Annotated in this window: 59 protein-coding genes and 1 tRNA gene (1 of these 60 running past the window's edge); 16 read left to right on the forward strand and 44 right to left on the reverse strand. The window is 53.4% G+C overall.

The window, feature by feature from the left end:
- A partial coding sequence (locus HDF15_RS25590; RefSeq protein WP_221314562.1) for a hypothetical protein occupies positions 1-313 on the forward strand: 313 nt, incomplete at its 5' end.
- A 72-nt stretch (positions 314-385) separates the two neighbouring features.
- Here HDF15_RS25590 and HDF15_RS21615 read toward each other — a convergent pair.
- The gene (locus HDF15_RS21615) at positions 386-1207 is read right to left on the reverse strand and encodes a glycosyltransferase family 2 protein (RefSeq protein ID WP_184259385.1); all 822 of its coding nucleotides are present in this window, start codon (positions 1205-1207) and stop codon (positions 386-388) included.
- Between the two features lie 21 nt (positions 1208-1228).
- Positions 1229-1609, reverse strand: a complete 381-nt coding sequence (locus HDF15_RS21620; protein ID WP_184259387.1) for a response regulator — start codon at positions 1607-1609, stop codon at positions 1229-1231.
- A 182-nt stretch (positions 1610-1791) separates the two neighbouring features.
- Between HDF15_RS21620 and HDF15_RS21625 the strand changes: the two genes are divergently transcribed.
- Together HDF15_RS21625 and HDF15_RS21630 are read left to right on the forward strand one after the other, a co-directional pair.
- The gene (locus tag HDF15_RS21625; RefSeq protein WP_184259389.1) at positions 1792-2598 is read left to right on the forward strand and encodes a tyrosine-protein phosphatase; all 807 of its coding nucleotides are present in this window, start codon (positions 1792-1794) and stop codon (positions 2596-2598) included.
- A 389-nt stretch (positions 2599-2987) separates the two neighbouring features.
- On the forward strand, positions 2988-4229 hold the full coding sequence (locus tag HDF15_RS21630; protein WP_184259391.1) for a cytochrome P450: 1242 nt from the start codon (positions 2988-2990) through the stop codon (positions 4227-4229).
- 179 nt (positions 4230-4408) lie between these two features.
- On the opposite strand, the gene HDF15_RS21635 is transcribed toward HDF15_RS21630, so the two are convergent.
- On the reverse strand, positions 4409-5146 hold the full coding sequence (locus tag HDF15_RS21635) for an SDR family NAD(P)-dependent oxidoreductase (RefSeq protein ID WP_184259394.1): 738 nt from the start codon (positions 5144-5146) through the stop codon (positions 4409-4411).
- A complete protein-coding gene (locus HDF15_RS21640) occupies positions 5146-5625 on the reverse strand; it encodes a hypothetical protein (protein ID WP_184259396.1) in 480 nt (159 codons plus the stop codon). The genes HDF15_RS21635 and HDF15_RS21640 overlap by 1 nt, the downstream gene beginning before the upstream one ends.
- 726 nt (positions 5626-6351) lie before the next feature.
- Between HDF15_RS21640 and groES the strand changes: the two genes are divergently transcribed.
- The gene (gene groES, locus HDF15_RS21645; RefSeq protein ID WP_014265081.1) at positions 6352-6651 is read left to right on the forward strand and encodes a co-chaperone GroES; all 300 of its coding nucleotides are present in this window, start codon (positions 6352-6354) and stop codon (positions 6649-6651) included.
- A 147-nt stretch (positions 6652-6798) separates the two neighbouring features.
- A complete protein-coding gene (groL, locus tag HDF15_RS21650) occupies positions 6799-8472 on the forward strand; it encodes a chaperonin GroEL (protein ID WP_014265080.1) in 1674 nt (557 codons plus the stop codon).
- 67 nt (positions 8473-8539) lie between these two features.
- On the opposite strand, the gene HDF15_RS21655 is transcribed toward groL, so the two are convergent.
- The 5 genes from HDF15_RS21655 to HDF15_RS21675 form a co-directional block, all read right to left on the reverse strand.
- Positions 8540-10492 carry a DUF2075 domain-containing protein gene (locus HDF15_RS21655; protein WP_184259398.1) on the reverse strand — a complete coding sequence of 651 codons (1953 nt, stop codon included), beginning with the start codon at positions 10490-10492 and terminating at the stop codon, positions 8540-8542.
- 131 nt (positions 10493-10623) lie between these two features.
- On the reverse strand, positions 10624-13068 hold the full coding sequence (locus HDF15_RS21660) for an Orn/Lys/Arg decarboxylase N-terminal domain-containing protein (protein ID WP_184259400.1): 2445 nt from the start codon (positions 13066-13068) through the stop codon (positions 10624-10626).
- 191 nt (positions 13069-13259) lie between these two features.
- Positions 13260-14192: a hypothetical protein gene (locus HDF15_RS21665; protein ID WP_260331252.1), complete on the reverse strand. Its 933-nt coding sequence runs from the start codon at positions 14190-14192 to the stop codon at positions 13260-13262.
- A gap of 114 nt (positions 14193-14306) precedes the next feature.
- Positions 14307-16799 carry a TonB-dependent receptor plug domain-containing protein gene (locus HDF15_RS21670; RefSeq protein WP_184259401.1) on the reverse strand — a complete coding sequence of 831 codons (2493 nt, stop codon included), beginning with the start codon at positions 16797-16799 and terminating at the stop codon, positions 14307-14309.
- 237 nt (positions 16800-17036) lie between these two features.
- Positions 17037-18536, reverse strand: a complete 1500-nt coding sequence (locus HDF15_RS21675; protein ID WP_260331254.1) for a radical SAM protein — start codon at positions 18534-18536, stop codon at positions 17037-17039.
- Positions 18537-18882: 346 nt separating this feature from the next.
- Here HDF15_RS21675 and HDF15_RS21680 point away from each other — a divergent pair, with 346 nt between their 5' ends.
- Positions 18883-19263, forward strand: a complete 381-nt coding sequence (locus tag HDF15_RS21680) for a VOC family protein (protein ID WP_184259405.1) — start codon at positions 18883-18885, stop codon at positions 19261-19263.
- A 65-nt stretch (positions 19264-19328) separates the two neighbouring features.
- Here HDF15_RS21680 and HDF15_RS21685 read toward each other — a convergent pair whose 3' ends face one another.
- On the reverse strand, positions 19329-20306 hold the full coding sequence (locus HDF15_RS21685) for a glycosyltransferase family 2 protein (RefSeq protein WP_184259407.1): 978 nt from the start codon (positions 20304-20306) through the stop codon (positions 19329-19331).
- Between the two features lie 106 nt (positions 20307-20412).
- Between HDF15_RS21685 and HDF15_RS21690 the strand changes: the two genes are divergently transcribed.
- Both HDF15_RS21690 and HDF15_RS21695 read left to right on the forward strand, forming a co-directional pair.
- A tRNA-Arg gene (locus HDF15_RS21690) sits at positions 20413-20489 on the forward strand.
- A gap of 328 nt (positions 20490-20817) precedes the next feature.
- A complete protein-coding gene (locus tag HDF15_RS21695) occupies positions 20818-21279 on the forward strand; it encodes a hypothetical protein (RefSeq protein WP_184259409.1) in 462 nt (153 codons plus the stop codon).
- A gap of 147 nt (positions 21280-21426) precedes the next feature.
- Here the strand turns inward: HDF15_RS21695 and HDF15_RS21700 are convergent, their stop codons facing one another.
- Positions 21427-21783, reverse strand: coding sequence for a Rap1a/Tai family immunity protein (locus tag HDF15_RS21700; protein ID WP_184259411.1), 357 nt, complete (start codon positions 21781-21783; stop codon positions 21427-21429).
- A gap of 207 nt (positions 21784-21990) precedes the next feature.
- Between HDF15_RS21700 and HDF15_RS21705 the strand changes: the two genes are divergently transcribed.
- Positions 21991-22545, forward strand: coding sequence for a hypothetical protein (locus HDF15_RS21705; RefSeq protein WP_184259413.1), 555 nt, complete (start codon positions 21991-21993; stop codon positions 22543-22545).
- 98 nt (positions 22546-22643) lie between these two features.
- Here the strand turns inward: HDF15_RS21705 and HDF15_RS21710 are convergent, their stop codons facing one another.
- From HDF15_RS21710 to HDF15_RS21810, 21 genes are all read right to left on the reverse strand, one after another.
- Positions 22644-22919: a hypothetical protein gene (locus HDF15_RS21710; protein WP_184259415.1), complete on the reverse strand. Its 276-nt coding sequence runs from the start codon at positions 22917-22919 to the stop codon at positions 22644-22646.
- A gap of 308 nt (positions 22920-23227) precedes the next feature.
- Positions 23228-25423 carry a hypothetical protein gene (locus HDF15_RS21715; protein ID WP_184259417.1) on the reverse strand — a complete coding sequence of 732 codons (2196 nt, stop codon included), beginning with the start codon at positions 25421-25423 and terminating at the stop codon, positions 23228-23230.
- Between the two features lie 99 nt (positions 25424-25522).
- A complete protein-coding gene (locus HDF15_RS21720) occupies positions 25523-26074 on the reverse strand; it encodes a hypothetical protein (protein WP_184259418.1) in 552 nt (183 codons plus the stop codon).
- The gene (locus HDF15_RS21725) at positions 26074-26514 is read right to left on the reverse strand and encodes a lysozyme (RefSeq protein ID WP_184259421.1); all 441 of its coding nucleotides are present in this window, start codon (positions 26512-26514) and stop codon (positions 26074-26076) included. The genes HDF15_RS21720 and HDF15_RS21725 overlap by 1 nt, the downstream gene beginning before the upstream one ends.
- Positions 26515-26602: 88 nt before the next feature.
- Positions 26603-29395, reverse strand: a complete 2793-nt coding sequence (locus HDF15_RS21730) for a fibronectin type III domain-containing protein (RefSeq protein ID WP_184259423.1) — start codon at positions 29393-29395, stop codon at positions 26603-26605.
- A gap of 71 nt (positions 29396-29466) precedes the next feature.
- Complete coding sequence (locus HDF15_RS21735) at positions 29467-29910, reverse strand: DUF6950 family protein (protein WP_184259425.1); 444 nt, start codon at positions 29908-29910, stop codon at positions 29467-29469.
- 2 nt (positions 29911-29912) lie between these two features.
- Positions 29913-30572, reverse strand: a complete 660-nt coding sequence (locus HDF15_RS21740) for an NUMOD3 domain-containing DNA-binding protein (protein WP_184259426.1) — start codon at positions 30570-30572, stop codon at positions 29913-29915.
- Between the two features lie 96 nt (positions 30573-30668).
- The gene (locus tag HDF15_RS21745) at positions 30669-31220 is read right to left on the reverse strand and encodes a hypothetical protein (protein WP_184259428.1); all 552 of its coding nucleotides are present in this window, start codon (positions 31218-31220) and stop codon (positions 30669-30671) included.
- Between the two features lie 2 nt (positions 31221-31222).
- Positions 31223-31855, reverse strand: coding sequence for a hypothetical protein (locus HDF15_RS21750; protein ID WP_184259430.1), 633 nt, complete (start codon positions 31853-31855; stop codon positions 31223-31225).
- Positions 31856-31886: 31 nt separating this feature from the next.
- Positions 31887-34664 carry a phage tail tape measure C-terminal domain-containing protein gene (locus tag HDF15_RS21755; protein ID WP_184259432.1) on the reverse strand — a complete coding sequence of 926 codons (2778 nt, stop codon included), beginning with the start codon at positions 34662-34664 and terminating at the stop codon, positions 31887-31889.
- On the reverse strand, positions 34665-35114 hold the full coding sequence (locus HDF15_RS21760; protein WP_184259434.1) for an HK97-gp10 family putative phage morphogenesis protein: 450 nt from the start codon (positions 35112-35114) through the stop codon (positions 34665-34667).
- Between the two features lie 399 nt (positions 35115-35513).
- Positions 35514-35867: a hypothetical protein gene (locus HDF15_RS21765; RefSeq protein ID WP_184259437.1), complete on the reverse strand. Its 354-nt coding sequence runs from the start codon at positions 35865-35867 to the stop codon at positions 35514-35516.
- A 22-nt stretch (positions 35868-35889) separates the two neighbouring features.
- The gene (locus HDF15_RS21770) at positions 35890-36318 is read right to left on the reverse strand and encodes a hypothetical protein (RefSeq protein WP_184259438.1); all 429 of its coding nucleotides are present in this window, start codon (positions 36316-36318) and stop codon (positions 35890-35892) included.
- 114 nt (positions 36319-36432) lie between these two features.
- A complete protein-coding gene (locus HDF15_RS26495; RefSeq protein ID WP_184259440.1) occupies positions 36433-36840 on the reverse strand; it encodes a DUF3168 domain-containing protein in 408 nt (135 codons plus the stop codon).
- A gap of 2 nt (positions 36841-36842) precedes the next feature.
- Positions 36843-37181: a phage head closure protein gene (locus tag HDF15_RS21780; protein ID WP_184259442.1), complete on the reverse strand. Its 339-nt coding sequence runs from the start codon at positions 37179-37181 to the stop codon at positions 36843-36845.
- The gene (locus HDF15_RS21785; protein ID WP_184259444.1) at positions 37181-37840 is read right to left on the reverse strand and encodes a head-tail connector protein; all 660 of its coding nucleotides are present in this window, start codon (positions 37838-37840) and stop codon (positions 37181-37183) included. Before HDF15_RS21785 ends, HDF15_RS21780 begins: the two co-directional genes overlap by 1 nt.
- A gap of 9 nt (positions 37841-37849) precedes the next feature.
- Positions 37850-38056 (reverse strand): hypothetical protein, encoded by a 207-nt coding sequence (locus HDF15_RS21790; protein WP_184259446.1) that lies wholly within the window; start codon positions 38054-38056, stop codon positions 37850-37852.
- A gap of 54 nt (positions 38057-38110) precedes the next feature.
- Entirely contained in the window at positions 38111-39271 is a 1161-nt protein-coding gene (locus HDF15_RS21795) for a phage major capsid protein (protein ID WP_184259448.1), read from the reverse strand.
- A gap of 63 nt (positions 39272-39334) precedes the next feature.
- Entirely contained in the window at positions 39335-39991 is a 657-nt protein-coding gene (locus HDF15_RS21800) for an HK97 family phage prohead protease (protein WP_184259450.1), read from the reverse strand.
- Positions 39969-41186, reverse strand: coding sequence for a phage portal protein (locus HDF15_RS21805; RefSeq protein ID WP_184259452.1), 1218 nt, complete (start codon positions 41184-41186; stop codon positions 39969-39971). The genes HDF15_RS21800 and HDF15_RS21805 overlap by 23 nt, the downstream gene beginning before the upstream one ends.
- A gap of 145 nt (positions 41187-41331) precedes the next feature.
- Positions 41332-43020 (reverse strand): terminase large subunit, encoded by a 1689-nt coding sequence (locus tag HDF15_RS21810; RefSeq protein ID WP_184259454.1) that lies wholly within the window; start codon positions 43018-43020, stop codon positions 41332-41334.
- A gap of 486 nt (positions 43021-43506) precedes the next feature.
- Between HDF15_RS21810 and HDF15_RS21815 the strand changes: the two genes are divergently transcribed.
- A complete protein-coding gene (locus HDF15_RS21815; RefSeq protein ID WP_184259456.1) occupies positions 43507-44301 on the forward strand; it encodes a hypothetical protein in 795 nt (264 codons plus the stop codon).
- 100 nt (positions 44302-44401) lie between these two features.
- Entirely contained in the window at positions 44402-45301 is a 900-nt protein-coding gene (locus HDF15_RS21820; RefSeq protein ID WP_184259459.1) for a DUF2971 domain-containing protein, read from the forward strand.
- 18 nt (positions 45302-45319) lie between these two features.
- Here HDF15_RS21820 and HDF15_RS21825 read toward each other — a convergent pair whose 3' ends face one another.
- Entirely contained in the window at positions 45320-46105 is a 786-nt protein-coding gene (locus HDF15_RS21825) for a site-specific DNA-methyltransferase (RefSeq protein WP_184259461.1), read from the reverse strand.
- Positions 46106-46149: 44 nt separating this feature from the next.
- Here HDF15_RS21825 and HDF15_RS21830 point away from each other — a divergent pair, with 44 nt between their 5' ends.
- Entirely contained in the window at positions 46150-47274 is a 1125-nt protein-coding gene (locus tag HDF15_RS21830; RefSeq protein ID WP_184259463.1) for an HNH endonuclease, read from the forward strand.
- 626 nt (positions 47275-47900) lie between these two features.
- Positions 47901-48248: a hypothetical protein gene (locus tag HDF15_RS21835; RefSeq protein WP_184259465.1), complete on the forward strand. Its 348-nt coding sequence runs from the start codon at positions 47901-47903 to the stop codon at positions 48246-48248.
- 359 nt (positions 48249-48607) lie between these two features.
- On the opposite strand, the gene HDF15_RS26500 is transcribed toward HDF15_RS21835, so the two are convergent.
- From HDF15_RS26500 to HDF15_RS21870, 7 genes are all read right to left on the reverse strand, one after another.
- Positions 48608-48973: an HNH endonuclease gene (locus HDF15_RS26500; RefSeq protein WP_184259467.1), complete on the reverse strand. Its 366-nt coding sequence runs from the start codon at positions 48971-48973 to the stop codon at positions 48608-48610.
- Between the two features lies 1 nt (position 48974).
- A complete protein-coding gene (locus HDF15_RS21845) occupies positions 48975-49277 on the reverse strand; it encodes a hypothetical protein (RefSeq protein WP_184259469.1) in 303 nt (100 codons plus the stop codon).
- A gap of 355 nt (positions 49278-49632) precedes the next feature.
- On the reverse strand, positions 49633-50058 hold the full coding sequence (locus HDF15_RS21850) for an RNA polymerase sigma factor (RefSeq protein WP_184259471.1): 426 nt from the start codon (positions 50056-50058) through the stop codon (positions 49633-49635).
- Entirely contained in the window at positions 50048-50206 is a 159-nt protein-coding gene (locus HDF15_RS21855; protein ID WP_184259473.1) for a hypothetical protein, read from the reverse strand. The genes HDF15_RS21850 and HDF15_RS21855 overlap by 11 nt, the downstream gene beginning before the upstream one ends.
- A complete protein-coding gene (locus tag HDF15_RS21860; RefSeq protein ID WP_184259475.1) occupies positions 50206-50796 on the reverse strand; it encodes a helix-turn-helix domain-containing protein in 591 nt (196 codons plus the stop codon). The genes HDF15_RS21855 and HDF15_RS21860 overlap by 1 nt, the downstream gene beginning before the upstream one ends.
- A gap of 152 nt (positions 50797-50948) precedes the next feature.
- Positions 50949-51455, reverse strand: a complete 507-nt coding sequence (locus HDF15_RS21865; RefSeq protein WP_184259477.1) for a hypothetical protein — start codon at positions 51453-51455, stop codon at positions 50949-50951.
- A 337-nt stretch (positions 51456-51792) separates the two neighbouring features.
- Complete coding sequence (locus HDF15_RS21870) at positions 51793-52284, reverse strand: hypothetical protein (protein WP_184259479.1); 492 nt, start codon at positions 52282-52284, stop codon at positions 51793-51795.
- Between the two features lie 1053 nt (positions 52285-53337).
- Between HDF15_RS21870 and HDF15_RS21875 the strand changes: the two genes are divergently transcribed.
- Positions 53338-53532 (forward strand): hypothetical protein, encoded by a 195-nt coding sequence (locus HDF15_RS21875; protein WP_014265036.1) that lies wholly within the window; start codon positions 53338-53340, stop codon positions 53530-53532.
- A gap of 126 nt (positions 53533-53658) precedes the next feature.
- Complete coding sequence (locus HDF15_RS26300; protein WP_221314568.1) at positions 53659-54000, forward strand: hypothetical protein; 342 nt, start codon at positions 53659-53661, stop codon at positions 53998-54000.
- A 103-nt stretch (positions 54001-54103) separates the two neighbouring features.
- Here the strand turns inward: HDF15_RS26300 and HDF15_RS21885 are convergent, their stop codons facing one another.
- The 3 genes from HDF15_RS21885 to HDF15_RS21895 all read right to left on the reverse strand — a co-directional run bounded on the left by HDF15_RS21885 (position 54104) and on the right by HDF15_RS21895 (position 55913).
- Complete coding sequence (locus HDF15_RS21885; protein WP_184259481.1) at positions 54104-55207, reverse strand: AAA family ATPase; 1104 nt, start codon at positions 55205-55207, stop codon at positions 54104-54106.
- A gap of 78 nt (positions 55208-55285) precedes the next feature.
- Entirely contained in the window at positions 55286-55594 is a 309-nt protein-coding gene (locus HDF15_RS21890) for a hypothetical protein (RefSeq protein WP_184259483.1), read from the reverse strand.
- 85 nt (positions 55595-55679) lie between these two features.
- Entirely contained in the window at positions 55680-55913 is a 234-nt protein-coding gene (locus HDF15_RS21895) for a hypothetical protein (RefSeq protein ID WP_184259485.1), read from the reverse strand.
- 167 nt (positions 55914-56080) lie between these two features.
- Between HDF15_RS21895 and HDF15_RS21900 the strand changes: the two genes are divergently transcribed.
- Positions 56081-56551 (forward strand): hypothetical protein, encoded by a 471-nt coding sequence (locus tag HDF15_RS21900; protein ID WP_184259487.1) that lies wholly within the window; start codon positions 56081-56083, stop codon positions 56549-56551.
- 32 nt (positions 56552-56583) lie between these two features.
- Here the strand turns inward: HDF15_RS21900 and HDF15_RS21905 are convergent, their stop codons facing one another.
- Positions 56584-57134: the end of a tyrosine-type recombinase/integrase gene (locus HDF15_RS21905; RefSeq protein WP_184259489.1), read on the reverse strand. The gene runs 604 nt beyond the window's last position; the window shows 551 of its 1155 coding nt (coding positions 605-1155); the start codon falls outside the window, past its right edge; it ends in the stop codon at positions 56584-56586.

Here is a 57134-nt window from a genome sequence, read left to right on the forward strand (position 1 = left end):
GGGTCTGCATGGCGTATCTTCCTCCGGATGGATTATCTGTGCCTCGAGCACGTACCAGGAAGGTACGCCGCTCTTCATACCATCTGAGCGAAGCACCTCGCGCTTTTGCGAGGTGCGCAGTCGAAGGACCCCGAAGGACTCGACCCTGCCCACAACGTCAGGACCTTTTCCAGCACGAACGTCCACGCCTCAGAACTTCATGGATGGAATTTCAGCCAAAACAGGCGACGACACCAAGCCCCAAAGGGGCGACCTCATACCAGCCCAGGGCGTAGCCCTGGGTAAGCCGCCCACAGAACACAGAGCGCTGTAGGCGCGACCTATCGATATCCCCACGATTCTATCGATCGCACCTTCAATACTCTCTTCTGAGAAGCCCCAGCCACTACCCCAGCCGCTTACGCGCCTCATACAACTTCGCATCGATCAAAAACCGGAACCAGAACGTCTGCAGCGTGTAGAAGATCAGGCCTTCCATGCCGTCCAGAAAACCGGCACGCACAATATATCGGTAAAAGAACAGGCAGATGGGCCGCACAAAATATGGCGCATTGTTGTAGAGCCCGCGCAGATAGCGCTTCTTCTCCAAAACACTTCCTGTTGCCTTGCCCTGAATCCGGCCTTCGCTCTCGCCGCGTAATTGTTCGCGCACCTCGGCGTCGGCCCAGCGATTATGCCGTGCTGTCCATTCGGTAAGAGGCATGCGCAGATCGTCGATCATCACGTTCCGCAGCTGCGCTGTAGCGCCTGTGCACAGAAAGTGCTGGTCGTACTCACGCATCTCGCAACGGCCTGCGCCGTTCCGGAACAGGCGCATATGCCAGGTAGGAGACATCCCCCCGTGCCGCAGAATGCGATTCATGAACTGCAGCAGCCGGGGAAGATAGAAGCCATTCAACTCGGTCTGCTCCGGCAACGCGGCGATCTCGTCGCGCAGCTCAGGCGTCAATCGTTCGTCGGCATCCAGGTGAAGCTGCCATGCATAACGAATAGGAGCATTGTCGATCGCCCAGTTACGCTGGTCCCCATAGTTTTTGAAGGGGTGATGCAGAACCCTGGCGCCTGCCCTTTCGGCCAGGGCCACAGTGTCGTCCGTACTGCCTGAATCGACGACGACCACATCGTCGCTCAATCCATCCAGGCTTGCCAGCGTCGCCGGCAATGAATCGGCGGAGTTGAAAGCCAGCAGGATGATCGAGGGCTTCAAGCGTTCAAGCTCCTGAACGCCCTAGCCACGCAGCTTGGCCAGCAGATCCGTCGGATGCACCGGCTTGGCGAGAATCTCGAACTCGTGTCCCTGCGAACGAGCACGCTCCAGCAGATCAGCCGTGGCGGCCTGCCCGGAGAAGAGCAGAATCTTGCACTTCGGCAGCTTCTCCCGCATCTGGATAGCGGCCTCGATACCGGTCATGCCGGTCATGATGACATCGCTGATCAGCATGTCGGGCTGAAACTCATCAATCGCTTCGACAGCTTTCTCGCCGCTGTATACGGCACGCGCTTCAAAACCTGATTGGTTGAGAATGATAGCCAGAGTATTGGCAATCACCTGCTCATCGTCGGCGACGAGAACACGCGGCTTAGAGGTGTTGGTAGTGTTTTCTGGCATGAAGAGATTTCCTGATCTTCCTTCTGTACAGCCTTGACCGACTCAACGCCGTTCGGAGAGCCTACGATACAACCCCATCATACGATGCCCTCTCCTTCGTGCAAACCCGGCCTTTTCCACTTCCACTCGAAAGCGACATCGAACAGCGTTAAGCACACCGGAGTGATACTCTTTCACCAGCAATGATCGACCTGCACCATCACCTCCTGCCGGGCCTCGACGACGGCTCACCTGACCTCGAGACTTCGGTTTCCATGGCTCGAATGGCCTCCGCAGACGGCATCACGCATATCGTGTGCACGCCTCACGCCAGCGGTCGCTACACCTTCAACCCGGAGATTGTCGCGGCCAGGCTCACCGAGCTGCGAGCTGCGGTTGCGGCCGAATCCATCGACATCATCCTCGGTGGCGGATGCGACTTCCACCTCAATTACGACAATATTCAGGATGCAATCGCTCACCCCACCCGGTATACGGTCAACGGCAAGAACTACCTGATGGTCGAACTTCCCGACTACGGCCTCTCGCCGAATCTGGGTGAGACCTTCTACGAGCTTCAACTCGCCGGTATCACCTCCGTGCTCACGCATCCGGAGCGCAACCCCACCCTTCAGAAAGACCCCAAACGTCTCGAAGAGTGGATGCGAAACGGCTTGCTCCTTCAGGTGACCACATCTTCCGTGATTGGAAAGATGGGGAAAGACGCCGAGCGCATGGCCCACAAGCTGCTCGCCGACCGCTGGGTCCACGTCCTGGCGACCGACGCCCACAACCTCACCTCTCGCCCCCCCCAGATGAGCCAGGCCCGCGAAGCCGTCGCCAAACGCTATGGAGCCGACTACGCCCAACTTCTCTGCGTCGATAACCCGCTGGCTATCTTCGAAGGCCATCATCTCTGCGATCAGGAAGAACCGCGGCACCTGTTCGACACCTTCGACACGATAGACACCGGACGCAAGAGCTGGTGGAAGCGGATGTTCGGACGATAGAAGTGACATGTAAGCGGCTTACTGCTTGTTACGACTCTTAGTACGTCTCATCCCGGCCCCTAAAGCATTTTCACTGTAGGTGTAGAGCGGTGCCTCGATCTTTATGGGTGTTTTCCCCCATGAAAACGTCGCTGTACGCCCGTTTCCGGATTCCCGGCAACAGGAAAATGCTCTAAAGCACCAGCGTTGGCGTTCCGCGCCTTATCGGTCTCCACCGCAACACTCCTATCCCCTGCGAGTTCGATGACGTTCCCTGGCGCTCCCCTTACAGGAGCAAACCATAAAGTTCAGCCTCTGGAAGATTGAGTCTACAAATTGCGAAGTGAATAAAACCACTCATGCCGGGTTAATACATCCAGGTGATTTATCTACCCGCACGAGGAGAAAATTTGAACCAGCAGAAGCCATCCCCAACCATCGACACCGTGAGTGCTTTCAATCCAGAGTTTAGAAATCATCCGGATCAAATCCTGGATCAAATTCGATCCGCATACCCGGTCCTGCACGATGAATCCGTAGATGCCATTATCCTCACTCGGGCAAAGGATGTCGCACAGGTACTCAACGATCGAAACATCGATTGCGACCCGCGCAAATCCAGTCCCGGATCGCGACTTCGGCAAGTCCACCGCGTGGATGAGAACTTCAGACCGTCACTGCTTAGAATGGACGATCCTGATCACAAGCGCGTCCGCGATCTCGTCTCCAAAGCCTTCAATCAGGCCTCGGTAGATGCCCTCCGTCCAAAGGTCGAGCAAATCGCCTCCGATCTGCTTGACTCTCTTCAGGGCCGTTCCTCTTTTGACCTGATAGAAACCTTCGCCGAACCCTTTCCCATGGCGGTCATTGCCGAGCTTCTTCAGGTCGATGCGGACAAACGCGAAGACTTCCTGCAATGGTCCAAAGCGATGAATCAACTCTTTAACCCCAGGCCCACCCCTGAGCAATTAGCCTCACTCAAATGGGGATCGGCAAGCTTCCACGCCTACCTGAAACAGATCGTCGACCAGCGTAGGGAGCATCGTGGCGCCGATCTGATCAGTTCCCTGATCACCGCGCACGAGGGAGAAAATACACTCACGGAATGGGAGATCATCAGCACCTGCGAACTCCTGCTCTTCGCGGGCAACGTCACCACAACGGATCTTATCGGGAACGGAATGTTCGCTCTGCTCCAGCATCCTGAGCAGATGGAAAAGCTTCGGGTAAATCCAGCTCTGCTGCCCGGAGCAATCGAAGAGATGCTGCGCTACGACTCCCCGGTAACCCACGTGGCTCGAGTCGCCAGAGATTCACCAGGCATCGACGGGTGCCCATTCCACGCTGGTCAGACAATTTATTCCTTAGTGAACGGTGCGAATCACGATCCGGCCTTGCACCTTGATGCGCATGCATTCGATATAGAACGCGAGAACAAGCGACACTATTCGTTCGGAGGCGGCGCGCACTTCTGCCTGGGAGCTCCCCTCGCTCGTGCCGAAGCACAAATCGCCTTTTCTCTTCTTCTAAAGCGTTTTCCCAACATCTCACTGAAGCCCGGGGCAGAGCCTGTACGCAAGATAACCCCGTCTTTCAGAGGATTGGAATCGCTCTGGTTGACAGTACCCTCGATCGAAGAAACCCGCAGCTAGAGCATTTTCCCTGTAGGTGTAGAGCGGTGCCTCGATTTTTATGGGTGTTTTCCCCAATGAAAACGCCGCTGCACGCCCGTTTCCGGATTCCCAGCAACAGGGAAAATGCTCTAAAACCAGTAAGGATCGGGCTTCAGTGCATGCATCGAATCACGCACACACTGAAGCCCGAGAGCTTCCTAGAGTCCCAGTCCGCCGTCCACGGCCAGTAGCTGCCCGGTGATGAAGCTTGGGCAGGTAGCAAAGAACAATACCGCTGCCGCAACGTCCTCGGGCTTCCCATTACGCTGCATCGGCGTCTTCGCCGCGAAGTGTTCATAGGCCGCATCGACCTTCTCCGAGGTCACGATCATCCCCGGAGCCACACAGTTCACGCTGATCTGCGGCGCCCACGCCTTGGCCATCGTGTGCGAGAGCATATGCAGCGCCGCCTTCGAGGTGCAGTAGTGCGCGTGCGTAGCCCAGGGATGAATTCCCCCCAGGGAGCCGATGTTGATGATCCGGCCCTGCACAGCCTTCAACGCCGCATGAGCCGACTTGGCAACCAGGAACGGTCCGCGAGTATTCGTCTCGAACATCGCGTCCCACTGCTCGACAGAGATCTCTTCGAGTGCCGCCGTCTCAAAAGCGCCCGCGTTATTCACCAGGAGATCGAGGCCGCCCAGGCGCTCGACAGTCTGGGCCACGGCGCTGACAACGCTCGCTTCTTCCCGAACGTCGCATGCAATGGCAAACGCTTCGACGCCAAGTTCGCGCAGGTCCGATACCGTCTGCTCGGCCTCTTCCGTCGAGCCGCGATAGGTAATGGCGACATTCGCGCCAGCCTTGGCCAGGGCCAGGGCCAGCGCTCGTCCGATTCGCCGTGCGCCGCCGGTTACGAGTGCCCGCTTGCCGGAAAGTGGCTTAGCTCCCTCCATCACTTCGGCGATTCCGTGGGAGGCGTCGTCGTGGCTGGAGGATTGGTTGCCGGCGGAGCCACTACATGCTCCTGGGTTCCAGCCGGCCGTTGCGCGAGCTTGCCATCGTTATCCACGTAATCCGATACCTGCGCGCGCGGCCGCTGCATCTTGATGAGGAGCTCTTTGTCCTCCGCCGTCGCATCGAACTCCTGCGCCTGGGTCGCAAAACCGTTCGCGATGACCTGCACCGTCACGTGGCTCCCTACCTCGATAAGATCCATCGTGGCACGGCCTTCAGAGTCGGTCTTGACCTCAAGATTGCCGTTGTCCTTGCCGTCCTTCGAGGAGCGGAAGATCACCGCTGCATTGATCATGGGCTTGCTGTTGAAGCCCTTTTCAACCGTCACAACAATGTGCGCGATCGGCGGTGGCGGTTTGTACTTGCGGCCGTGCTGGGAATCCTGTCCCTGGACAGCCGCCGGTAAAACCGTCAGCAATCCCACACCAACCATTATTTGAGCCCTGAGGCGAAGAGAAGCAAACATCATTGGGGCATTTTATCGCGAAGGCGAAGATTTGGCATATCGTCCCCTGCCGTCCCAGGGGTGTGTCATCAAATTGCACTTGGGATGAAGTTGGACTGTGTAAACAATTTGCGGCGGCACCGTTCTGCTACGGCACTGTTCTGCTGTGACACTGTTTCGTTAAGGGCATGGCTTCAGCCATGCCGAAAACATCGGGCCAAAGGCCCATACCTCGCTGCCGCAGGCCGGAGTGGAGGCGCAGCCGCAACGACTGAATTGCCTTCTTTGGTCGTGGCGAATATCAGTCCCCCTCGCTACGGATACATCCCTGTGAGCCTTGCACAGTCTTGGCGGTATAGAGGATCGCTCCGGCCGCGCCTTCACTCCAAGCCCTTCGACTACGCTCAGGGCAGAAAGGAACGCGGGCTGAACCATACTCCTACGGCATGGCTGAAGCTATGACCTTAACGAAACAGTGCCGCAGCAAGCTGCTTGCACAGTCCAACTTCATCACAGATGCAATGGGATGACAGGTCCCAGGCATTTAAAGAATATGCGCGCCTTCCACTCATATTTACCCTCCTGTAATTGACTATGCGGCACGATTGGCATACATTAGCACTCGGCAGTCGAGAGTGCCAAAAGACCATCGCAGGGTGGTCCAACTCTTTCGAAACAGCAATAAGGAGATTCAAGAATATGGCAGCTACTTCGTTTACGCCGTTGCATGACCGCATCCTGGTTCGTCGTCTGGAAGAGGGCGAGAGCATCCGCGGCGGCATCATCATCCCCGATTCGGCCAAGGAAAAGCCCCAGCAGGGCGAGGTTGTCTCGGTTGGCAAGGGCAAGTCCAACGATGAAGGCAAGGTCTTCCCGCTCGACGTCAAGGCTGGCGACACCATCCTCTTCGGTAAGTACTCCGGCACCGAGATCAAGCTCGATGGTGAAGAGTTCCTCATCATGCGCGAAGAAGAAGTCCTCGGCATCCTCAAGAAGTAAACGCTGCGCACGCCGCAAGGCGCTGCGATACATCCGGTTTCGTTAGGGCATGGCATCAGTCGTGCCGCAGACAGATTCAAAGATTCGGGGTTTTAGTCCCGGGGTCAATATCAACGCGGCCTCATCCGCCGCGAGGAGAAGAAACAAATGGCAAAGCAGATTCTGCATGGAGAAGATTCGCGTCAGGCGATCCTGCGTGGTGTTAACACGCTCGCCAACGCAGTGAAGGTGACGCTCGGTCCCAAGGGCCGCAACGTCGTCATCGAGAAGAAGTTCGGTTCCCCCACCATCACCAAGGACGGCGTCACCGTTGCCAAGGAGATCGAGCTGCCCGAGGGCCTCGAGAACATGGGCGCGCAGATGGTGAAGGAAGTCGCTTCGAAGACCTCCGACGTTGCCGGCGACGGCACCACCACCGCAACCGTTCTGGCCCAGGCCATCTACCGCGAGGGTGTCAAGACCGTTGCTGCTGGTGCAAACCCGATGGCGCTGAAGCGCGGCATCGACAAGGCTGTTGAGGCCATCATCGGCAAGCGCGACGAGCACGGCGTGGTCATCGGCGGCGCTCTCAGCGAGCTCTCCAAGCCCGTCTCCGGCGACATGATCGCCCAGGTCGGCACGATCTCGGCCAACTCGGACGAGCAGATCGGCACCATCATCGCCGCGGCGATGAAGAAGGTCGGCAAGGACGGCGTCATCACCGTCGAAGAGTCGCGCACGATGGAAACACAGCTCGACGTCGTCGAAGGCATGCAGTTCGATCGCGGCTACCTCTCGCCCTACTTCGTCACCGATGCAGAGCGCATGGAAGCAGCCCTCGAGAACCCCTACATCCTCATCTATGAGAAGAAGATCTCCACGATGAAGGACCTGCTCCCCCTGCTCGAACAGATCGCCCGCACCGCCAAGCCGCTGCTCATCATCGCAGAGGACGTGGACGGCGAGGCTCTCGCGACTCTCGTGGTCAACAAGCTGCGTGGCACGCTGAACGTCGCTGCCGTCAAGGCTCCCGGCTTCGGCGACCGCCGCAAGGCCATGCTCGAGGACATCGCTGTCCTGACGGGCGGCAAGGCGATCACTGAGGACCTCGGCATCAAGCTCGAGGGCGTCAAGATCGAAGACCTCGGCACCGCCAAGCGCATCACCATCGACAAGGACAACACCACCATCGTCGACGGCGGCGGTGAGGACTCCAAGATCGAAGGCCGCGTCAAGGAGATCCGCGCTCAGGTCGAGAAGACCACCTCCGACTACGACCGTGAGAAGCTCCAGGAGCGCCTCGCCAAGCTGGTTGGCGGCGTTGCGGTTATCAAGGTCGGTGCAGCTACCGAGACCGAGATGAAGGAGAAGAAGGCCCGTGTCGAAGACGCGATGCATGCAACCCGTGCAGCCGTCGAAGAAGGCATCGTCCCGGGCGGCGGCGTGGCTCTGGTACGTTGCGCCAAGGCTGTCGACGCTCTCATCGCGAAGCTCGAGGGTGACGAGAAGGTCGGCGCGCAGATCATTCGCCGCGCCATCGAAGAGCCGTTGCGCATGATCGTCCACAACGCGGGCGAAGAGGGTGCAGTCGTTATCGGCAAGATCCACGAATCGAAGGACCCGAACTTCGGCTACAACGCCGGAACCGGCGCCTACGAGGACCTGGTCAAGGCCGGCGTCATCGACCCGACCAAGGTCACGCGCACTGCCCTGCAGAACGCCGCGTCGATCTCAGGCCTGATGCTCACCACCGAAGCCATGATCGCTGAGATTCCCGAGAAGAAGGAAGCAGCGGGCGGCGGACACAATCACGGCGGCGGCGGCATGGACGGCATGTACTAAGCCTCCACCAATAAGCAGTAAACAGAAAGGCCCTGGAGAAATCCGGGGCCTTTGTCTGCCAACTCATTCAGCCCTCAATTTGTTTTACTCCACATCGAATCAAGAACTCCGCCGTTGTGTCGAAATCTGCCGGAGTCTGCGTCGAATCCGTGGCATTACCTTTTGGCACGTAGATTACAAGTCCTTGCCGTGCCCGAGTAAGAAGCACCCTATAAGCGTTCTTTCGATAGAGCCGTCGCGCTTCGTTTTTCATGACGGACCATGAGCTTCGCTCCTTGTGCGAAAACTGGCGAAGTAACCATTCGGATTGCCGCTCCGACCAAACCATATCACCACCCCAACAAAGCCCTACCCAATCAAGCTCCAGACCTTGAATTTCAAATTCAGTGGCGAAAACCTCGAGTTGCGAACTCGAGCGCACATCAGTAGAGGCTGCCAAATACCAATGTTCCCACTTATAGTTTGCGTGGAAACTCGAATCAGGTTCAAGTCCTTCAGCACGTAAACGTGCGGCCGATGATGATCCAACCAATCCATATCGGCTTCCACCAAAAGCCTGTTTTCGCAGCAGTTCTCGAGTTTGATTTAAATCTCGCGTCATAAAAAGTGGAAAAAAACGGCCGATATTGAGTGCGTACGCTGCGGTTGCATTTCCCTCCAAAACGAAATTCGCCCATGTCGCAAATCGCTCCGCCCGAAGGCTTCGAAGTGAAACATTTAGGTGTAATCGAGGATCTACATGGCAGTCTGCGCTTACGATTAAGTCACCCAACCTGCCTCCGGCAACCGCTTCCCCACCATCTAATCCAACAGGCGAGCTAAATACCTCCCAAGCCTTGTTCGAGTTTGCTAAGGATCTTCCCCACTCCGCCAACCCCGCTTCTCCACTGTTAATCTCTTGACCGCCCCCAACGAGCGCAATGATGACCGCCCAGTCTTCGTGCCGTTCCATGATGCGAAGCAGCATCTCTGGTTCGGAATAGTCTCGCTTAAACTTACGTAGATTTTGCGTCTTGTCCCACGCGCGCTGTGCTTCGTCGAAAATTACGACATGATTCGAAGGGACCTGTCCAGCTAGTTCATCGGTGTAGGTTCTTGCAAAGACATGGACATTCTCTATCAAAGTTTTAGCTTGTATTTTTGCATCTAAAGCACGATGTCCACGGCCCATCTGGAATCGTTTAAGTACCTCTTGCAGTACCAGAACCAGTGGCCCGTTGCCGGACATGAAGTGAATTGCATTCTCCCCAGACTTTTCGCTATAAGCAAGGTTGAGACCTACAAGAGTTTTCCCCGAACCTGGGACACCTGTAACAAAAAAAATAGCCCTACGCCGATTCTTTCGAGCTGAATCAACTGCTTGCAATAGATAAGACGTTAGGTCTTCGATATCGTGCTGCGCTGCTTCTGAGCGGGCAATCTCGCCGATTTTAAGTCCCATCTGCAAGGAACGTGCCGCGTCGATGATTGAAGGCACTGGTTGGTATGCAGCGATTTCCCAAGAACTACCGATAATTTGCGGCGCGTCTGATACGTCACGTGAAAGATACAGCAGACATTCACCAAGCTGTTCTCGCGAGAGCATTTGGACACGTGGAATCCAATATCGGGGAGTTTCCTCAAAAGCCAATTCCGCCTGTTCTTCTTGAGACCAAGGGACGCCATTTGCGCCTACAAGCAGTGAAATTATCTTTCGTCGGTGTGATGCCGCATGGAAATAATGGAGTAGGAGCGCATACTCTTCCACCTGAGATACATCTGTCGAGCTCAATGCACCGGTTTTGAATTCAAGGATGACGATCGTTGAGGCAATGAGTAACACCACATCGATTCGTTTTTCTTTGCGTGGGATCGCAAACTCAAGCAGCAGATTCCAGTTGCCTGCGGATTTATCTGACCGTACGACATCGCCCAAAGAGCTTTGAAGTGTCTCGTAGTCTCTGGACCAAGTGAGTATCTGTGCAGTACTCAAATCAGTAAACCCTTGATTTGCGTAACCAAGAGTGAGAAGGCCCAACATCTCACTCTCGCTAAGGGCTAGAAACATCGAAACGGTGGATCGATAGAAAGCTGGCATCAGGTAGCGACCAAGTTAGCACTATGAAAACCCAAAACGGACCCGCGAGGTCCGTTTTGAGTCAAAAGATTAAATTACCGCTCCGGCGAGATCTTTACCGGCGCGCCAGGCTCCAGAGGTGAATCATCCCCCGGAAGCGGAATCGTCTTCTTCCTCCGCTTTACCGGTGGCGCTGAGCTTGGCGGACGCTGCTTATTCCGGCCATTCCGCTTGCCATTAGGAGTCTCGATCACGGCGCGCATCCAGTACTCGCCGTTCGCATCGGCCTCGATGCCGTGAGTCTCGCGCTCGAAGCCTGGGAAGCGCTTGCCGAACTCCTCCATCGCCAGGATCAGGCGGATGACGGGGCTCTCCGGGCCTCCGAGCCGTTCGCCCGGCATACTCATCGGAATGCCCGGCGGGTACGGCACCAGCATCACGGCAGCGATGCGGCCTGCCATCTCCGAGAACTTGATCTTCTCCGTCTCGCCGCGCAGAAGCTTCTGGTACGTCTGCGCGGGCGTAAGGATGGGATCAAAGTCCTCGTCGCACGCCGCGTTCACCAGGCCTGAGAGATTGAGCTGCTGCATGACCAGGTGCATCTCATCGCTCAGCTCTTTCAGCGTCACGTTGCGATAGCGCGCCGGATACTTCAGCACCAGTTCAGGCAAGGCCTCTTCCAGCGGAGCTTCGCTGTCGTAGAGCCGCTTGAACTCGAAGAGGTTCTCGAGCAGCGCGCCCCACTTCCCTTTACTGGTGCCAACCGAGAACAGCACCAGCACGGTGTAGTCACCAGTGCGCGCGATCTCGACACGGCGACCGTCCAGGAACTCCGTGAGGATCGCCGCAGGGATGCCCCAATCGCTGACTACGCCCTGCGCGTTGACACCCGGCGTAAGGATCGTCACCTTCGACGGATCGAGCATGCAGTAGTCGTCCGCGATGTCCTCATCCTGATAGCCGTGCCAGTCTTCGCCGGGCTTCAGGGTCCAGCAGCTGGAACGATTCGTCAGCAAGCCATCGGCAGCTTCCTCGAACAGGTAGGTCTCGCCGTCGAGCGGATCGAAGACGTACTCCGGCTGATAGAGACGGAAGAACCAACCCTGCTCCGCCGCACGCAGACGGTGCGCTACCGACGACATGGCCTTGCGGAAGCTGATCGCATCCTGCAACGTCTCGCTCATCAGCGTGGGGCCCGCAGGCTCGTCCATCATGGCTGCTGCAACGTCGAGCGAAGCGATCAGAGGATAGAACGGCGAAGTCGTCCCATGCATCATGAACGACTCGTTGAACTGGTCGTAGTCCAGCGGCGCGCGCTGGCTGAGCTTGATGTGCACCATCGAAGCCATCGAGAACGCTGCCAGCATCTTGTGCGTGGACTGCACGGAAAAGATCGTCGGACGATCGGGAATCTCATCCGGAACGCCCATCGCGAAGCGTCCGCGATAGATCTCGTGAAACTTGGCGTAGGCGTACCATGCTTCGTCAAAGTGGATGCGCGGAACGCTCTTGGCCAGTTCTTCCACGACGCGGTTCACGTCATAGCAGAGGCCGTCGTAGGTCGAGTTCGTGACCACCGCATAGGTCGCCTTCTTCACAGGCGCACCGGCACAGAAGGGACTCTTGTCGATCAGCGCCTGGACGTTCTCCGGGCTGAAGCGCTTGATGGGAACGAGCCCGATCATGCCGTAGCCGTTGCGCGTGGGCTTGAAGTACACCGGCCGAGCACCGGTGATCGTAAGCGAGTGGCAGATCGACTTATGGCAGTTCGCGTCGGCGAGCACGATGTCGTCCTGCGCGATCACACCGTGACCCACAATCTGGTTGGAGGTCGACGAACCGCCCAGTACGAAGAACGTCCAGTCGGCGCCGAAGATGCGAGCGGCGTTGCGTTCGCTCTCTCCCGGAGGCCCGATATGATCCAGCCACGATCCCAGTGGCGAGGTCGAGATGCCGAGATCGGACCGCATGATGTTTTCGCCGAAGAACTTGTGGAACTCCATGCCGATCGGGTGCTTCAGGTAGGCGACGCCGCCCATATGCCCCGGAGCGTCCCACGAGTACGCGCCCTGATCGGTGTACTTCTTGAGTTCGCGGAAGTAAGGCGGCAACAACTGCTCGTGATAGCGCTCGACCGCGAAGTCCACGCGGTTGGCGATGAACGCAGGCGTATCGCCAAAGAGGTGGATGTACTCATGCACCTGCTTGACGACCTCCAGCGGCAGTTCGCTGACGAGCGTACGGTCCGCAATCAGAAAGATCGGGATTTTTTTATTGCGGCGGCGAACGGCGCGGAGGATCTTGAGCGCGGCGCGCTCGTCGAACTGGTTCTCCCCTTCGAGGTCCCAATCCAGCAGAATCGCACTGTGCGAGGGGTCTGAGGTGACCAGCGATAATCCATCTTCAGGCGTCGAAGTCCTGACGACTTCGTAACCTTCTTTTCCAATGGCTTCGACCAAACGCTCCATGGCACGATCCGAAACGGAATCCGTGCCACCCACCTCACTCGCAATCAACAATACCCAGCGGCCTTCGCTCATACACCTCTCACTTCTAGTTCAATGGTACAGCGCGAAGTTGAATGGAATATGTGTAAGACAAAGCGAATCACTTAATGCAAAAGCGCGGAGGTTTCGGGAAAGCTGCAATGGCATCCATTGCGACCTCCGCGAAACCTCCGCGCCTCTGCGTTAAAGCCTTTTGTCCGGCAGAAAACGGGTGTAACTCCCGGTTACTCCGCCACAACACCCGGATGGACACCGGCCGGCCCATGGACCTTGACACCAGGCTGGCTGGTTCTCACCTTGATACGGGTGAGCGTATCGCGTTTCGAGAGGGGTGCATTCGCCATGAAGTTGATGGTGTAGCTCTCGTTGATCGCCTTACGGAAGTCGTCGAGGAACGGCCCCAGGGAGACGGGATTGCCAAAACCCTGGTAGAAGGAACGGCCACCCGTAGCCTCGGCTACCTGGCTCAGATAGCTCTGACCGCTGAAGCTTCCCCGGCGGCCGCGCATACCGGCTTCGGTAAACGCAATCGAGTAGACGGCTACACCAGCACGCTGAGCGTCTTCCTGGGCAGTCTGGACGTAGGGGCTGTCCTGATTCAGGATTGAGGTGCTGCCGTTGTAGGGATCGACACCGTTGGTAATCATCATCACAAAGCGCGCGGCGGGCCTGTTCGACGGCCAGTGCTTGGAGATCTCCGACAGGCAGAAGTACGGGCTCGAATCGACACCCGGCGCGGAGATGGGCAGACGAAGCACGCTGGTGGCCGCTGCGTGGTCGGTCGTAAAGCCGGTGCCCTGCACAGTGCCATTTCGCATATAACCGACCATCACCTGTACACCAGGCGGCAGGTCATTAATGAACTTCTTCAGGTCCGGCAGTTGCAGGCCGAAGGAACCTCGTAGACCATCGTCGATCAGGATCGCCAACTGCGTGCCACCCGGATGAACGGGAGTCACACCGGTAAGAGGCGTCCCATGACCATTGATCTCCAGAGTCAACATGGCAGGGTCGAGCGGAACACCGTTCTTTGATTCGGCGTTGATGAGCGCGGAGGTGGGTAGCGGTCCTTCAGACGGCATCTCCTGAGCGAACATCGGAACCGCAACGAGGGCGGCTAAGGAAGAAACAAGCAGTGCACGGCGAAAAGTAATCATGTCTAACCCCTTCACTACTATAGACGCGTAAAAGAATCGCGAGATGTCAGTATTTTGTTTGAATAGCCACACCCTGCGAGTTCCCAATCTTCGAGTTCCTAGACTAGAGAACAACTAATTACCACCCAGCCGGATCTTCAGGCCCGACCGAAAGGTCAGCGGAAGCCCAGGGTAGCCGATCGGCCCGATGTGCTGGTTGTTCAACAGATTGTCGATCTGTGTGAAGAAAAGCAGGTGGTGCGGCATCGCGTAGGTCATTCCCAGGTCGAGCTTCACATAGCCGAAATCCAGGTCGTGGTTGGGCAGAAGAAGCGTGTTGCCACCGGTGGCGTCGGAATAACCCAGGTACGTGGAGTCGTCGCTTCGGCTGGCCAGCGCGCCTTTGAGAGCTACCGTGAACTTCCGTCGCATGTACTGCGCATCGAAGTACCCCGTGCTGGGCGCCCGCCGAAAGGGCCTTGCCCCAACCAGCGGACTCTCCGCCCCAATCGCGATTCCCGGCAGATTCGGGTTCTCTGTCGGGGTCCCTTCGGCGGCTGCCACCGCGTCGGAGGCGAATGACTGCAGCACCCGCGTGTCGAGATTCGTATAGCCGCCCCGTACCAGCACGCTCGGCTTCGGCTGCCACGCCAGTTCGATCTCTTCGCCCTGCGCGCGGTACGCCAACGAGTTCAGATACGCCTCATAGAGCCCGACACCTGGATTGATATTCAGGTTGAAGTACTGCGCCAGCGCCGCATTGCCGACGCCCTCAAGCTGCCGGTCGAAGACATTGTGAAAATAACCGGCCTTCAGCGTCAACTTCTCGCCGAGAATGTTCTGGTCGATCCCCACGTCATAGGTGCGGGAGCGCTGCGCCGACTGCGGCGTGACGTGATACAGCGCAATATCCGCCGTATCGCCGGCGTTCAGCAGTTGCGTATATAGACTCTGAAACTCGATCGCCAGCGTCGGCTCCTGCACGCCGGTCGCGAAATTGGCACGCAACCGTGTGCCGTGGAAGAGCTTACCCGACGGGCGTACCGGAACATAGGTCAGCCCCAACCGGGGCGTCCCTGCAATGCCATAAAGATGGTTCTTCTCTACCGCACCGCCAGCCGAGTAGAAAAGCCGGCTGAAGAACTCACCCTGGAACTGGAGGTTGTACTCGAAGTTGGTACGTTGCGTCTTCTCGTGCTCGAAGATATCGGCGTCGTTGAAGCTCCCGCGCTCGTTGTCGTAACGAAACCCGAACAGCCCGATGAAATGCCGCGAGAAGCTATAGTCGCTCTGGTAATAGAGCTGGTCGCGGTTGGAATCCTGATCGGTATTGTCGCCATACACTTCCGTCTGCCCTGTAGCCGTGTAGCCATTGGCTCCGCGAATCGTGACTACCGGACCGAAGTACTCGGTGTACTGATCGGGCTGCCCCTGTTCGAACGTGATGGGGGTTCCCTGCTGGCCGAACTGCTGTTGCTGCTCTCGCTTGCGGGCGATGCTGTAACGGAACAGATTGTGCCAGTTGCCCTTATAGCGGTTCTCGAGAGTCAGCCCCGAGTACAGATCCTGATCCCCTAGCTTGCTGTCGTCCGAGATCCCCCAGAAATCGTGCGGTCCGGGCACACCGGTCGCCGAGTCCGCGTTGCGAATCGTAAATCGCACCTGCGTATTGCCGTTGATGTCGTAACCAAGATTGAGCGCCGAAGTCACGGAGTGATACCGGTCGAGCTGCAGCGCATTCGACGTATCGAGTCGCGACACGGCGCCAAAGTAGTCGAACTTCTGCAGCGTTCCACTCAGCGTCGCCTCATTACGCCAGGTGTGCAGGTTGCCCGCGTCGCCGGAGTAGGTCAGCAGGGGGACCGCCGTCGTGCCGCGCGGTGTCTCGATTGAGATCACGCTCGATCCGGCGTCTGTTCCATACATCGCCGAATCCGGCCCCCGAAGCAGCTCCATGCGGCCCACCGCCGTCGAACTGACCGTGCCAAAGTCGAAGGTGCCCCCTACATCGTCGGCAGGGACTCCATCGATCATCACCAGGTTTGCGGTCGAGTTGCCGCCACGCAGAAATAACGAAGTCACCCCGCCTGTCTGGCCTGTCTGTACCAGAAAGGCTCCCGGTATCTGACGCATCTCATCGACCACACCAAGGCGTGTATCGAGCGTCTCTCCCTGGATGACACTAACCGGAGCTGTGAGCTGCGGCAGAGGCGTCGGAATGCCCGTCGCCGCCACGGAGACCTCCTGGCGCACCGTATTCGTCGCCATCACGACATCCTTCTCCAGAACATCCGTCGTTCCGCTATAGAAGTCTTCGCCGATGGAAGGGAAAAATCCCCTTATCGAGCCCAGCAGGATGAACCGGCCTGCACCCGCATAGCGAATCTCATAGGACCCATCTTCCTCCGAATACGCGATGGCCGACACCTTGCCCGACTCGATGAGCTGCACACGGGCTCCCGGCACGGGCCGGCCCAGAACATCGGTCACATGACCGCGCACGATGACGGCATGGGCCGCGGTTCCAAACGCAGCCAGCAGAAGGAGGGCAAAGACGGATCGGCGCCGGCGACCGGCGCGTAAAGACAACCTGGCCACGGGGCGGTCCAGTGAAGAAAGAGAAAGCATAAGTAGATTGACTCCGCCTGTCTCCCATGGAGAGCATGACGAGGAGATGCAGTACCGCAAAGGCAACATCTAACGAATGTTGGCGGACCTCTAGTGTACGGCGGCCTTCGCTAAATCGAAAGCGCCTGCCAGACGGGGAGACGGCTGATTCGTTGCGTGCACCGGCACTTGTAATGCGAAGAGAGCAGGAAGCGTTAAGCACAGACGCCCTGATGCCGAAGCACCAGGGCGCCCAATTTACTCCCTTGGCAACACCACAAACGGTGTCTCTTGCGGCATGCCTGCCACTAACGCCGTCCGCAGCAGTTTCACTGTCGATGGCAGTGCCCATACAGGCGACTGCAGTTCCGGCATCGGCTTCGCCTGGAACAGCTTCTTGCACTGTCTTGCCGTCCAGCGCGCCCACGACTTGGACTTCTTACGGCGAGCACTGTCCGTGGAGATTCCCGTCCCCGCATACATCTGCCGATAGAGCTTGGAGAGGAACATGAACGCGACCCTGGACTTCAGGTTCGGCGTGCAGGCCGACCGCTGCCAGATAGCGCTCCAGTTGTAGAACCTGTCCCAGACCTTCTGTGTGCGCTCGCGAATCTCGTCCGAGTTCATCGAAGGATGCGGCGTGAACATCTTGGGCCGCACTGCCGTTGGGATCAGCCAGTAGCGCGTGATCGGCACATCGCCCACCATCGTGGGGTCCTTGGCCTGCTCCTTCTCCCAGCGCCCAAAGTCGATCGTTCCGGGGAACGGCGTCATCATCACGAACTGGGCGAAGGTTACACCGGCCTTCAGAGCCATCTCAACCGTTGCGTCAAAGGTAGCCGGCTTGTCCGTCGGAAGCCCAAAGATAAACGAGCCGAGGACATGCACGCCATGCTTTTTGAATGTCTGCAACTGCTTCGCCAAGGCGTCGCCGGAGTAGTTGAAGTCCTTGAAGACAGCCTTGAGACCTTCCGGAGTCACGGCTTCCACGCCTACAAGCGCCCCCTTGATGTTGGCCTTCCGCATGGCGTCGAGATACTCGCCGTCTTCTCCAGCCTCCATCGTGATCTGCGTGAAGAACACCATGTCCTTTGGCAGCTTCGCCAGCTCTTCCATGAGCTGAAAGCGCTCCGTGCGGATCGCCATCAACTCTTCCACCTTGGCGGTGTTGTTCTGCTCGCGGGCGAGGCGCAGATCGGTCAGTGTTACCGGGTAGAAGTTGTCGTCAGCCAGGGCGATAAACCGGAAGCCAAGACGCCGCAGATCGACGATCTCGTCGATGACGCTCTGGAACCGGCGCTGCCGCGGCTGCTGTCCATCGGTCCGCCAGACGCTGCAGAACGAGCAGTGCTTCGGGCATCCGCGAATCGTCTGCACCGAGGCCCACATATATTTCTCAGGAGGCATCAGGTCCCAGCGCGCTGCGAGGAACTGGTCACCGTCGATGCGGCCGCCCTCATAGATCCGCTCTGGCGTGCCCGCCAGGCAATCGACAACGGCCTTGCCCCAGGCGATATCGCCATCGCCCTTTACGACAGCGTGCGCTTCGCCGCGCTCAAAGGCCTCTTCGGGAAAGAGCGTAGCGTGAATGCCGCCGTACACCACCCACGCGCCGCGGCCACGGGCCATGCGGCCCACTTCGTATCCACGCAGCGCATTGCCGGTATGAACACTGATGCCGACGATGTCTCCCGACTGAATGCTCTCCGGAACGACCTGCTCCAGGGATTCGTCGACGAGGATGGGATCCCCTGCCATTTGCGGCGTTGCCGCAGCCAATACAAACAGCCATCTGGGGGTAATGACGGCAGTACCAAAAGAGTTGTCGCTAGGGTTTATAAGATGGACGCTCAACGAATCCAACCTTTCCTCGTACGAGTGCGGTGGCTTCAGTGAGTGTCTTTACAATAGAACGAATCGAGGGGGAGTGATTCGTAGATCGCAGGTCTGCCCGCCGGGCTATGTCGTCTATCATACATAACGGTTGTTACAGTCCGATGGCAGTGGGAGAGTTTAGAGCTGGTTTGAAGCCGGGATATCCTGCAGAAGTGTGCTGGCTGTGCTGACACAGACCGATCCCTTTTTATGAGCAAGAGAGCTGCCTATGATCTATCCCGGATTTGTCGACCATCTGGTCTTCCGCGTCTCAGGGCTCGAGAGGACGGAGCGTTTTTACCAGGCACTTCTCGGCCAACCCCTTGAACGAGCTGAAGATAGCCTTCTGTACGCGGTAGGCGACACTCGTCTGTTTTTCACGAGTACGGCCGAGAGCCAGGCAGGGATGCACGAAAAAGAACGCGTCGGCTTGAATCACATTGCCTTCGGCGTTCGCAGTCTTCAGGAACTTGAAGCCATTCAGACACAATTGGACAGCTCCGGAATCTCTCATAGCGGATTGAAGCTGGACCAGTATGGTTTGAAGGAATTTATCTGGCTGGACGATCCCGACGGCCTGCGAATCGAGTTTTATCTGCGGCCCGAGTAAACGGGCACGGCGAATCGGCTCTTCCGGCGCACAAAGACGGACTGCTCCCGTTCCAAAGCGCGGGCTCAGTGCAGCAGGCTTTCTTCTGAGGGCTTCATCCGCACGACGCGGTCCACCGTATAGGGCGTGCGCTGCGTCTGCGTAAAGAAGTGCCGCACCTGGAGTTCGCCGAGCAAGCCGACCCCGATGAGTTGAATGCCCGCCAGGATCAGCACACCGGCGATGATGAACCAGGGCGCATGTTCACCCGCAACAGCATGGCCTGAGATCAGTTTGTAGATCAGCAGCCACGTCGCGATGCCTCCGCCCGAAAGCATGGCGAGCGCGCCGATGCTTCCGAAAAAGTGCAGCGGGCGCGTCATGTACTTGAGCAGAAATCGAATGGTCAGCAGATCGAAGAACACTCGGAATGTGCGCGAGATGCCATAGTGGCTCTGCCCCGCTTCGCGTGCCGGGTTCGAGATCGGAATCTCGCAGATGCTCGCGCCATACCAGCTCGCCAGCGCGGGGATGAAGCGGTGCATCTCCCCGTACAGGGGAATATTGTGGATCACCTCGCGGCGATAGGCCTTGAACGTCGTGCCGAAGTCGTGAATATCCACACCCGAGAGCTTCGCCATCAACCAGTTGGCGATGCGCGATGGAATCCGCCGCATCACCATGTTGTCGCCCCGCTGCGCACGCCATCCACTGACGACGTCGTAGCCCTCTTCCAGTTTGGCGAGGAACGTCGGAATCTCGTTGGGATCGTGCTGCAGATCGCCGTCCATTGCCAGGACGTACTCCCCGGAGGAGTGGTCGAAGCCCGCGGCCAACGCCGAGGTCTGGCCGAAGTTCCGGCGCAGCTTGACCAGCAATACACGTGAATCGACGGCGGCGATCTCCTCCAGCAGGCGGTAGGTGCGATCGCGAGAGCCGTCATCGACGAAGACCATCTCAAAGCTCGCGTTGACGTGTTCCATCACGTCTTTTACGCGGTCATAGAGCTTCGTTACGTTCTCTTCTTCGTTATGAAACGGGACGACAATAGAATACCTGGGCACATCCTCAATTTTACGCCTGAGCCAGCCACTTTGGCGCGGTACACTAGCTGAAGTGGTTCGCATTCGATCCTTTTCGGGTCCGTTGCGCTCTCCCCTTTCCACTTCAGGCCCGGTAGCTCAGTTGCATAGAGCAGCGCACTCCTAACGCGAAGGTCGCAGGTTGGACTCCTGCCCGGGCCACCAAAAATCCTCAATATCCATGCTGGTTTTATAGCATCCCCCAAAAGGCACCGAAGCCTCTAGAACTGGCCTGTGCTACTTTTGTGCTACTTTTGCACCCTGTACTTCACTGCACCCAATACCAATCCACAAATGCAAAGGCGGAGAGAGTCTTCGAGGATCGTTCCGACCTTCACAGAGAACTGAGGTAGGGCATACTACCTTTCCATCCGGCCAGCTTCGACACCACGTAATCTATGCACGCCTGGGAATTGCTGTAGAAGACAAAAGCCTCTTGAAGGGTCTTTATCTGCATGGGGTATCCTTTCGGATACTGCGGAGGAACAGATAAATGTATCCAGCTTGGCTGCAAATGCTGCTAGCCGTGATTATGACCATCGCTGCATTGATGCAGATAGGTTCGATCTTGTACTCGATTGTCAATCGAAACGCCAAAGACCCGAACATCAAGCCAGGTGCGAACCATCCAATAGCCCGAAGAATCTGGATGACGGCGATGCTCTTTATACCCTTCCCTTTGATTTTCCTAAGCATATCGAACCTCATTCAAGAAGCTCACAGCAAAATGCCACTCACAAGGCAGGCAGTATTCTTCATGTGCGGGGATACCGGATCGATTTGCTTGGCGGTGACCGTCTTCTTTGTGCTAGCAGGGATGTTCGCCATCGTGGAGTTGATGTACGTATTGGAAAACTTCAACCAGATGCACAAGGGCACGCTTGACGTCTTGGTAGATATGAACGATCAAATCTGGAAGAAGCCAAGCAGGAAAAGAAAGACCAAGGTTGGATAATGAGCCGTGCTGAGTCAAGTCTGTCATCGCCAATGCAAAAACCCCACCCTGTTGTCAGGATGGGGCTGGATGATGAATGAGCATGATTGATTCAGCTTGCATGAGAGCGAGCCGGATAAGGATGAAGTGAGTTCACTTCCTTGCCCATCACTTTTTAACGGGACAAGGGTAGGCTTCTTGAAGCGCACCATATACGCCCGCGCTTGCCGCGAAGTCTAAAGTTTTTGGGTGTTTCTCCATGTAGACGAGGTAGACCCGAACCAACGTTCCCAATGCGGCATCAGTGGGACAGGCCACACGCATTGAGGTCAGACCAGCCGTAATACCATCGATATACCCATAGCAAGCCCCCGCGTCATACAAATCAACGCTGTCTAGATTACGTGTATTGTCGAGCATCGCTATGTAGTTCTTGCATTCGTGAACGAGGTCAGTTCCTGTCGTAAACGGGCGGTCTACGGCGAATAAAGCGATTGCGAGCATAGGGGCGAGCATGTCAGCCATACTCTCACACTTGCCTATCGTTGGTGGCTGCTGGTGGGTTCCATACCCTGTGGGCATGGCTGGATTCACTTCCTCAGCTTGGCGTACTGCTCACCTGTCAGTTCTAGCGCTATCTGGCCTCCCCCTCTGAAGTGGGTACAGTAGTATTGTGCCTGCCCCTTGTCACCCGCCTTCCCACATTGATGTACGCCTAACGATAGGAATGCCATGAACGCTCTAATTCGCAGACCCCTGCTGAGCCTCGGCCTTTTGCTTCCGCTTCTTACCGTGGCTTGCTTAAGAGTAGCGCCGCCGCCATCGCCGCCACCTTCGCCTGATGTGATTACCAGGATGACTTCCGCGAAGAAGATTTTTCTCTCCAATGGAGGTGAGGATGCTCAATTCGTACACGATATTCCGGGAGGTCCGAATCTGGCATACGATGAGCTTTATGCATCGCTCAAGCAATGGGACCATTTCCAGCTAGTTACTTCACCGGCGCAAGCTGATCTTATCTTCGAGATACGGGGTACGGAGCGTTCAGCGATTGTAGAGTCAGCGAGCCCGGATGGCCGCCATTCCGATGTCACCTATTTCCCCGCATTCTTAAACCTCTCCATCCTCGATCCTTCTACGCAAAGTTCTTTGTATGTGATTACCATCTGGGCAGGGCGGGATACCACCATCCCTAAAGGTAAGATCGCTTTCACGAAGTCCATCGGCACATTGACCGACCGGATAAAAGCCGTTGTATCTGTGCCCACACAAACACCACAACCGTAGTGTCATCGGAGCAGCTTCGCTAAACGGAAAACGCCCGGTCCTCATGAGAGATTGCCGGGCGTTTCAATTGCCTGTGCCTTTGATTAGTGGTGGCTCAATTAAAGCGCGTCAAGTGCCGCGAGGTCCTCGTTTGGTTTTACGAACGTTTGGCGTTTTGGTTGGAGCATATCCTGACCGGTAAGTGCTGGGTTCAACTTCTCGGGGGCTTTTTCCTCCGTAGGCTTATCCGCGTCGGCCACCATGCTCAACGGTATCGCATGGAAGTCCTCACTTGCCTTTAGGACCGCTTCCTTCGTTGGAGCCTGTTCATCGGTTGACTTCTCTTCTGTGGGCTTCTCTGCAAAGAATGCACTCTCGGATATCATGTTGCTCATATCATTTCTCCTTGTATGTTGTGAAATTCATAACTTTCTGTGCTCGTTGGAAATGTGTGGCAGACACAGAGGCAGGAAAGCCAATTCAACTGCACTGATATTCAGGTGTGGTGTTCGGAAAGATGGCCCGGAGGAATGCACGGGAATCATGCACCCAGATTTTGTACCACATCCTGCTTTCAGGCGTCCAAGTGAGCACAACAAAAGGCCAGCCCGTTATGGACTGGCCTCTATTTGCTTTGAAATCAGAATTAGATCGTGACGCCACGTGTTGCCATGAGCTTCTTCAACTGAGCATAGATTCGCTCTTATTTGGTAGACCAGTCATACAAATTAGCACCGGCACCGGTCACAGGCTGTTTTGCGTAAGCGTAATGCTGTGCGAACCGTGCCCATAGAGGACCTTCCACATAAAAGCCTCCCCAGATAGTTGGGTGGGTTCCGTCAATTGTGTAGGTCTGCTGGGTGTTGACATTGCCGACTGAAACACCCGCAGGTAATGTCGCCATGTAGGCGCTGAACTGCCCAGTAGCATGTTCATTCAGCACAGGCACACCGTAGTCGTTTGCAATTTGGGTTTCCAACGCATTCCAAGCATTAACGTTGACATCTTGTTGGAAACTGTTGTGCTGCGGAGCAATCAGGATCAATCGAGCAAATGGATTGGCTTGCAGATAGCCCTCAATTGCCCTGCGCAAATAGCCACACATGCTCGCTGTCGCAGATGTGTCCACATACGTTCCCGTTGGTGAATCAAAGTTAGTGCCAAGCGCGATGATGACCATTTCCATAGTCGCCAAGTCTTGTGCAAGGGTGTTTCCAATAGTCCCGCTGTTGTGATAAGTCTGCGCTTGTTGCCCTGTGGTCGGATTTGCAACTGTGGATGTGAATCCTTGATTAGTGCCATTGACGGGATCATTACCGTACATCTCAAATATCTGTGAGAATGCCCGGCCAGCGCGTGCGTCCAGTCCTGCCAAATTGCAACCTGATGCAGCACAAAAACCGTTAGTGATGGAAGATTGACCTAAGCGACTATCGCCACAGAACCAAACATTGATGTTAGTCAGCGGCGTAAGCGGACGGCCTCTGTATGGATTGATAATTGGAGGAATGCCGCCAGCAGATGTACAAGGTGCAAAGTAAGGAACTTTACCTGTTGCAGGCGACCACATCAAACTCATAAAAACAGCATTGTTTGGAATTGGAATTGCTTGCCCTGCTGCAAATGTCGTTGTAGGAATAGCAGATAAAAATGTACCGTCTGCTTTATAGAAACAATGTCCAAAGTTTGCATTTCCGGGGCTGCCGTTCTGCATAGCGCAAGACACAAAACTCAGCCCTGCGCAAGGCGTGAGTAGACTGCTTCTTAAAGACGCAGCGACACCGGTTGTATTGATTGTGCCATCGACAACATTGCGACAGCCTGCAAGAGCATTATTTATATCGATGAGGTTGCGCCCATTAGGCCAAATACCGACCTCTGCATGTGGGACTGTCGTAATACCAAGCCCTGCCGCAAGTTGAGCTGCTGCGGTAGTAGCTACAGCCGCATCCTTTGCATCTATCGTGCTACCCGGATAAGTGCCATAGGCCTGCCAGGGCGCGAGGACAGTTCCGTAGTTAATCATCAAGCTATTTGGGTTGGCGATTACGTGGGTGTTGGCCAGAGTAATCCGCATGTAGGCAATGTTCGCGTTAGACGGAGCGGAGATAGCCGTATCAGCACCATGCATCGTCGTATCGTCGACAACCCATGTGAAATTTTGATCGAAATACGAAATGCGCTGCACGCTAGGAAGCGAATCAGTCGAAATGAATTGTTGTCCGGCTGTGATTGGAATGAAATCACTGACGGCTACATTAGCCGAGGTATTAGCAGTGACTACCCCGCCCGTATTCAAGAAAGCATTCTGTGTGCAGGCAGCTACATTGCAGAGTTGCAAGAGAGAACTGCCAGTCGGTTGTTTTGAGGCGAGCGAAGCAAGTGCTCCCAAAGAAGCGACACCGGGAACACCTTGAGGTCCAGTGGGACCAACAGGACCAACATTCCCTTGAATGCCTTGAGGACCAACAGGACCGACTACACCTTGAGGACCAATGGGGCCGGACTGAACAGTGACCTGAGCTGCAAGGTCCGGTTCATAGGTATCGAAGTCGAAGGTCAAACCTGTAGGCCACTGAACACAGCCATAACCAGGGCCGAGAAGATTGTTGCCTGTCACGTTGTCTATGAGCCTGACCGCATAGCCAATGTTGATTGGGGTTGTCAGATTAGGATCGGCAAGGAGTATTTGAAACGCGCCATTGGTGACGACAGCGGAGACTTTGTAGACTGTAGTCGGTCCAGGAGCAACACCACCTGTCTTGTATGAGAGAGGCTTGCCTTTATTGTCTACAGGTGTGAAATAAATTGTTGCATTGGTTATTGGTGTGCTGCTCGAATCACGAAGATTAGATGCAGACACTACGGTGTAACCCACCGTTGCAGTGAGACTTGCCATTGAGTGTGTTTCCTAATGAATGTGGAGGATTTGTTACTGAAGGGGATGTTTAGAAGAGTGCCGAATAGAGTGTGTCTTCCCTATTCGCACCGTCTTTGATTACCGATGGAGCCAAGCGTAGAGAAGAGGCCAGATAAGGTGTAGAAACTGAACAATCAGAATCCAGAGGATTCCACCGACACCAATTGCCTTGTACAGTTCTTTGCCCTGCCGCACGGCTTTGAGAACAGCATTCCCTGCCATGCCGAGCGCAGAACAGATAGTGATGAACCACTTAACAGAGCGAATGTCTTTAGTGACAGACTTGTGTTGCTCTTTCAATTCGCTGACTTGGCTCGTGATGTGAGATCGGAATTCCTGATCCTGCTCATGCCATGTTTCGTGTTTAGCAACGAGGCCCTCAAGCAATTCAGTGTTTCGCCCTATCTGGCCAGGGACTTTATCAGTCCCCACAAGAGAGGTGATGTCCTGTTGCATGGTTTCCAGCTTCTCGTCCTGACTGTCTAATCGCCGTTCTATCTTTTCGCGGTGTTCGTTCAATTTCTGTTCCATCAGGTCGAGTGTTTGTCGCTCACTCTGAGCAATTGCTAAGTGAATTTCGCCAGCCGGAAGCCCATCCAAGTCGCGTATGGTGATGTTTTGTGGAGGCATTATTCGCTGCTCCCGCTGAACATCTCTTGCTCGGCTGCGCGTCTCCGCTCAAGGCCGGGCTGCACCTTCCCACCGGCATACACCCAAACGCTGAACTGCTTCGCGGCTGCGGTGTAATCGCCTGTATTGAGCACGCGAAGAAGAGTGGATGTGGTGAAGTTTCCAACCCCCTCATTGAAAGTGAAGTCACAGAGAGCGTCGAACTGCCCTTGCGTGAGCGAGACTTTGACCTGACGGTTGACGCAAGCAATCGCTACCGCCATGTCCGACAGAAGCAGACTGTCTGCCTGTTCGTTTGTGATCGTCTGACCGGGATGGACATCGCCTGTATGTCCAAAGCCGATTGTCCAGATACCGGCTACATCTTGGTACGCAGTGAGCCGAAGCCCCTCAAACTGTTTGGTCAGTGAGAGGCCCTGAGGGCTGATTTGATATGTCATTGAAGGGGAATCTCGTAGTGCGGACATGCAGGGGCATAGAGGCCCAAAGGAATCGGGCTTCTATGCGCTCACTGCAAAGGGGATTTAGTTATTGAATGTAAATCTCTGCCACCTGGGCCTGTACTGAAGACGAAGCGCTCGGGACAGAACTCGATGCTCCACCAACACCCGGAACAGCATTCACAAAAACCGAGATGCCAGACAGATTCGTTCCAGTAGGAACAGTCAATGTATAGGTAGTCAAATTTCCTGCTGAATTAGCGAGAGGAGAGGTTGTGCTTCCTCCTAAAGAGGCATTAATACTAACGCTCCCACTTGGCGAAGTGGCCGATTGCCTAAGGATCGTAGTACAGATAACCGTCAGGGTCATGTTGGCGGCAGCAACTACGGAGTTAAAACCTGACCATGCCCCACTGCCTATTGCTGTTGTATTCGATGTCTTACCGACAGCAAAGGTGGAGGTACTCGATCCCGACACCGTGGCATATGAACTCAGATTTCCGTCATATGCAGCGGCAGGCGTCGTGGTGGTTCTGGTTCCTAATTCGCTAAAAGTTGTCGGTTGGTATTTACCGCCATTCGTTCCTGTACCTCCACCCCCTCCACCTGAGCCAGCAAAAGGCGTCACAATAGAGTCGATGAGGAAGTATCCGAGCTTGCCGAGAAAGTCAGACTGATTTGTCGTTGCTATCGGTGTGACATTGCCGCCCACATAGGTTGGATCGATATAGTACACGTAATAGAGAGTTTGTTGAGTCAGGCCTGAGATCGTCACGGCTCCACCAGGGAAGACAGGCAAAGACAACTGGCCGACAAGCGCGGTGAAGGGATTGCACTCGATAGCAGCGGTTCCATCGGGATACGCTTCCCCGACGAGTGAGCCTTTACCGACACCGTCCTGAGTCTGAACAGATAGAACCAATCCTGCGGTGAAGCCGTCGAGTTCCACCCATACAGAGGTTGCACCATTACCGCGTATTGATCGAATCCGAACGTCATACTGTTGGCCGGATACAACACCACTAATGAAGTAGAAATTGCTATTGACCGACGCTGACCCCGCATCAGTCCAATTGGCTGCACCGACAGGCTGATATTGAACCTGTATCTGGGTAACGAGGATGTCTAGAGGCGTTGTCCAGTTGACTTGGATTCGTGGCGCTACCGAACCGTCAGGCTGTAGCAGAGCCGTTGCAGCCGAGGAGATCAACTCCATGTCCGTCGGCGGGGCCGGGGTATAGGGAGCCTGAAGCGATGGCGCGGCTGGCACGTCATAGACGGTCAGCTCTTCGGCTACGCTCCAGTCATAGATTGTTGGGTCGGTTTCATTGACGCCGAGCGTGATACTGAGGAGAGGCCCTGCATCGGTCTGATCGGTGGTGAACTGAAATGAGTTCACTTCGAGCAGTTTGTCTGTCCAACCCATCTGAGAACACGTCATATTGAACGTGTCCATTGGCTGCAAGGCGAATGCGGCAAGAGACATCTTCAGCGTGCCCGAACCCATTTGCATCCGGTTGCGGAGTAACGCAATCTTGGCTAGACGCTGCGCCTGGGCGATGCTGAGAACCTGAATGAAATCCTTTTGGAGCGGGAGAACAACTTCACCGTCTTCGGTCAGATATTCATCGTTTGCATAGCCGTGAAGAGTGTCCGCTGCATAGTCTGGATATGAAGTCGGCTGGAAGGCGAAGGGAAAGTTATCCTGTATTTGGCCGTTGTACCAACCATTCGAGTCGTACAGGTTGCCAGCAACGTTAAAGGGGAAATTTGGTGCTGTGTACTTGCCGCGAACAAGATTCGAGATGTCACGGAAGCCTTTAGTGGTCCAATCAACAGAGTCAATCAGATGGTCGCTGTTGAATGATGCTGAAGGTCCGTAATAGGCTGCGGGATAGATGAACCATTGACCGCCTATTCGGCTTATCTTCCCACCCATCGACTCCATGAGGGTCGATATGATATCTCCGACAGCGGTTCCGGTGTCATAGTGCCAATGGCATGAATAACGGCTTTCAGTACCGCCCGCAGCAAGGGCAACCTGTTCGTCGCAGATGTTGGCTGCTGCAATCAGTTGGTCCTGATTTACGCTGTCGTCACCGAGGCCCCATTCAGGGTCAGTCAGAACATCATTGATGATGAGGGCTGCATTGGCAGAGTATGTGGGCGTTGTTCCTACGCGAGGGTCAACGACAGGCTTTCCATGCACCGTGAACCTTACTTCAGGCTCAGAAGGAAACATAGACGAGTCATATTCGACTTTGAGGTAGACATAGGTACAGCCACCCACAAAGGGAGACTTGCCGGATGATGCAGCCCAGGTAGGATCGTTTGCGGTGAGACCACCGATGACATCACCAGGAAGTTGTTCTCCATAGCGAGCTTCACAGTAGACAAGAGTTCCGAAATTGTATTGAACGCCGTTAGGGCCTTGGTGGGAATTACCGTCAGCATTGCCACCGAAGTTATATCCGTTTTGTGTGGTGTTGCCAGCGCTGGTGGTATCCCAATAAACCTGTCTGCCGTCAAGGTAAAGATTCTCAATGGCGAAACATTCATGAGTAGCGATGACGATTACATAATTGAATTGGTCATGGTGACCGCCTGTAGTCGAACGATAGATTTGAATTCCACCGACACGCTGAATCCCATAGATGATTTGTCTATATGAGGCAGCTTGACGAGTGGTGATGTTGACGCCACGGTTGGCTGTAAGCGCATTGGCTATGGCCCCGGCTTCCATGCTGATACCGCTGATAGCCAGCGATGCCATGATCTTGTCGAACCAGGGACTCGCTACGAGTGCGGGGTCTAGAAATGCGGCGACACCCATGCCAACAGCGCCAATCAGCTCACTTGCTCCAACCAAGGCCTTACTCATGTGTTTTGTGTTCCTAAATAGAAAGACCGCTCTGAATGAGCGACCCTGTGTGTTCTGGAGCGTGTGCCTGCTTAGGAGGTCTTCCACGCGCGAGTAATGACTGAAATGGGAAACTGCATCAGGCCGGTTTCACCGATGCTGATTGCATATCTGCCATCGATGCCGACGAAGCCAGCGATGAGCTGTGTTCCGTTCTGAATGGTGACAAGATCGCCACGTTGCGCAAGCAAAGGCTTCGACCATTCGGTGAGTCCATGCTTGGCTGCACAATAGGCGGCTGCATCAGCTACGGTTGTGCCGTTCGCTACAGACTTGATGAGTGCGAATGCAGAGGCTTCGTCGGTGTATTTGCCCCGGAAGTCGCTGGCGATATCCACGCCTGTCATTGCCTGAATCGCATCTGCTGCCATCAGGCAACAGTCCGATGTGCCCCACTTGAAAGAAACATTTTTGTGAGCAGCGATGAATGCAGGTAGGAGTTGTGTGTCCCACTTTGGGAGTCTTACAAGCGCCATGATTAGCTGCCCCAGATGAGGGCTGGAGACGCTTCCGACTTACGTCTCAGTCGTGCCTCACGCATCTTTTGGCGTGTCGTCTCTGAGAGTTTCTTACCGAAGTTCGGGTGATTCTCACCTTTTACGGCGTCACTGATTTTGCGGCGGTGAGCTTCTGTGAGCTTGTTGCCAAGACAATAGGTATTGCCTTTCTGTGAGTCACTCATCTTTTGGCGTGTTGCTTCCGTAAGTTTCTTACCCTTGCTCCACGAAGGATGTCCCATGAGCGATTGGCTTTGCTTTCGGCGGGACTCATCAGAGCGTTTGTGTCCCATATGCGACTCGCTCAATTTCTTACAAGTCTCATCGGATCGCTTTCCGTTAGCACCGCCTTCGGTCCTGTTGTAGCCGAAGTCAGGATTCATAGAATCATGAGTAAAGATGGCTCGACGCTCCATGTCGTCTAGCTCTGCTTTGCTGAAGGCTTGATGAAGGCAAACGATGTCGAACGATTCCAGGCCGTGCTTTCTCATTGCGCAATACAAATGAGCATTGCTTCTCACAGCACGCGCTTCTTTCTTGTGCTGTTTCCATCGATGTTCGATAGTTCTTGCAGTCTGTCCTATGTAAACCTTTCCATTGATTCGATTACGAACCAAATAGATATAACCGTAGATGTTCAAGTAACTGTGTTCCTTTGCAGGCGTGGCGAATCAATCCACGCGCACATAGGCGATGGATGGACCGAGCGCTGCTGATTGTGTGGCGGTAAGAGAGGGTTAAGAACCCCAATTCAACGAGATGTCGTTCAAAATTTCTACAAAATTGAAGGCACTGTCGGTCGGGAATTCCATGTTCTGATCTGCCGCCGTCCATAGCCGGGCTGAAGCCCTTTGCAGGTTGGCCAGGCGATTCTCTAGAGCAAGAGAAACGGTGATCGTATTGGCCCCGGTTGTGATGTGTGGCTTGTCTACCTGACCGCTGAAGAGCAAATAGGGTGTGCCGATGATCTGCCCGCTATTCAGGCACGCGAACCACACTTGAGCTGGAGCGCCTAACTGAATGTCAGTAAGACAAGCTGAGTAGAGTGCAGGGTCGATGCCAGATAAAGTCAGAGCTGTTCCTGCTGCCTGGACTTCTGTTCCCTCACTGATCGTTCCCACGCCACCGAGAGAGCCGACACCGAGATAGGTGTTGGAGTTGTAAACAAGAGGACCGACACCGCTCCATATGAACTGTGGGCCGGATTTGAATTGAAGTGAGGCCAGGAATGCAGGCACGACAACAGAGGCCTGAAGCGCAGCCAACATGAGTGGATCAATTGTTCTCATGTCTATCTGGCCTCTATCACGGAGATCGTGACGGCATTCAGTCTTGTTTCAGCGCTCAGAATGGATCGTTTGTTGCTGGATAGGCGAAAGAGCCCTTGTGGATGATTGAGGATGACCGGTTCACCGTCTGTCGTAGCCTCGCGAATAGAAGGCCAAACAGAGATGATCGCGCCACCGTTAACATCGGAATCAACCTGAGTCAAAACACGATGCAGACGATAACCAATCTGGAGATGATCGCCCGGTAGGAGCAGACGATAGGTGTTCGGTGTCCATCCACGAGTGGCAAGCGTATAGCTCATGGGAGCCGTGACGCCATTGCAGACAGGGGTGCCACTTGCTGAACCGCTAGGAGAGATGTGGAAGGGATGGCCGAGATAGAAGACATTGGTCATACCTCTGCATTCGCCCAAGAAGCCTTCCCATGCGGCGACGGTTTCGGATGTCATCTGCGGGAGAGTGAGGTCGGCAGTCCAGAAATCTGCACCGGGCCATGCCTGGACCTGCTGAACACCTGTAAAGGGTGAGGTCGATACAGGTGTTGTGTCGTTCATGGAGAGATTTAGCTGTTTGATTCCGGGGGCGCACGGAAACGCGACGATATTAACGCCGTTATAGGTGCCGATTGTGGACATAGATATTCCTAGAAATGTATGAGGGGTGAAGCTATCGCTTCGAGGAAGGCTGACGGCGCTGATGATCTTTCATGGCCTGAGAAGTTGTCTTCGTTAATTGCGGTGCAACTTGACCCATTGCATCCCTGAACTTCATATCGAATTGTTCGGGGGTCACGCCGTTAGCGACGTTTATCGAGTAATAGTTGCTGCCACCGCCGAGAGCGTTATGCGGGATGATCGTGCCGGGAGTAGACGGAACGAATCGTTCCTTTCCCATCTCACCCACATCGATCGGCACGCCAGCTTGGACGCCACCGCCTAATGCGAAGCCACCACCGAACATAGACAGTTCAGGAAGCACTTTCCCGAAGCCACCACTAACGACAGTACCGACGCCAGAGCCAGCTCCATCATCGTCTGGTGACTCTACATCATCACCATCTGTTGAATCGGCAGAGGCACCAGGACTGGCGACCTTAGCTGATCGATGGAAGAGACTTCCGAAGATGCCACCAGAGGATGAACCTGCACCACCAGGGGCTTTACCTGAAAAGAGATTTCCGAAGAGACCCGTAGCTGTACCGCCTACAGATTGACCAACGATGCGAACATTGATTGGATTGGTAGCTGTTCCATCTGGCTTGGTTAGGCCGAGAGCACCTAAGACAGGAGCCTCAATCTGTTTCAGACTGTCATTCGCTAGGCTCTTACCAATGCCTCGGAACATGCCCGACCAATTGGTCTTATCACCGACCATTAGGTTTGAAAGGTTGTCATTTAGGCCAGATATAGCTTGTTGATATAGCGCGACGACTTGTTTAGCAGAGTCTTCACTGTCCTGCACCCATAAGGCATTCGCATTCTTCAGTGCGCCTTGCCATGAGGCACCGGCAGTCTGTGCCGCGTCCTGCATGATCTGGACTTGGCGGTCGGCCTGAGCCTTCGCCACGGCAGCTTGTGCATTGACTGTGGCGGCTGAGTTGGGGTCTAAGCCGGTCTGTCGGCCTAGCTCGTCATTGAGGGCTGCAATCTGCTGACGATACTGTTCAGCATGGATGTTGGCCTGTTGTGTAGCTGCATCTTGATTGCTTATTTGGCCGGTCTGTCGCTGAATGCCTAGAACAGCTTCAGCATAGCCTGTCGATTGTGATCCCTGTTCGAGGGATGCCTTAGAGCGTGCTTTCGCAGCTTCCTCGGCCTCACGTTGGCTGGCATTGATGGCAGCAGTGTATTTATCGTATGCGGCTTTGTAATTGGCTGAACCTTGCTGGGCTTCCAAGACACGGATAGACCAATAGTCGGCTTCATCCTGTGCCGTGCGATGCCCTGCCTGAGTCCATGAGTCGTGATCGAGATCCCATGAATCGCTCTGATCTTTGAGAGCCTTAGCAGCAGCTTGCTTCTGAGCCTCGGCGGCTTGAGTCCGAGCTTCCCTTAGCTTTGCGGTGAGTTCGTTTTGCGCATAGAGATATTGTGCTGAACCCTGCTGAAGACCGGCTAACCGACGATCCCATGTGTTTACTTCAATGACGGCTGAATCGTTGCCAGAGTCTTTACGGGAATCGTCTTGGCCCTGCCATTGCTGACGTTGGGCTTCCATCGCCTTCCGTTGAGCTTCAGAGGCTTGACGTGTTGCCTCTTGTGCTTCCTGACGACGCTTTTGCGCATCCTGAAGCTGTTTTTCTTGTTGCTGGTCAGCGGTGTTGCGATTCTGCTGAGACTGCTCATCGAGCGTATTGTCTGCAAAGTCTTGAACGCCAGATAAGATGTTGATATTGGCGCTGTTCTTGCCGCCGGTATCGAATGACTGGATATCAGTGCGTGACTGTTTCGCCCATGCTGACAAGTCTTTGAGAGCTGCGGTGATCTTTGCGATACGTGCCGTTGCTGCCTCGGGTGTGTCAGTGCCGGAGCGTGTTGCGTCCCGGTTATCCCGTTGCATATTGCGGATATCGGTCATCCGCTTGTTTACTTCATCAGAGACAGGCCCTGTGCTGATTTGCCCAGTGAGGGTGAACGCACCCAGACCGGCTGAGTTCTCAGCTAATAACTTTTTGACATTCGCTGCCGCCTTGTCCGACGACTCTGCGAGACGATCAGCATTGATTCGTGCTTCGTCTAGAGCCAAGGCCAATGTGTTGACGGGCTTGTGCTCTAACTTGGCGATGGTGATTTCTAATTCATCGTTCGCCTTTCGGAGTCCATCGACGTTAGTCTCGATGGGAGCATTTAACGATTCAAAGCCATCCTTCAGTGTGTCAGGTAGCTTGACCGCTGTCTCATACATCTTGTGGAGAGCTTCAACACCTCTGACGATTTCAGCGGTGAAAGCAACTGCGCCAACGATGGGAAACGCGACATCGAATGCCTTCGATAGGAGCGGGATAGATGATGCAAATGATTCAGCCGCGCGAATGCTTCCGGTTCCGCTTAGAGCACGGATACTGGCTGAGGCTTTGGCACGGTCAGAGACATCAGAGCCGATTGAACTTGAGACAGGTGCAACTTTGTTGAGTGTGGCTAGTTCTGCCTGGACTTGTTTATTCTTGGCGCTGATTCGGTCGAGACTGTTTACGATGCGGTTCGCATTCGTATCAGTGACCTCTGACATCATCCTAGCGGTACGCTGTTGAATCCTTGCCAACTCCTCCGAAGATGCGCCAACACTCTTAGCAGCATCTATCTGCATCTTGAAGCTGGATAGGATTTGATTCTTAGCGTTGGCTACAGATTGAGAAGCCTTTGAAACAGACTGATTCGCTTTATCGACATTCGAGACGAACTGACCGACATCAGCATTGAACGTTACGTGGACTGGAGAGGCCATTTAGTTAAGTGCCTTAGTGACTTCAGCCGTCATAGTGGCGGCGTAAGCGTCAATAGCTTGTTGCTGTGTTGCGTCCTGCGCAACTCTTATGAACGGATGAGGATCGGTTGTCTTCTTGCCCTTAGTAGCGCGAGCATTCGCGTGTCCGTTCTCTACCCAATTGGCAACAGAACGTGTCACGGCAGTTCCAGGGCCGATGGTGACGCTAGAGACATCACCTGTCGTGGTGGATTTGTCGCTCGCGATATGAACAGCGGCCTTTATGTTGGCGGCTAATTCACCGGGCTTGAGGAGGCCCTCGGCAACACCAGACTGAACAGGAGTGCGTTCGACTATTGCTGTTTTCACTATCTGGCCGACTTCCGTCAGGGCTTTGCGTTCAGCTTTCTTGAGCGCATCACCCTTCAGGGCATCGAGCTTTGCTATGAGATCGGAGAATTCGTTAGGCATCAGGTGTTTTGTGCAGGCAGATACGGTCGTATAGTGGGCCGAATCCCTGCTTCATCTCGTAGGCAAGTTGGGCCGATTGAGCCATGAATGCGTCTCTTATCGCTTGCAACTCTTCTGGCGGGACATGAGATTTAGGCGGGGCACTCTCACGATGGCTTGGCATGTATAAGAGCGGTGAGACGGCTTCTTTAGGCGCGTATATTGAGCTATTGATGACGGCTGCGGTCGTGAATGCAGCACACATCTCGCGATGTTGGAGAGTTTCCCTGTGCCGTTTGAACAATAGGGAAAACTGACGAGGGGTTAGCGAATAGAACTCAACGTCAGTGAGACGGAGGTCGTATCTCGCAACAGACCAAAGATAAGAAAGGCTCAGATGATCTGCACCACCTGAGCCGTCTATTCCCCCGCGTCTTCACCCTTAGGCTCTGGCTCGTCTAACGAACCAAACCAAGCAGTGATAATGGCGTTATGAATCGCTGGCACTTTATGCAGGGTGATCCAACTGCCAACTTCTTCGATTGTGAGTTTGGGATTCTCTTTTAGTAATGCCGCCCACAACAGCGCACGGAGATTGGTTGCGGATACATCAGTGATGTTCCTTAAAAGATTGATACCGGTATGGATTTCGGCCTGGGCGATGGCATTGAAGTCATAACAGAGATGCCGCTCGACACCGTTCAGAATGAGAGATACGTCAGGCAGAGTAGGGTCTTTCCCTACCGTGCCTGCTACTTGATTATTTTCAGACATGGATTTCTAGGGTTCCTACGGATTAGCTGCCGGGAGTGATGGTGATTATGCCGGTGATCTTGATGGTGGCGTTGAATGTCGAGCTTTTATCGAATTGAATGTCGAAAGTGCTCTCAGTGACATAACCCACATAGGTGAGCAAGGGACCAGTTGTCTGGACGGTCGCAGCATCCTGAATGAGGGGTAGCTGATGTTTTACCGAGAGAAGAGTCTGAGCATCGAATGCGGCACTGAGCATTAGCTGGCCGGGGTCTGATGGGTCCCACACGCCCGATATGGCAAGCTGACCTGCATCATTGAGGGTTGGGGCATACTCACGAGTCACACCTGTCGAACTCATGTTGGTGATATCTTCGGTATCCATCTTGCGGCCTGAATACTGAGTGGTTTTGATCTGATTGATTGGGGTAAAGGTGGGTGTTCCGGTAGCCGAAGCTGCGGCAATAGACAATACGGAACTCTTACCGGATATAAAGGCGGTAGACATAGATGGGGATTCCTTTGAAGCGGAGGGAAATGGGCAGTGCGGAGGGGATGTTGCGGAGAGGGGTGTTGCGGATGTTCGTTACTGCTGCGCGTAGAGGACGCGGTAATCAGTCGATGTCCTATATAGGCGGGTATCTTGCGAATAGGAGTCAGTGACGTTATCTATCCAGCAATTCGACACAGGGGTTCCATCGGGGAGTGTTCCTGTATAGCCGTCAAGAGTCTTTCTGATCGCATCGCTGACAGACTTTGCATCTGCATAAGCCGCCGCGAAACAATCAAACTGCACTCTGGCGAGTACGCACCCGACAGGACCGTCGTTGCTGTAAACAGGCACAGACGAAACGGTCTGATATGTCGCTGATGGCTGGGTTGTATCTGATTGCACTAGCGAATCAGGGAGAATCAGAGGATAGAGCCGATTTCCTGCGATGGCCGAGAATCCTGCATTAGCGATGACGAGTTGATATAAGCCGGATTCGATCATTGCTATTTGGTCTGCTCAAGGCACATAAGGTTGAGAATCACGCGGTCTTCAGCGGGATCGTTGACGGTTTGGATAACGAAGTGCCGCGACATATAACAGACACGCATACCAGCAGCGATTGCTATGGCAGGGTTGAACAGGATTGTTATGGCGTGGCTAATTTGTGAATTGAATCCAGCCCCCAGAGCATAAATTTCTTTGCTGGTGGCCGTGTGGATCGATGCCCAAGTGCTTTGCACATCCGTCCAGGTTGAAGTTGGTTGCCCGAACTCATCCTTAGTAGTCGATGGTGACTGGATGACAATAGGGCTCTTGAGATCGCCCGGATTGATAGTCGTCATTACATCCACCAATAAAACTTGTAGGGCGTGAGCAGCGCATCGACGCCAAGCGGAATGGTTGACAGCTTTTCAGTGGTCACAGCGGTACGGTTGAAATAGAAGTGACTGACCAGGAGCAATATGGCTTGCTTGATTAGCTGAGGACATGTGTCCACCGTGACGCCATCCCCGTAGCTTCCCGCGACAAAGGTCACGCGCACAGAACCAGGAATGTAATAGTCTGTCGTGGGCCATGTGAGATTGATTGAAGGGACAATACGAGCAGGTTCAGATGTGTTGTCCACGTTGTATGTGGATGGGTCGAGCGTTTGCTGAGTGCCGTTTACGTCGAGATAGGTTATGGATGTGACAGAGACCAGCCGAGGCATAGGCAAACGCAATGCCATCGAATCCCAAAGGGACGAGAAGCGCAAAGGGTTGCGCCTGTCCATCGGAACTGTTGACCGCCAATCGCCATAATTGAATTGATCGAGCGAGAGGACATAGGTCTGGTTATAGATGGCACGATTCAGCAGTTGCTCACACATCTCGCGTGCGGCTGTGATTGAGGCAGAGATGAGATCGTCATCGTTGCTGAACACCACACGCAACTGAGCCTTAGCCTGAATCAGCGTCACAGGTTCGATAGCTGGTGGCGTTACTAGTTGATAGTTGAGCAAGGTGATTCCTTATCTGATTTCTGAGGGAAGACGTGTCGCAGGAGCACGGCGTCTGGCGGGGATCGAAGCGACCTTTACGTCAACCAAGTCGTCTACCGGAATGGCGAAACGGACAGCAATGAGTTCCCTTGCCTGCTTCTCGGTGAGGTCATAGACGACACCACGCGCAAGGGACTGCCCGCTCCCTACAGCAGGAGTTGTGATTTTCACTTTCATGGAGAACCTTTGCCGTAAGGGGCAGGTGTGATCCTGCCCCCATGTGGGCAATGTTTAGCGAATGAGGAGAGCGTTGAAGGGTGAGATACCAGCGTTCTTTGACACGCCACCAACACGAGTGCGGATAATGAATCCAACCTCATCGGTGTCAGCGAAACGTTCGTCTAGGCGCTTGATGGTTGGTAAGCCATCGGTGCGGAGTAGATATCCGAGTTGGAAGTCGCCAAATAGGATTGCCTTGTTGCCGGTTGCAAGCGCAGGGAGCGAATCATTGATGATGACTGGACGACCGAAGATGGTTGTGAAGGGATTTCCGGCAGGATTTGCATCAAAGATGGGTGTTCCGGTTGTTGCTGTGAGGCCCATTAAAGCTGCACGGGTAGAGGTAGACATCTGCCATGAACCGTTACGTGCATAAGCAGCGGTTACTGAGCCATATAAGGCAGCAATATCTGGATATGCAATGACGCCAGCGGTTGCAGTCTCAGCACCAGCACCGGCTAACGCGGTAAAGCCAGCGATGTTGGAGGCATTACCAAGAGTTACGTAGTGTTCAAGAGACACACCGACGACGTTTGCCCATTGCTGAGTTAGCCATGTTGGAAGGTCGAATTTAGAATCTGCCAGTTCCTCAGCAGAGAGCTTGACGATGCCGCCGAGCTTGTCAACAGAAACGATAGTGCTTGTGAATGCAGGATCAATCTCAGGAAATGCAGTTCCTTCAGCGACTAAGGGTAGAAGTGTCGAGGTGTAGTTAACCAAAGACATCTTCATGGGTGCGCCGTTGTTATCGGTGACACGGTTGTCCACGATCTGAAGGACGGGAGCAAATTCACGCATTGCGGTGACTAACTCAGGATTCATGAGCTGAGGAATGACAGCAGCGCCAGATGTACTGGTTGTGAGAACGTCACGATACTCAGTGGGAATCTGGTTGGTCAGCATGAAAGAACGTAGGGCATGATTGAGGCGTGTACGCTGATCGCCGTTGGTCTGTTCGGCGCTAGGACGCTCGGCAGGCTGAAATGCGCGCTGTTCGGCTTCGTGAGCTTCGATAGTCTTGAGGGACGCAATACGCTTCTCAAGACCAGTGGCCTCAGTAAGCATGGTGTCGGCAGATGCAAGCTGCTCAGTGGTGGAGTTTTCGTTGGCTAAGATGGCTCCTGAATCGGCCATGAGTTTGTTACGCTTCTCTTGAAGTAGTGCAATAGACATAGGTGTTCCTTCCCCCCATTGCGGGAGGCGTGTTTTGAGGTGGGATTTTGTGGTGCGGAGGGGTTAGCCGTTCAAAGAGAGCAACCGGTGACGTAATGTCACTCGTTGCCGCTGCTCAGTGTTGGCCGTAATGCAGGAGGGTTCTACAGGTGGGATGGGTGGAGCGTTATGCGATTCGATTTGAGAGCGAATCTCAATGGGTGCAGAGCGCAAGGCGGCTGATGTCTCTGGATAGGCGGGGAATGAAACGACGCTAACCTCGAAGAGGTCTATATCGAGCAGACAGCGAATCACACAACCTTGTGCGTCCTGGGTCCATGTGTCGTTCGCGCACGAGAAGCCAAATGAGCAGGAATCAATATCACCGCGTCTTAGAGATTCCGCTAGATCGTTGCCTGTCGTTGTATTTGGAAGCTGGCAAACGAAGTTGAGGCCGATACTGTCTTCGGTAAGGATGAGAGTTCCTGATATTGTCCGGCCAAGTAATAGCTCGACCTGATGGTCACGCAAACACAGCACATCGGGACTGTCTGCCAGAGTGCGAGTGAGAGCGCCAGGGGCGATAGTCTCCACGAATCCACCGAGGTCGACAGATAGAGAGTTGTAAAGCACCGCGTAGCCAGAGACGGTATTGCTTCCATCGTCGTTCTTGGATACCCGTACATCACGCATAACGGATGAGCGGTATTCGCGGCTGTTAGTAGTTGGTTTGGGGTTCATTGTCGTCCTGATTAGGTGGGTTTAGCGGCTGTTCATCGATGTTTTCGGTCTTAGCTTGCGCGATTAGCTGGTCAGAATTAGCCATGTTCACAGCGGTGGTGTAGACATCGGCTGACGGGTCATCGATGGTGTTCTCACCGAGCTTGCGACGGATGTCATTGCTGGAGTACCAGCCGTTCTGTTTCCCGAGGGCAAATCCTTGCATCTGCGTGGCAAAGTCCCCGCGAAGTCGCTCGGTAATGTCAAACGCAATGAAATAGGCACCAGCTTTGCGGCCTATCTGCGGAACCAGCTTGCGGTTCAGTTCGCCCTCAAGGATCGAGAGCAATGGACGCAACGTGTTCGTTATGAAGTCAAGACTCGATTGCTCATGGTTGTTGTTAGAGAGCCGGGTAGTGTCACCAGCCATGTTGGGAGGGACGCCATATAGAGCACATATCTCAGTGCGTTGCATCGCACGAGTCTGGATAAACTGAGAGTCTTCAGGTGAGAGAGCTAGAGGTTGATACTTCCAATCACCAGACAAGACAGCAGTGCCACCTTGGTTAGAACCGCCGTGATTCATCTCCCATGACTTCTTCGCAGATTCTTTTTGCTCGGGGTTGAGTCCGGTGGGTGCCATGAGGAGGCCCCCTGGACGAGCACCATTGCCGAATAGCTTTGCGCCTGCTTTCTCAGCAGCACGAGAGAGGCCGAGGGCTTCGCGGGCTTGCTGAATGGGTGATAGTCCCTTTATCCCGTCCATCGACAGCAGTCTGAAGTGACAAACGCTGTCGGCGTCTAACGTCTTCCATGTGCCATTCGATTGACCTTGCTGTGTGCGATACGCCAGCGTGCCATTAGGCAGTCGATAAGGCTCCGTGATGGTTGGCATGAGTGGGAATAACTCACTCACTTGTCCGGCTGCGTTACGAACAATACGCACATAGGCGTTTCCTGTAATCAGGAGGCCGGTCACAATGGCAGACCAAAACGCGTGGCGGTCCATTTCGACGTTTGGCTCGGTCGATAACAGATATTGCAGGGGATGGGAGTCGGCTTCCCTGCTACCGTTCTTCGTCTTCTCGTAGATCGAGAGTGGGAGTGAAGCCACGGCTTGAGACAAGACACGGATGCACGCATAGACCGTGACAATCCGCATTGCGGTGTCATGGTTGATAGCCTCGCCGGAGTTCGTGGCATTGCTGCCGGTCATCTCATAGGCCCACTCAAAACCAACACCACCGAGAGGAACGGAGGGGGTGTTTAGAGTCGGCTGTGCGCGTAGTTCTAGACGTGTTAGGTCATCGCCCCTGTCAGAGAGAAGGGCGCGGATTGAAGATAGGATTTGCAAGAAGTTGTTACCAGATTTCGATTCCCCAGGTTGCGGACGGGGAATCAGAGAGGAGCATTGCTCGGTTCATTGCGAGGAAGACCGCTATTGCGGGATCAATCTTCATCTCAGGGGATGGTTTGTCAGGCATGGTCAGATTGCCGGCGACTGTCTCATGGGTGAGTACATTGCCCATCGCCCACTCAAGAAGTGGGTTGCCGTCATAATGGAACCTGCCGTCGTATACGGCTGACTCCAATTCCTTCATTGCGGGTGACAGTTCGCGAGGAGATGGCGGGATAATGACTCTATCGATGCCGCTTTGTTCTGCTACGCGCTGGGAGAATTGGTCTGCATAGCGCTCGTCATAGGCAAGCAGAGAGACTTTGAATTTGGAGATATCAGCGAGGGTGTCTCTTTCGAGCGTGGCGTAATCAATGCTGCTGCCCGGTGTAGAGGTGAGGAGTCCGTCAGCACACCATTTCTGAAAGTGTTGATTGGCGGGGTCGTTGACACGTGACTCAGGAACGTAACACTGAACGAAGGCGTAATAGTGAGGTTTGCCTTCGATATCCCGCCTGAACAGTTTGCAGAGAGCGCAGAGGTCGATCTTGGAGGCAAGATCGCTGCTGAGGATGCAGGGATCATCGATGAATGCGTCTGGGCTGAGTGCGGAATCCGCACACTTTCGGAAGAACTCCATGTTCATCCATGCGGATGAGGCGGTTATCCAATGATTCAAGTGTTTGCAGCGGAATGTTCCCTGCTTGGCACTATTACGAATTGCTTCGGCCTGAGCCTCAATGAGAGATTCTTCCGAGACACTCACACCAATGTTGGGATTGGCGCTTAGGAGGGCTTCGCGTGAGGTCCAGGGGATCTCGGGATCGGCGGTATAAATGACACCGAATAGACGTTCGTTATCGCCTTTGCCATCTAGCAGTGCTTCAACTTCACGCTGTTTGGAGTGGGCCGGGCCGCTGATCGTTTCGCCAGCAGTGGTGATGATGAGCTTGAGAGGTTGTTTACGTCCGACCATGCCGGTCGATTGGGCGTCATAGAGGGATGCGTCTCTCCACTGATGGGCTTCGTCGCCGACGAACAGATGAGGCATGGAGCCGTCTCGACCTGTGCCTATGACCGGCATCATTCGGGAGCGGGATCGAAGCTGTACAAGAGACTTTGCGTTGATCTCGATGCCGTATCGCTTGCATAGCGCTGGCATCCCTTCGAGCATGGCTTTTGCCGGTCGGAACACTTCAAAGGCTTGCTGTTCGGTGAGTGCTCCGCAGTAGGTTTCGGCACCTTTCTCCCCGTCAAAGAAAGTCATGTACAGAGCAATGGCAGCAGCTAGGGGTGACTTGCCGTTCTTCCGAGGGATGAGTAAGACAGCCTCACGGAAGCGCCTGAGTCGGGTGTCGCGGTCAACGAAGCCAAATATGGAACAGACGATGAAGACCTGAAAGTCTTCAAGTAAGAATGGTGTGGACTGTTTAGCGCCTTTCTCATGCGGACAGAGTTGGATGAAGCTGCAAACCTTATGTGCGCGGGCAGGATCGTATGTCCAGCGCCAATCAGTGCGCTCTAGATCGTCTAGGAAGCGTTGGCAGGCTCCGACTGTGTATCGGCTTGCGGGATGTTCCTTGGCAACGATAGACCGGCAATATCGTATGGCGCGGTCGGTGAAGCTAACTGTCGAGGAACTGCAAGGGGTCATTGGGGGAATCTTGAGGAGTGGCTGAAACTTTTGACCTGTCGGAAGGGGTCATGCCTAACGAGGCGAGGGCCATTCGCAACTGCGCGATGGACGCAACAGTGGATTGCCCGGTACGAAGGTCGTAAATGAGGTGGGTTATGAGTTCGAGGATGATTCGGTCACTGCGTTGGAGAACACCAGGCGCAACCAAGCCAGCCACTTCATCCCATATCGCACGTTTCGCTTTACTGAAGCCAGATGGGGCTGAACCAATGGGAAGAGTCACATTAGGTTCGCTCAATCTGTCTACATAGCGGCCAGGATTAGTGGCTAGACCGCCATTTAAGGCAAGCAGGGCCGTCGGTTTGCGTGGTTTGGGCATTGATTTTGAAAAGTTTGAATTGCAGACGTAAAAATTCGACCAATGTGCGGTCTCAGGGGGTCTGAATGCGAGGGATTTCGCCCCCCTATCCCCTAGCGCTACGGATCGTTTAGGATTGCGAATACATGAGCACAAATCCGAACTCAAAGGCTAAAGCCACAAGACGGCTGCGGAACATCCTAGCCGACAACACTGCCTGCGAACAGCGGGTTAAGATGATGCTTGACGCGATCACTGTTGCTCATGAGTTCACTCGGGATCGCCAGGAGCAATCGATGCTAGAGACAGCAGCGTCGATATCTAGGTTAGATATCCCGGCCGATTTAGTGAGCTGGTTTCGCAATAATATCCCTACCATCAGTGTCAAAAGGGCTTCTGACCTATCCTCATCGATGCGGGCGGCGTCGCTTATCTTCGCACATAGTCATCTCGACAAGGCTCTAAACCAGCTTCTGATGCTCTCTGTACTGCTCCGACCATCAGACTGGAATGAAAGAATAAACGATTCGTGTCAGACTAAATACAGTTTGAAAGACCTTCGATCCATCGACCCACTTAAGATGGCGATCAACGCGACCAATCAATTCCTCACGCGGCAGAAGCACGCGAAGATTACAAAGAGGAACACGATGCTTCTTAGGTATGTCGGGAAGTATCCAGCATCACCTAACTATCATAGACTCGACACTCAAGCACTAGAGTTATTTGATGCTATGCGGCATCAGCTAATCCACGAGAGTTCTCATAATGGGCTAGACCTTAGTGAAGCTACCGGTCAAAGATGTCTCGCAGTCGTTAGTCACGTCGGGAGCTTAATTGAATCTGTGGCGCAGTACATCGATATCCCATTTGATGAAGTTGACTCGCTGGAACCGGTCGGTGAGGTAGGAGAGAGTGATGTGGAGAAAGTGGAATCTTGATCCCGAGAAGGAATGGGTTCCATGCGCCATATACGGCGATCCTTTTCTTAAATAGGCATATTCAGCACTGATTCGTTGTATTGAGGTACTATTTGCGGATATGGCACAAGATATAGTTCCTGAGCAAGTCGTAGCAAAGCCTGAACCTGAGGTCGTCTATCACTACACCTCTATGGAGGTGCTTCAAAAGATTATTAAGTCGCATGAGCTATGGGCGACGAATGTCAATTATTTGAATGATGTTTCTGAATACAGATTTTTTATTGACGCTACCGCCGATAGGTTTGTCGCCCTCGACTTAGGACCGCCGCATCTTCCGAAAATTGACAAATTTGATCCAGATAGTGATTTCGTGACATTACCATTTGTCACATCACTGTCTGGAGAGAGAGATTCGCTATCGCAATGGCGCTCATACTGTACAACTGGCAATGGTGTCAGCATAGGATTTCGGACGACTTCACTTAGACGCGCGTATTTAACACCGCCAGAACAGCGGGTTCCAGGGATGCTAATTCCCGGAGTACATTTCGATAAAGTGCGGTATGTGAAGAAGGGTGATGATGCGAGTATTGATGCCGCACTGAACACTATTTATGAAACATCCAAACAGTACGTGGTGCAAAGCCCTGATCTCGTAGAGCAAGGGTTCACTTTTTCGTTCCATTTCGAGCAAGGTGTCGCGATGTCTGCCATGTTCCATAAAGATGACTCGTTCAGAAATGAGTGTGAATATCGCCTTTGCGCAGACAGCATAGGGTGGCGGCAAGATCTTCTACGGTTTCGACCTGCACGCACCACATTGACTCCATACGTTGAAATATGTATTCCCAACACTGACAACGAGCAGCCAAAAGACACCTGGAATGCTATCGAAAGTATCACGATAGGGCCAACCCCGAATATGTCTTTGTCAATCGCGGCAGTACAGCGCTATTGCAGTGCTCAAGGTATCAATGTGGATGTCAAAGATTCTAAGGTTCCATATCGAGATTGGTAGATTCGAGTGACAGCCGCGCTATGCTGCCTTCTCTTCTATGATGTCTGGTTCATGCGGGATAGAGGTTAACGTTGTTTGGTTAGCCTCTGTCTCTTTGCATCGTTGTGCTGCTATATCGAAATACTTTTGATCCTGTTCAATGCCGATTCCCTTTCGTCCTGTATTGAGCGCGGCGACAATCGTTGTTCCTGACCCCATTGTGCAATCAAGTACAGTGTCTCCAGCGTTTGTATAGGTGCGGATAAGGTATTCACAGAGATCGAGCGGTTTCTGTGTAGGATGTAAACCCTTGTCCTGTTTGAATTCGAGAACAGTCTTTGGATAGCGTGAGCCGTCGACGTTCACAGTCTCAGTGACTCTATCGAACGGGCGATAGTTGCTGCTTCCTTTGCGGCGTCCAGTCTTGTACGTCTTGTGGCCGTATTCCTTTTGCGGATTGTATGGCGGTGTCTTGTCGCAGAAGACCAGAATGTTTTCGTGGTTCTTTAGCGGATAGACATGACAGTTGAGGAATCCTGTCCCCTGCGGTTTTTCCCAAATCCACTCAGTTCTGAGCTGTTTGAGATTACTCGCTGCTACGGTCGTGGTGAATGGCTGCTGAGTGAAGAGCACGATTGGCGCTCCCGGTTTGCAGACGCGTTTCCATTCTGCCCAGAGCTTTTCCATCGGGATAACACTGTCCCAGGCGTTGCTGGTCGTCCCGTATGGAAGATCGGTCAGGACCATATCGACAATCCCGGCTGGCAGTTTTGCCATCTGCTCTAGGCAGTCACCGAGGATGATTTGGTATGGTTCTTGAGGCATGTCTTTCGTTAGGAATTTGCTGATCTCGCGGAGGCGAATAGGAAATGAAGATTATTGAGGGTGTTGAGTTCCCTGACGGCGTGGTGGAACTCGTCGAGACCGTTGTAAACAAGGCGCACCTGGTAGCTGGCAAAGAATGTGTCTTTAAAGCAGACGGTCAGATTCGTGCCGCAGTCGAAGGTGCAACACGCACGACCAAGGGGAATGGTGTTTTCCTGATGATCGCGCCAAGAGAACACGGCGCTACGATAATCAAGCGGAAAGCCTACAGTAGCGGACGAATGCGATTCGAGCTCACCGAGAATTCAATCGCAGAGGTTCTGCGAGATTTGCCCACATGGTACAAGAACGTAAAAGCTAGTCTTGATGAGTCCGGAAGGAGTGCCGCGAGCAAGAGTGACAAAAAGAATCCGGCATGGACTCGCGATGAGCTAATTCTTACGCTTGAATTTTACTTTCGGGTGCCACCCTGGAAAGTGAATGGGAACCATCCAGAAATCCTAAAATTGAGTGAAGAGTTGAAACATCTATCTGCCTTCACAGACCCGCCTGATGCCGTGCGATATAGAAATTCCAACGGCACATACATGAAGCTGATGAACTTTCAAAGTCTTGACCCAACCCGAGGTGGAAGGGGCCTGAAGAGCGCAAGTCGTGGCGACCGTGAAGTATGGGATGAGTTTGAGGATAGGCGAGACGAGCTAACAAAGGCAGCAGCAGCAATTCGAGCTGTCATCTCTAATCCAAAACTCATACAAGAGGCGCAGGAAGTAGACGGGCCAGATACAGACGATATTACGGAAGCGCCAGAAGGACGGGTTCTCACAAGACTTCATCGGGTGCGCGAGCGGAATGCAAAGTTGGCGAAACGCAAGAAGGACCACGTATTCAAAAAGACAGGCGCGTTACGTTGTGAAGCGTGCCAATTTGACTTCGTGGCTCGGTATGGTCAGGACGCTCGCAATTGCATTGAGTGTCATCACATCATGCCATTATCTCAGTTGCCGGAGCATACGAAGACGACTCTTGATGATCTTGCACTCGTTTGCGCCAATTGCCACCGGGTGATACATAAGCGAAAACAGTGGCTCACTATTGCAGAGTTGAGAAAATTGCTTCAACAGTCCGGTACAGTCTCAAATGAGCAGGCCGCAGTGATACCCGAATGACGGTCTTCGCTACGTGATGGGATTTTAACTTGCAATTTTGGAGCGCTTCGATATCATTCGGAAACGCAGTATTCTGGTGGGCCAAGCAAACTCAATCTCAAAAACATCACGCTCTATGGCGTGAACCACTATATTTCGGAGAGTTAACATGATTAGCCTGTCTAATAGAGCTGAGACTACAGTCGTTGTATATATTACCTGGCTCACTTCTGATGGAAGACATGTAGGTGACGGCGACGGTCCCTGGGGACCGTACGAAATTGCAAGTCAGACCGTTAAATTGGTGGACGAAATGAACGAAAACACCGTTAATATCTATCTATTGACGGCAACGGCCACAGATCCTGATGATCCTTATAATTTCCATATATACGGGAATAGTAGCCTAGATATTAGGGCCGAGGGACCATCTGGGGAAGATTTTGATCCAAATACGGTGCAAGTCTACTACGATACTGGCGCTCCAGTGCCTTGCTTAAATCATAATTGGGGTCATGAGTGAGGCAGAAACTAAGGTTGAAGTCCAACAAATATGGCGCTGCAAGTTATGCAGAATAGGCTCAGTGCATACTCAATCTAGGGGCATCAGTCTTTATGGCATGGACGACTCTACCTGGAGAACTGAAATGATAACTATATACAACAACACAGGAACAAAAGGTGGTGGGGTAAGCAACCCGCCCATCTATTACGATGTACAGGTTAACTTCTGGTCCATCGACCAGATGTTGGATACGGGCGAATGGACTACAGCACTACCTCAGACTCCCCTGACAGTGCAGAGGTCTTCCGATAATGGCTATATATTACTGGTTCGGGAATCGCTTTCACCAGAAACCGTCTTTGCATATTACATACGTAAAGACGACAACCTAACAATAAGCAAAATGCAGGATGATCCGTACGTTCAATCTGATGACTACACGTTGCCCAATTTAAAGTATTTCAACTGGAACAATCCTGCAGTCGCGTGAGGCGATTGTGAGGGCTGCCACGCTGTACAGAAAAGGTGTTACCCTGTGTCGCGGCGATTTTGCTGTGGCACGGTTTCCATAACGATGTCAGATTAGTGAGATCGATCTACTGTTTACGAGTTTCTTTGGAATACAGCCCGAAAAATACAATCAACCCAATAAACGAAGGAAAGAATACCAGGCGTGGAAGCCAGATAAAGGTCTTACTAAGGAGTACAGAAAAGGCACAAAGCATTCCGCAGCTTAACGCAATGGCGAGAAATGTTCGATTCTTCTTCATCTCAATCTCCACTTATTTAGACTCTGGAATCTGTTTCAGTTCGCCATCAGTCTCTTTGTTGGTATACAGGAGTTTGAAATCATAGACAAACTTTCCTCAGTGGGCGCTGCGTAGCGGTGATTCTAGAGTGGCAAGTCTTGCAAAGCGAAGTCAGATTCGTTAGGTCTAGACGGCGGGATGGATCGGTATTGATAGGAATCTCGTGATGGACTTCTTCTGCGGGCACCGGTCTAGGCAAACAGTGTTGGCAGATGAATTTGTCACGTTGCAGCGCCAGGAGTCGTACACGACGCCAATCGGCATCATAGCCGCGAGATGTCGCTGATCCACGATGATTATCGTATTTGTACAGATTGTCTGTCGTGCTGTGTTTCTCGCAATAGCCGGATAAGGTGAGTTCACTGCATCCTGACTTCTTGCATGGGCGCTTCGGTGCCAGGGCCACGTTAGCTGACTTTTACAGCCGAGAACAATCCAATCAACAGGTCAATCTCTTGACCGGCTACGACGATTCCCTCGCCTGCTGCTTTAGCGGCGATGGTGGCGGCTGCTGTTGCCCATTGAGCTTCAGACAAAGGACTCGTAACGTCTTGTTGAACTGCTGTGACGGCATCCTTTGCGATGACACCGAGAGCAGTCTTTAGGATGTTCTTTTCGGCATCGAGGAAGTTCTTTACGGCTGTTGAGCCGAATACGCTAGTGAAGGCGTGGGCGATGGCGTCGGCGGTATTGGTAATCCAATTACTCATGATGAATGAACCTATTTGGAGAGTGTTTCTTGAAACTGTAGGGCTGAAAGCAGAACTTCCATGCTTCGAGAATCGCTTTGGCTTCGGCGGTGGGTCGTCTCTCTGTCAAGGCTTCGATGAGTTCGACACCAGGATAAGCGGACGAATCAGCGAGCTTGATGCGCTCAGGGATGTGTTTCTCCCGTTTGGGAAGTGATGTGTCTTTTTTCATTTGAATAGGGCGAGGGGTTGGTTCTCTATTGGGCGGGGTTTTATGCAGCACGCGTTAACAGTCAATAGGTGGGTGATCGAATGATCGGACTGATGCGGAGATATTTCCCCTCTACTTATTACGGGCGTCTGAGAGGGAAATTGGCTACTGTATTTTGGCGAGTGCCTGAAGTTTCTGCTTGGCGTGGTCATACCGCTTACGAATGCAGTCTTTCGAAACGCCTTGCTGCTTGGCAATGTCCCGTAGAGACATTCCTTCAATGATGTGTTGGCTGATTATGTCTTGATCTTCAAGAGGCAAGCAGGATAGGGCAGCTACTATATGACCGTCTGTATCTTCTCCCTGTGGCGCGATGGGATCGAATGTCAGGTCGGGCTGGACAGTCCACTTACGATCCCGACGGCGTGATGTCTCTTGCCGATGATGAACCGTTCGGAGGATTGCTAATGCTGCCTTTTCAGTTTGTGGCGCGGCCTCAAGCAGTGCAACATATTGGTCTTGCCGGTAATCTCTATTTCGTGCATCCGCAAGGCGAAAGAAGTGATCTGGAGCGAGGCGATTAGTTGACATCGCCTTTCTCCATGATCCCGTTCGGGTAATATCGATCGATCAATTCTTGAACTTTCCTATATGCCCGTTCTACATCCGCTGAGGCTTCGCGAATCTGCTGGGCATACCGCTCGATGGCTTCCGCGTTCCGTTCTCTCTGATCGCTCATTAAGCTACTCTCCTTAGCCCGGCGACTTCAGCATGGAGTTGATCGTCAAGACGTTGCCATACGGTTTTGCGCTTCGATGATGCTGCGACCGCAACAGGTGAGGGCTTAGGTTTACGGGGCTTCTTGGCGCGTGGGTTCAGTACAAGGCTTATGGTCGATTCGGCTCTTTTGAAACGCTTTGCAAGGGCATACTGGCTGACCCCGGATGCCCTGAGTTCATGAATCTCTTTCTTCTCTTCATCGGTGAATCTCTTCAGCGATCTCTTCTGCCCACGGCAACTTCTTCCCTTTCTGACCATGTCGGCAGAGTTTTCCTTTGCGGTCCCAGCGAATAGGTGTCGGACACAGGCTGGGTTGTCACACGAGTGACACACATAGAGGCCATCTGGTACAGGCCCATGACCCAAGAGGTGTTCGTATGAATAACGATGTGCTGAAATTGATTTCTCCCCGTCCCAATACATGCCGTATGTTGGACCCTTACTGTTCTTGAGACGGCCTGCCGAATAGAGCCAACAGGAGTCTTTGCCTGGGGTGATGGTGAGCTTAGAGATGAAATTGGTGAGATATTGCTGGGATGTCTTCTTCATTGGAGTTCCTACAAGGGAGAGTTACTTGCTGGCTCCCGAGGAACTCAATGCAAGTGCAGGCTGGTTTCTTGCCTGCACATGTATCTAGTATGCTTTTTCTTTCCGATTTCGTCAGTGATTTTGAAATTTATTTTCGCCGTGAATGATGAGCCTTACTGTCTCGTCACTGATACACTTGGCTTGTAATTCTGTTCTGCGGTGATTTTCCATTCCTCGTTTAGGTTTTGGAGGTTTACCTGAAAGAAAAGAATCTTATGGGTGATGTTGCCAGACTTTTCCCAAGTCACATCCATATCAAAACGAACAGTTGCCGCCGTGGGGGATTCATTCACGAACGATATTTGCCCGAGATCAAGTCGGGTGATCTCATTGCCGTGACGAAGAAACGCCTCTTTGTCAGCCAGTACAAAAGCATTATCGACGGATGTCTTTCCGTAGTAGATCGCCACATTCGGCGCATAGTATGAGGCCACCGTAGCTGGGTCGTTAGTGGCTATGGATTTTGCCCATGTATGTAGAACATTAGTGACATCATCCTGAACGTTACCTTCGGATGGCTGCTCCGAAGACACTTCTGGGATGGCCGCTGGCGAGGCTTGTCGTGTTGCATTGGCGATTACCGCTGAAGTGCTAGGAACAGCGCTGCCCGATGTAGACACAGCATTTACGCTGCTTTTCCTTGACGACGAGAGATGTGTAAGAAACACGATCAAGAGCACAACAGCCCCCAGCCCACAACCGAAAACTAGAAGCCTTTTCCCTGTAGACACTGTTGAATTGGAAGTGACTACGGTTGGCGCTTTGATCGGATCGGGCGGTGGTGGTGGTGGAAGCGGAGGTGGCGGCGGTGCAATCTTGGGAACTGAGGTCGGCTGTGGAGAGCCACAGAGTTGGCAGAAAGCACGACCATCCGACGCTGTTGACCCACACTTTGGGCAGGACATTCCTTAGCACCTCTTGGAGTAGTAAGACTAGCGCTCTAACTCTTGGGACGGTTCAGCTAGTAAGTCTGTTTTGATTTTGCTGCGCTATCAGTTCAGACTGCTGTGCGAGAAGAAATTGGTAGCCCATGTATCCGCAATACGCAAAAAACAGAATGCAGGGGATCGCTGCTGAGAAGAATGACAGGGCAAAGAAAATCCAATTCAAGAACCCATAGCCCCATCCTCGATCATCTCCTACACACAGGTTGCCCAGTCCGTTCCACAGGACATTGAGTCCAATCAAGAGCACCATCTTCCCCACAAAATCTCCCTGAAGACTTTGAGATGCCTGCAAGACAGGAGGATTGATCGTCTGATACGTCTGTGCAATGGGTACTGGATAAGGCAAAGGCGAGGCAGGTAACTGACGGCAACCGCAGTTGGGGCATATTTCGGCACGGCGAAAGATGACCTTGCCACAATCCATGCAGTATTTTTGATCTTGGCTGACTGACTGATTTGGAGACAACACATCTCCTTCAGGGGCATCCGGCATACGTTCCATAATCATCTCTTTCTAGGACTTTCATCTGACCGTTGAAACGGTTTACATGCAACTGAGCCGATGTTCACAAATCTGGGATTTTACTGGAGAACGGGCCGGATGGGATCGAGCCACAGTGTACACAAAGCCTCATAGGGATACCAGCGTTATATTTGACGCCCTTGAATCACCGCAATCGCTCAATCCGTATACACTGCCTGCACTCCCCTTGTGCTGCACATCAAGACATGACCAATGTGAGACAGACCACCTCTATCCCTGGGAGTATGTATAACCCTTGGTGATCTATAACCTATGTCTATTGGTAATCTCTATTGATCTTCCATTAGCCTTCGGAGTCTGTATGGTCCTTGTTTCTTATGAGTCATATGGCTATGACTCTTTCATCCTGCCTAACGCCTTAGTATGTCCCGTTTCCGGGTCCCTTATGACCATGTTGTTAGGTGGGTAACATTGCATGGATTTCAGCGTTAGGGGTCTCTTTATGAATTAGGGATGTGCCGTTTATATCAACCCCGTCTTGTTGACGACATTGGTTTGCCACACATCCCGCAGGAACTCCCGGATTCATTCGGGATAGGTAATCAGTCTGTCGATTACGTTTTAGCAAGCAATTGTATTTGGGCGGCTCTGCGATCTTACCCCGTAGCAATCACCTATTCGGCTCTGCTACCTTGGACCATTTGAATCTTGTATTGCTTCAGCACCTATCTGGCGCTTCTGTAAATAGGTAGTATCGGAATCTTTTTCAAATCCGTCAGTGAAAATGAAAAATAATTGAAATTATTTTGATGACGCCTGGATTCTCATCCGTATAGACTTTCCGAATGAACATTCCTGAGATTCTTGCTGACATCGACACGGAGATTGCACGGCTACAACACATTCGCTCTCTGCTATCCGGCACGCCTTTCACTACAGTCACACGCAGCCCAGGCCGTCCTAAAGGCGTCCGAATGTCATCTGAGGCTCGCGCAAAGATGGCCGCTGCTCAGAAGAAGAGATGGGCAAAGCGCAAGAAAGCATGAAATATTTATGGCAGAGGTGGCAGCAATGCAGACTACAATCTTGATTCTTGTCTTAGCTCCCCCGGTTCTCGCATTCATCCTGTGGCAGGTGCTTCGCTACGGTCCCAAGGTCGGGTTCCCTTCAATACCCTTTCGATTGGGCAAGAATGGTTATTGGAAGATGCTGACACTTTCCTATGTTGCGATGTTCGCAGCCGCCTTGATGTCGCACAGAATCTGAATCTGTCGATGCTGTGAGGCTGAGTGTTATGCCTCGCGCATGAACCAAAGTTGATTCTTCCTTATTCGCTACATCGGCCTCATTCTGGCATAGGCTCCCCAATTCATCTATATGAGGCAACACACTATGGCAACGAAGAAAGCTGTAAAGAAAGCTCCTGCAAAGAAAGCCGTAAAGAAGGCAGTCAAGAAGGCTCCCGCAAAGAAGGCTGTAGCGAAGAAGGCACCAGCGAAGAAGACGGCTGCTAAGAAATCACTAGCGAAGTCACGCATGTACATCGGCTCTTATGCTGCCAAGCCAGCGAAGAAAGCCGCTGCCAAGAAGAAGACCGTGACAAGAGCGACAGTTACCGGGACTGGCACTCTCACTGGTCCTGTGACCTTGGCAAAGAAGAAGGCTCCGGCAAAGAAGGCCACGAAGAAAGTCTCCATCAAGGCGCAGCGGAATAACGGGCCGTTGGCGTTTTAAACCTTACCCAACCCGCATTACAGGCAAGCAAAACGCCCGGCAGCTCATTACGAGAGCCGGGCATTTCTGCGTCTCACGCAGTTTCGCTTGTCTATGACTGCACCTATGCAGCTTGTGGCGCTGGAAGATATTCAAGATGCTCAAGGTGCTCATGATACTCAGATGCTTTGTGTTCCTGTCTGCCCGTATTCTGTCCAGGGAGAACCCACCACCAGCCATCACTGCGTTTACGCGACATGATTCCGAGCATCTTTTTGGCACGCTGAATGCTGCTCAGACTGAAGGGTTGTTCAGCGACCAATGACATCACCTTGTTGTAGGGCACGGGGCCATTCGCAAGAACATCGCTCAGGAAGCTCATTGCCATGCGGAGGGCACCATCCGGCTCATTCTGAGGAGGATTGATCGCTTCATGAAGCGCTTCCGATTGGCGCTCGCCCCAGACTATCCGTGTCGTATCGAGATCCACACCTTGTGCGGTGATAGTTCCATCTTCAATCATGTAGGGAAAATGGCCGGATAGGTCAGTAATGTTCGTCTTGACCTTTCCTAGAGTCTGAAATCCGTTCGGGAGTTTTGTGGCAGCGAGCACCATACGCGCAACAGCGGTATACGAGAGTGATCCTGAAACCCGATCCAGAAGGTTCTTATTGCCGCTGTCCTTTGCAAAATGGGCGACCCCAATTACAGCTATATTGTGACGCTCGGCAAGTTGTGCCAATTGTTCCATCGCTGAACGAACAGCACGAGTTCCACCGGTCTCCGTTGCGGAGATGATTGGGTCAGTAATGAGTAGGCGTATACGGTCCTCTCTGTCGGATGGGAATTGATCGAGCGTCTCACTGAGTACGTCGATATCTCTCGCTACGTCGAAATAGTCCGCAATGCCCTCTTTGGTTGTGAAATTGGGAAACAAGATACGACTGACATCAGCACCATTGGCCAGCAAACGCGGAATGATCGTGTCCTCTTTGTGATCTTCGGGCGCATAAACAATCACGTGTCCCGCTGAGGAAACAGTTCCATCCGGCAGCAGTCCTCCAACAGTTATCGCAGCAGCGATATCCATAAGAATCGTGCTCTTACCTGAGCCAGGATCGCCCGCAAGAATAGTAAGCGCTCCAAGCGGAACGAAACTTGGCCAGAGCCATTGCTTCGGCTTCGGCGTGAGGGCGCTACCCTTTTCAAAGTGAACTCTATCTTCCATCAGCCCTTCTCCTTCCGGTGTCTGTCGACGTGTCGTAACGATAGGCCGGGTGCGATGTTCTGCACCCGACCTCCCGCATTAGGCGGTGCGCTGAATCCAGACGTACAGGGCTTTAGGGTTGTTAGATAGAATCACCTTTGCTGGCTTTTCCTTAGATTTCAGGAAGTTGGCGAGAGCGGTTTTCGTCTTCTCTGCCGTCTTGCCTGCTTCAATCGGATACTTGAAGGTCTTGCCGGGCGCGAGCGTGTCAAATAAAGTCAAAGCCCGCATACGCTCTGCCGAGGCTGTATTCCGACCAGCCTTGAAGAACTGAGCAGCGATGCTCGCGTCTACTGGAGCGAAGAAATCAAAGTTGTCAGTGTTGTTGGTGTTCGTTGTGTCGTTCATAGGTCCTACTTTCTGCCTTTCGGCGGGTTATGAGAAATGGCGTGGATGGCATAGCCGCTGCACATCCCAATATGCGGGCGCAGGTCTAGGCGGCTATAGCCTCGCTCGTCGGCTTCGTAGGCCGAATGGTGCCGATGAAATCCATGCGTGCAATGCGTTGTACTTCGGACATAGGAATGCGCACGGAGCCGCCATGTCGGCGCGTCTTGAGCCGCTTGTCCGCGATTAGGTAGTCGATGCTGCGCACCGACAGCGAGAGCATGATCGCGCAGTCTTCCCGCGTTACGAGTAGTGGTTGAATTGTTGTTGTATTTTCCATAGAACCTCCGGGGCTAAAGTTGATGTTTAGCCTTGAGAGGTAATTGGTTGTAGGTGGGGCAGATGGTCACCGCTCAAGGCACGTACACTCCGACGCTTTCGCGTCAGGGTGTTGCATACATGAGCGGCCAAACTTCATCCGCATAGCTACAATAGCAAGGGGTGCCTATGAGTGCAAGCGAAAAAGCAGAACTTTCTTTAGAGCCGCTAGAGCTAATTGAAAATGAATCCGGTCCTTTCACCTGGAACGTCGATGATTCCTTTATCGACCCCCTTGGGTATGCAGGCATCGAACCTGCTTCGCCCGCTCAACTTGCGCGAATGAAGGACAAAGCACGCAGACCTCTTGAAGACCCCAAAGATTTCACAGATGAAATCACCAAGCACTTCCGCGACGAGTTGAGGAAGCAAGAGCAATCTCCTGATGCGTTTTCTAAGCGCCTCGAAACCTATTTGGCTAAATCTGATGGTCAATATGAAATCAGGTCAAACAAAGAGGCTCGGCGCAGAGAAAGAGGAGTTGAGCAGAACCTAACCAAGTTTGTACAAGGAAGTCAGTACATCTATGGAGACGGGCAATCACGCAAGATTCTCTATGTGCTGATATTCCCCACCAGCTTGCGCATCCTCACAGACTGACCCGCCAGATAGAGAAGCCCTCTATCCCGCTATCAATCCAACATGGCTAAGTGATCGCGGATGGTAGTTGAGTCAGCGTGTGCATAGCGCATGACCATACTTGAAGACTTATGGCGGCTGAACGCCTGGACCACGGCGAATGGGGCTTTCTCAGCAACGATCGATATCGCGGTGTGCCTGAGATCGTGCCAGCGAATCTTCAGCTTGGCATCTTTCGTCGCCTGAGCAAACCATTTCTTGTTATCGCCAATCGCGAACACGGCATCAGTTGGAGCATCGTATTTCCGGCCAGCAAGCCGTGACCGTTTGAGTTTCTGAATCCTTTTCAATGCCTGTTCTGCAAGCCCCATCATCTCGCAGACATAGGTTTCACCATTCTTAGTGTTCAACGCGGTGATCTTTTTGTTCTTGAAATCCACCTGTGGCCATAGCAGCCCGTACTGTTCGGACTTGCGCCAAGCGGTTCCAAGAGCGAAATCAAGCTCACATAACCGGTGTTCAATCACATCCGGCTGGTACTGCGCGAGGTGAGCTTTCGATTCACCACTCTTGCGGATGGCATTTCGTAGCTTTTCAATCTGCT

This window comes from Granulicella mallensis (assembly GCF_014203225.1).
GTDB lineage: Bacteria > Acidobacteriota > Terriglobia > Terriglobales > Acidobacteriaceae > Granulicella > Granulicella mallensis_A.

Excerpts from the sequence above, each read along its gene's own strand:
- HDF15_RS21620 (WP_184259387.1), bottom strand. The coding sequence starts at position 1,609 with ATGCCAGAAAACACTACCAACACCTCTAAGCCGCGTGTTCTCGTCGCC.
- HDF15_RS21625 (WP_184259389.1), top strand. The coding sequence starts at position 1,792 with ATGATCGACCTGCACCATCACCTCCTGCCGGGCCTCGACGACGGCTCA.
- HDF15_RS21635 (WP_184259394.1), bottom strand. The coding sequence starts at position 5,146 with ATGGAGGGAGCTAAGCCACTTTCCGGCAAGCGGGCACTCGTAACCGGC.
- groES (WP_014265081.1), top strand. The coding sequence starts at position 6,352 with ATGGCAGCTACTTCGTTTACGCCGTTGCATGACCGCATCCTGGTTCGT.
- groL (WP_014265080.1), top strand. The coding sequence starts at position 6,799 with ATGGCAAAGCAGATTCTGCATGGAGAAGATTCGCGTCAGGCGATCCTG.
- HDF15_RS21655 (WP_184259398.1), bottom strand. The coding sequence starts at position 10,492 with ATGTTGGGCCTTCTCACTCTTGGTTACGCAAATCAAGGGTTTACTGAT.
- HDF15_RS21660 (WP_184259400.1), bottom strand. The coding sequence starts at position 13,068 with ATGAGCGAAGGCCGCTGGGTATTGTTGATTGCGAGTGAGGTGGGTGGC.
- HDF15_RS21665 (WP_260331252.1), bottom strand. The coding sequence starts at position 14,192 with ATGATTACTTTTCGCCGTGCACTGCTTGTTTCTTCCTTAGCCGCCCTC.
- HDF15_RS21670 (WP_184259401.1), bottom strand. The coding sequence starts at position 16,799 with ATGCTTTCTCTTTCTTCACTGGACCGCCCCGTGGCCAGGTTGTCTTTA.
- HDF15_RS21675 (WP_260331254.1), bottom strand. The coding sequence starts at position 18,536 with ATGGCAGGGGATCCCATCCTCGTCGACGAATCCCTGGAGCAGGTCGTT.
- HDF15_RS21680 (WP_184259405.1), top strand. The coding sequence starts at position 18,883 with ATGATCTATCCCGGATTTGTCGACCATCTGGTCTTCCGCGTCTCAGGG.
- HDF15_RS21695 (WP_184259409.1), top strand. The coding sequence starts at position 20,818 with ATGTATCCAGCTTGGCTGCAAATGCTGCTAGCCGTGATTATGACCATC.
- HDF15_RS21700 (WP_184259411.1), bottom strand. The coding sequence starts at position 21,783 with ATGGCTGACATGCTCGCCCCTATGCTCGCAATCGCTTTATTCGCCGTA.
- HDF15_RS21705 (WP_184259413.1), top strand. The coding sequence starts at position 21,991 with ATGAACGCTCTAATTCGCAGACCCCTGCTGAGCCTCGGCCTTTTGCTT.
- HDF15_RS21710 (WP_184259415.1), bottom strand. The coding sequence starts at position 22,919 with ATGAGCAACATGATATCCGAGAGTGCATTCTTTGCAGAGAAGCCCACA.
- HDF15_RS21715 (WP_184259417.1), bottom strand. The coding sequence starts at position 25,423 with ATGGCAAGTCTCACTGCAACGGTGGGTTACACCGTAGTGTCTGCATCT.
- HDF15_RS21720 (WP_184259418.1), bottom strand. The coding sequence starts at position 26,074 with ATGCCTCCACAAAACATCACCATACGCGACTTGGATGGGCTTCCGGCT.
- HDF15_RS21725 (WP_184259421.1), bottom strand. The coding sequence starts at position 26,514 with ATGACATATCAAATCAGCCCTCAGGGCCTCTCACTGACCAAACAGTTT.
- HDF15_RS21730 (WP_184259423.1), bottom strand. The coding sequence starts at position 29,395 with ATGAGTAAGGCCTTGGTTGGAGCAAGTGAGCTGATTGGCGCTGTTGGC.
- HDF15_RS21735 (WP_184259425.1), bottom strand. The coding sequence starts at position 29,910 with ATGGCGCTTGTAAGACTCCCAAAGTGGGACACACAACTCCTACCTGCA.
- HDF15_RS21745 (WP_184259428.1), bottom strand. The coding sequence starts at position 31,220 with ATGAGAACAATTGATCCACTCATGTTGGCTGCGCTTCAGGCCTCTGTT.
- HDF15_RS21750 (WP_184259430.1), bottom strand. The coding sequence starts at position 31,855 with ATGTCCACAATCGGCACCTATAACGGCGTTAATATCGTCGCGTTTCCG.
- HDF15_RS21755 (WP_184259432.1), bottom strand. The coding sequence starts at position 34,664 with ATGGCCTCTCCAGTCCACGTAACGTTCAATGCTGATGTCGGTCAGTTC.
- HDF15_RS21760 (WP_184259434.1), bottom strand. The coding sequence starts at position 35,114 with ATGCCTAACGAATTCTCCGATCTCATAGCAAAGCTCGATGCCCTGAAG.
- HDF15_RS21765 (WP_184259437.1), bottom strand. The coding sequence starts at position 35,867 with ATGTCTGAAAATAATCAAGTAGCAGGCACGGTAGGGAAAGACCCTACT.
- HDF15_RS26495 (WP_184259440.1), bottom strand. The coding sequence starts at position 36,840 with ATGATCGAATCCGGCTTATATCAACTCGTCATCGCTAATGCAGGATTC.
- HDF15_RS21780 (WP_184259442.1), bottom strand. The coding sequence starts at position 37,181 with ATGACGACTATCAATCCGGGCGATCTCAAGAGCCCTATTGTCATCCAG.
- HDF15_RS21790 (WP_184259446.1), bottom strand. The coding sequence starts at position 38,056 with ATGAAAGTGAAAATCACAACTCCTGCTGTAGGGAGCGGGCAGTCCCTT.
- HDF15_RS21795 (WP_184259448.1), bottom strand. The coding sequence starts at position 39,271 with ATGTCTATTGCACTACTTCAAGAGAAGCGTAACAAACTCATGGCCGAT.
- HDF15_RS21800 (WP_184259450.1), bottom strand. The coding sequence starts at position 39,991 with ATGAACCCCAAACCAACTACTAACAGCCGCGAATACCGCTCATCCGTT.
- HDF15_RS21805 (WP_184259452.1), bottom strand. The coding sequence starts at position 41,186 with ATGACCGGCAGCAATGCCACGAACTCCGGCGAGGCTATCAACCATGAC.
- HDF15_RS21810 (WP_184259454.1), bottom strand. The coding sequence starts at position 43,020 with ATGACCCCTTGCAGTTCCTCGACAGTTAGCTTCACCGACCGCGCCATA.
- HDF15_RS21815 (WP_184259456.1), top strand. The coding sequence starts at position 43,507 with ATGAGCACAAATCCGAACTCAAAGGCTAAAGCCACAAGACGGCTGCGG.
- HDF15_RS21820 (WP_184259459.1), top strand. The coding sequence starts at position 44,402 with ATGGCACAAGATATAGTTCCTGAGCAAGTCGTAGCAAAGCCTGAACCT.
- HDF15_RS21825 (WP_184259461.1), bottom strand. The coding sequence starts at position 46,105 with ATGCCTCAAGAACCATACCAAATCATCCTCGGTGACTGCCTAGAGCAG.
- HDF15_RS21830 (WP_184259463.1), top strand. The coding sequence starts at position 46,150 with ATGAAGATTATTGAGGGTGTTGAGTTCCCTGACGGCGTGGTGGAACTC.
- HDF15_RS21835 (WP_184259465.1), top strand. The coding sequence starts at position 47,901 with ATGATAACTATATACAACAACACAGGAACAAAAGGTGGTGGGGTAAGC.
- HDF15_RS21845 (WP_184259469.1), bottom strand. The coding sequence starts at position 49,277 with ATGAGTAATTGGATTACCAATACCGCCGACGCCATCGCCCACGCCTTC.
- HDF15_RS21850 (WP_184259471.1), bottom strand. The coding sequence starts at position 50,058 with ATGTCAACTAATCGCCTCGCTCCAGATCACTTCTTTCGCCTTGCGGAT.
- HDF15_RS21855 (WP_184259473.1), bottom strand. The coding sequence starts at position 50,206 with ATGAGCGATCAGAGAGAACGGAACGCGGAAGCCATCGAGCGGTATGCC.
- HDF15_RS21860 (WP_184259475.1), bottom strand. The coding sequence starts at position 50,796 with ATGAAGAAGACATCCCAGCAATATCTCACCAATTTCATCTCTAAGCTC.
- HDF15_RS21870 (WP_184259479.1), bottom strand. The coding sequence starts at position 52,284 with ATGGAACGTATGCCGGATGCCCCTGAAGGAGATGTGTTGTCTCCAAAT.
- HDF15_RS21875 (WP_014265036.1), top strand. The coding sequence starts at position 53,338 with ATGCAGACTACAATCTTGATTCTTGTCTTAGCTCCCCCGGTTCTCGCA.
- HDF15_RS26300 (WP_221314568.1), top strand. The coding sequence starts at position 53,659 with ATGGCAACGAAGAAAGCTGTAAAGAAAGCTCCTGCAAAGAAAGCCGTA.
- HDF15_RS21885 (WP_184259481.1), bottom strand. The coding sequence starts at position 55,207 with ATGGAAGATAGAGTTCACTTTGAAAAGGGTAGCGCCCTCACGCCGAAG.
- HDF15_RS21890 (WP_184259483.1), bottom strand. The coding sequence starts at position 55,594 with ATGAACGACACAACGAACACCAACAACACTGACAACTTTGATTTCTTC.
- HDF15_RS21895 (WP_184259485.1), bottom strand. The coding sequence starts at position 55,913 with ATGGAAAATACAACAACAATTCAACCACTACTCGTAACGCGGGAAGAC.
- HDF15_RS21900 (WP_184259487.1), top strand. The coding sequence starts at position 56,081 with ATGAGTGCAAGCGAAAAAGCAGAACTTTCTTTAGAGCCGCTAGAGCTA.